This window comes from Pedobacter sp. AC163 (assembly GCF_979258665.1).
This window is the reverse complement of sequence record NZ_OZ409872.1, coordinates 346,027-403,697: the sequence shown is the minus strand read 5'-3', so window position 1 is coordinate 403,697 and position 57,671 is coordinate 346,027. Positions and strand designations below refer to the sequence as shown.

Genomic DNA, 57,671 nt, shown 5'->3' with positions numbered 1-57,671 from the left:
TTTTAACATTCGGTGGAAGAACAATCATTTGTTGGCCAACAAAACCCTCCTTTATCTTCTTGTCTGATTTTAATTTATAGGTCATAATGGATAGCCGCTACCAATGATCGTATCTTTGCATTATTTTTTTTAAATATGCGTAGATCAATGGTTGGTTGATGTTGTTAGGTTAATTCTTCAAGCATAGCAAATATAACAATTTCCATGTTTTACTTATTTTAATTGACTTTCTGTGAAATCTTTCGTTTCTTCACAAACCTATATATCCTAACCACAACCACGCCGGTAAAAGGCAATAAGCCAATGTTCAAATCCAAAGTAATCTTAATCCTATCGCTTCTTTTATCCGTTTATTTTCAAGGTTTAGCGCAAAGAAACCAAATCACACTTAATGATGGTTGGAAATTTTCTAAAGGCACTTTTGCCGATGCGGCTGCACCAGGTTTTGATGACAGTAAATGGCAAAGCGTTCGGGTTCCTCATGATTGGGCTATTTCTGGTCCTTTCGATAAGGAAATAGACAAACAAGTTACTGCCATCACGCAGAATGGTGAAAAAAAGCCGACTGAAAAAACAGGTAGAACGGGTGCTCTACCCTACATTGGCGAAGGTTGGTACAGGAAAAAACTTACTCTTCCCGCCGTTACTTCAACGCAAAAAGTGTTGCTGCAAATCGATGGTGCAATGAGCGAACCCCGGGTTTACCTTAACGGAAAGCAAGTAGGGCAGTGGAATTATGGTTACAATTATTTTTATATAGACATTACCAATGAACTGAAATCAAAAGATAATGTGCTGGCCATTCACCTTAATAACAAGCCAAAATCTTCCCGTTGGTATCCTGGTGCAGGGTTGTATCGCAATGTTCACCTCATTATCAAAGAAGAGAAAAGCATTGATCAATGGGGCATTACCATCACTACTCCGGTGGTAGAAAAGGGATTTGCTAAGGTGAACGTAACAACAAAACTAATTGGCTCAAACTTGCGCCTGGTTAATCAGGTTTTGGATAGTTCGGGTAAACAGGTTGCTGTAGATACTGCAAAATCTTTTTTTGGACAGGAGGCAGATCAGAATATTCGCGTTTCCGAACCAAGATTATGGAGCCCCGAAAACCCATATCTGTACACGCTTGTTTCTACAGTATACGATGGTGACCAGGTTAAAGATATCGTTAAAACTCGTTTCGGCATCAGAACCATTAGTTTTAAAGCCAATCAGGGTTTCAGTTTAAACGGACAAGTACGAAAATTTAAAGGCGTTTGTTTACATCATGATTTAGGTCCGCTCGGAGCCGCGATTAATGTGGCCGCGTTACGCAGACAACTAACCATCTTGAAAGATATGGGTTGCGATGCAATCAGGAGTTCACATAATATGCCTTCGCCTGAACAATTGGAGCTTTGCGATGAAATGGGATTTATGTTCCTGGCAGAAAGTTTTGATGAATGGGCAAAAGCAAAGGTAGAAAATGGTTATCATTTGTATTTCAATACTGATGCTGAGAAAGATATCGTAAATCTTGTACAGGCAAATAAAAACCACCCGAGTATTGTGATGTGGAGTTCAGGAAATGAAGTGCCAGATCAGTTTGGAGCCGAAGGGGTTAAACGGGCAAAATGGTTACAGGAAATTTTTCATCGTGAAGATCCTACTCGTCCGGTTACTGTAGGAATGGATCAAGTTAAGGCTACTATGCAATCGGGCTTCGGGGCACTTCTTGATATTCCAGGACTAAATTATCGGGTGCATCTTTACGAGGAGGCCAACAAGGCTTTCCCACAAGGTTTTATTTTAGGCTCTGAAACGGCCTCTACAGTAAGTTCGCGAGGAGTTTATAAATTTCCGGTGGTTAAGGCCAAAGATAAGCAGTATGATGATTTCCAATCTTCATCTTATGATATGGAATACTGCAGCTGGTCTAATCTTCCCGATGATGATTTTGTGATGCAGGATGATAAGCCATGGGTGATCGGGGAGTTTGTATGGACTGGCTTCGACTACCTGGGCGAGCCAACACCTTACGACAATAGCTGGCCTTCAAGAAGTTCATATTTCGGAATTTCTGATTTAGCAGGTTTGCCAAAAGACCGGTTCTATTTATACCGAAGCCGATGGAACAAAACTAAACCAACATTGCATTTACTTCCACATTGGAATTGGGAAAATAGAACTGGAGAAACCACACCCGTTTTTGTTTACACCAGCTATGACAGCGCTGAACTTTTTTTGAATGGAAAAAGCCTTGGTATTCGTAAAAAAGACAAAACCTCTCCTCAAAACAGATACAGGCTGATGTGGATGGGTGTAAAATATCAACCGGGAACGCTTAAAGTTGTAGCTTTCGATGCACAGGGTAAACCAGCTGCGGAAGAGAAAATAGTAACTGCAGGTAAGCCTTATAAGATTGTACTTACTCCAGATCGGAGCGTAGTTGATGCAGATGGAAAAGATTTGTCTTTTGTTACCGTTTCGGTCGTTGATAAAGACGGAAATCTATGTCCTACAGCCAGCCAACAACTCAAGTTTGATGTGAGCGGTAATGGAAAATTTAAAGCTGTGTGTAATGGCGATGCCACTTCTTTAGAGAGTTTTGAGAAACCTACCATGAAATTATTTAGTGGAAAACTGGTGGTTCTGGTAGAGTCGACCGTTAATCCAGGAAAAATAAAATTAAACGTAACTGGAGGAGGTTTAAAGGCAGCGCAAACAGAAATTATTTCCAAATTAAAATAGCTTTAGTTTGATTTTTTTTCTTGATTGATTTGGACGGGTGGCTACAGGATGGCAAATAAAAATTGTTTCTGCATATTTGGTTGCAATTGAGTTTTCAGTTGCTTAACCAAATATATTTTTCCAGTACCGATTGCGGTTTGAACGTTCCATTTATGAGTACAATAATTTTATTTGCGGGTGATTTATGGACCAACTATGCCACCAATATCAGTGCGGATAAGATCTATTTACGCATCGCCGGAAACAAAACATCTACCCACGGAAAAACCATCGAAAAAAAAGCAAATGAATTTTAAAAAACTGATATTAATTAGCGGCGCTGTGTTTTTCTGCCACCAATTAAGAGCGCAAAGTATAGATTATAAGTTTGACTTTGGGCCAGGCAAGGCAGCAAAAAACCACATCAAAATTTTACCAAAAACCAGCTTTGCGAATAACAAAAAATATGGTTTCGATTTTGATAGTGAGGTAGAAGGAATCGACCGGGGAGGCAAAAACCTGCTCAATGCCGACTTGGTGCGAAGCAATAAGCCGTTTTATTTTTCGGTAGCGGTACCAGAGGGAAATTATAGGGTAACATTAACATTGGGAGATGCAAAAGAATCGTCGTTAACTACGGTTAAAGCAGAATCCCGCCGGCTGATGCTAGAGGATGTTAAAACTAAAGCAGGCCAATATGTGGTCAAATCGTTCATTGTCAATGTAAAAAATAAAAACATTAAAGATGGGAGGGTTGTTGGGCTGAAACCCCGTGAGCTTACCAAACTAGATTGGGACGATAAATTAACCTTAGAGTTTGATCACCAAACAGCATTAGCAGGCTTAGAAATTACAAAAGTTGAAGATCAGATTACTGTTTTTTTGGCTGGCAATTCTACAGTTGTCAATCAGGAAAATGAACCTTGGGCATCCTGGGGGCAAATGATTCCCCGGTTTTTTAAGCCTGGTGTTGCCATTGCCAACCATGCAGAATCTGGCCTCACATTGGGCTCTTTCCAAGGAAGCAGAAGGTTGGATAAAATTCTGAGTATTGCAAAGCCAGGCGATTACCTGTTTATAGAATTTGGCCACAACGATCAAAAGGAAAAAGGCGCCAATGATGGAGCTTATAAATCCTATACGGAGCGGATGAAAACCTTTGTTTCTGAATTTAAGAAAATCGGTGGAATCCCTGTAATTGTTACTTCTACTAGCAGAAGATCTTTTGGAGCAGATGGAAAAACACAGAATACACTTGGCGATTATCCAGATGCCGCAAGGAAGGTAGCTAAAGAGGAAAACGTTGCTTTAATTGATCTTAATGTGATGACAGCCAAATTGTACGATGCATTGGGCGAAGACAAATCTAAAAAAGCCTTTGTTCATTATCCAGCAAATAGCTATCCCGACCAGGATAAACCATTGGCAGACAATACACATTTCAACCCGTACGGGGCTTATGAAATTGCAAAGTGCGTGGTTTTAGGAATTAAAGCTCAGCAGCTTGGCATTGCTAAATATATTGTGAACGATTTTCCTAATTTTGATCCATCAAAACCAGATGACCCATCAGTTTGGAAATGGCCTGAAAGCCCTAATAGCAGCTTAATCAAACCTGATGGAAATTAATAAACGATCATGAAATTCATTCTATCCCTTATTTGTTTCTTTACTGTTAACGTATGCTGTATGGCGCAACAGAAGCTCACCGCTTTTCAGTTGAGAGATGTGCGTTTACTAGAAAGTCCTTTTTTGGCTGCTCAGCAAACCGATCAAAATTATATGCTCTCGCTAAATGCCGATAAACTTTTAGCACCATACCATGTAGAGGCTGGCTTAACACCAAAATCTAGTTCGTACGGTAACTGGGAAAATACGGGTTTAGATGGGCACATTGGTGGCCACTATGTATCGGCACTATCACTAATGTATGCCTCAACCGGCGATTTAAAAGTAAAGCAGCGGCTTGATTATATGATCGATGAGCTGGAGAAATGTCAAATTAAAAATGGTAATGGTTATCTTTCCGGGGTGCCTGACGGAAAGAAAATTTGGGACCAGATCAAAGCAGGCAATATAAAATCATCAAGTTTCTCGCTAAATGATAGATGGGTTCCATTGTACAACATTCATAAAATTTACGCCGGCCTTTACGATGCTTATGCTATTGCTGGAAACATTAGGGCGAAAGGAATGCTCATTAAGCTCACCGATTGGTGCATTGATTTGGTGTCGGGTTTAACCGATGAGCAAATTCAAACTTTGTTAAAAAGTGAACATGGCGGCTTAAATGAGGTTTTTGCCAACGTATATTCAATTACTAAGGATAAAAAATATCTTAAACTGGCCAAGCAGTTTTCAGATCACTCTATTTTAAATCCGCTTGAAGACAATAAAGATTCTTTAAATGGTTTGCATGCCAATACTCAAATTCCGAAGGTAATTGGGTTTGAACAAATTGCCTTGGTAGCAGCCGATACGGAAATGGCAAACGCTGCAGATTTTTTTTGGAAAACAGTTGTAAACCACCGAACCACCTCCATTGGTGGCAACAGTGTGAGGGAGCATTTTCATCCTTCAAACGATTTTTCTTCGATGCTTGAGTCGAGGGAAGGACCGGAAACTTGTAATTCTTACAATATGCTGAAGCTCACCAAGCAGCTGTTTCTTGCCAATCCATCAAACACTTATTTAGATTATTACGAACGAACGCTTTATAACCACATTCTTACTTCGCAACGCAGCAAAGGTGGATTTGTGTATTTTACCCCGATGCGTCCCGGGCATTACCGAACCTATTCGAATCCTCAGGAAAGTTTTTGGTGCTGCGTGGGATCAGGATTGGAAAACCATGGTAAATACGGCGAGTTGATTTATGCTCATGATGAAAAAAATCTATTTGTAAACCTCTTCATTCCATCGCAAGTTGATTGGAAAGAACGTGGGATAAAAGCTGTTCAAAGAACATCGTTTCCAAACACCGATTTCACCACGCTTGAAATTTCGCTGACGAAAAAACAGCAATTCGCTGTGAACTTCCGCTATCCTTCTTGGGTTGAAAAAAATAAAATGCAGGTTTTTGTTAACGGAAAATCTGTTGAAGTGAAAGATTTAAAAAATGGTTATGTAAGTGTTAACAGACTTTGGTCAACAGGCGATCGGATTAAGGTAATTTTACCAATGCATACCTCAACTGAATTTATGCCTGATGGATCTGACTGGGTTTCCTTTGTGCATGGTCCCGTGGTTTTGGCAGCAGCATTAGATACGCTGGACCAGCCGAATATCACTGCCGACGGTAGCAGAATGGGACATATTGCATCGGGTAAGCTTTTACCGATAAACGAAGCGCCTTTGGTAACTGGAACTAAAAGCACCCTTGCCAGTCAGGTAAAACCTTTACCTAACAATGCATTGGAATTTAGTGCTGCAACATTAATTTATCAACCGAAATACAAAGATTTAAAGCTTGTTCCTTTTTATAATTTAGAGGAGAAAAGATACGTGATTTATTTCCCTTATGCTACGATAGAAGGTTTACCAGAACGGGCGAAGGCTATTCAGCTTGCCGAAAAGGAGAAACAGGAGTTAGAATTGGCAACAATTGATCTTGTAAATACTGGCGAACAGCAACCCGAGACTGATCACGATTTGAAAGGTGAGAAAACGGAAAATGGAACTTTCAACGATCAACATTTTAGAAATGGATCTGGTTGGTTTAGTTATGTGTTGAAAAACAAAGATTTACAAGCTCGCAAAGTGAGGCTATTATTATATGGAGCCGAAAAAAACCGAACTTTCGATGTGATTATTAATAGCAAACTTGTAACGCAAATCTCAATGGATGGAAGTAATGGAAATGTGTTTTTCTCGAAGGATATCTTAATACCAGAATCTCTAATGAATAAAGAAATCACCGTAAAATTTGAAGCTAGCAAAGGTTCCAGAATTGCCAATATTTACGAAGTAAGACTGATGCGATAAGATTTAAAGGTTAGCAAATCTTAGCAACCAATAGTTAGCTAACGAAGTTTATTTATCTGCTTCCCGCCATTCGCTACAATCTTTTTGTCGGCTTCTGTCATGCTGAGGTACGAAGCATCCCTGCCTACCGTAGGCAGGTGTTTCATCGGCTGCAGATGCTTCGTGCCTCAGCATGACAGTGTATTCAAGGTTGCTGCAAACAAAAAGTATTTTCGCTGCTGTCGGGTTTAGGTAATTAATGAGCTACAAGAAACAAAGACTTTCAAACTGCAGGATTTGGCTAAAGCCTTGGTTGCTTTATTTATTTTCCGTCAGTTGAAACTGACGGCAATAATTTATCGCCAATCGGTTTTGCCAGCTTTAGTCCTTTTACTTTAGCTTTTAAGCTTTTATCTTCGAGCTTTTTTTTCTTCCGCTGATGCGGAAAAAAAAGAAGCAGTTTTAGCAAAAATAGTTCAGGTACTGTAAGCGAAAGCTAGATAATAATGTTCATCACTAATCAAGGTCTTTATTTTGCTTTTTTTACTCCTTCGCTGGTCATCACTATTCTTTTTATCGTTCCGTCGCTATTATAGTTCAAATAATCGATACAAACAGATCTTCTGAAACTGCCGCCGTCAGTATTAATGGCGCCATTGTGGTAAATGAAATATGATTTTCCTTTGAAATCGATTATAGCCTGATGATTGGTATTCGAATTTCCAGCTATCTCATTTAAAATGCCTTTATATTCCCATGGTCCATTTACATTTTTGCTCATGGCGTAAACAATCTTTTCAGGGAAACCCGATGCATAAGAAAGATAATACCAGTTTTTGCGTTTGTGTATCCAAGGTGCCTCGGTAAATTCGGGGACGTCAATTTTTTGTATCGGACCATCCAATTCGATCATGTTCTTTTTAAGCTTGGCATAATAGCATCTTTGGTTTCCCCAAAATAAATAAGCCTGTCCATCATCATCAATAATTACAGATGGATCGATATCGTCCCAGCTGATTTTGACATCTGTAGTCATATCATTTGTGATCAGCGCTTTACCAATCGCATCCTTAAAAGGTCCACGGGGATTGTCAGAAACCGCTACTCCGATAGATTTTCCATATATAGTTCCGTGAGAAATAGCTACATACCAATAAAACTTTCCATCGCGTTCAATTACTTGTGAGGCCCAGGCATCGTTTTTTGCCCATGCAAAGTTTTTAACATTTAGCGGTGAAGGATGTTCCTTCCAATTGATCATATCTGCTGAAGAATACACTAACCAATCATGCATTTCGTAATTCTCCTTCCCCTTCGGGGCGACATCATGTCCGGTGTATAGGTAAACCGAATCGCCGTAAACATAGGCAGCAGGGTCTGCCGTATATTTATCCGTGATAATCGGATTGCCTTTGGCTACGATAATTTTTTCCTGGGCCTTTATGCCAAATTGTATCGCTGAAAGCATTACTATTGATAGGCCTAATCGTCTTAACATCATATTATTGCTTTAATAATTTTTTAAGTTCTTTTTCTTTTATGGTGAGGATGGTTCCGTGCCTCAAACCTTTCGGTAGTAAAATTTTCTCAGAAACATCGGTCCAGTTTTTTAAATCTGATGATAAGATGGCGCCATATTTATGATCGCGATATTTATCAAAATAAACAAGCCATTCGTTGCCTACTTTGATTGCCGTTGGCCCTTCAGCCCAGTATTTTCCGGTTATAGCTTGACCAGCTTTTGAGTAAGGACCAGTCAAATTATCGGCAGTTGCAATCTTGATATTTTTTTGAGCCGGTTCGCGGGTTTCATCTTTTAAAAACATGATAAACTTTCCCTCGTCCTTTACAATGGTTGCATCGATTACGTTAAAACCTGGCTCATAAAGAAGTTTTGTTTCCGAATAGGTTTTGAAATCTTTAGTGCTTACAAAATAAATTCTATGATTATAACCATCTTCTAAGCTCGAAGCGGTTTCATTAAATTTTCCTGTTATGGTACTTGCCCAATAAATAATATAGGTTTTAGTAAGGCTATCGTAGGTAATTTCAGGAGCCCAGGTATTTCTTGCGCCTTCCTGTTTAGCCATTACTGGCAAAAATTGTTGTTCGCTCCAATGGATTAAATCTTTTGAGTTTGCATATCCAATTCCTTTATCTTTCCAGCTTACTGTCCAAACCATATGAAATAAACCGTCTGCGCCACGAATAACGCAGGGGTCTCTCATCAATTGATCTTTACTTACTGTTGGTTTCAAAAAAGAAGAATCATTTTTTAGGGCAGTCCATTGGTAAGCATCTTTACTGTAAGCCAAGTGCAGGCCATCTTTACCGTTATTTTTAAAATAGGCAAACAGATATACGGCTTTATTTGATTGTGCAAATAGGTTGGAGGCGCAACACATCATTGCTGCTAAAAGGAGATATATCTTTTTCATTTTCATACTGTTTATTTCAGCTCAAGCACCACCACAGACTGAGCTGGAATATCTACTTTAAGTGCTTTACCAGATTTTTTTGCACCATTAAATTTTGCGTTGTGTATTTTATTTGGATCAGAAAACGTGTTGATATCCGTTACTTTTGCCGAAGTAAGAATCTGGCCAGTTACCGTTTTCCATTTTAAATCACCTAAATCTGTGTTGATAGAGATTTTATTTTTCGGGTCGAGATTTACCAGCGAAACGTGAATGGCTCCGGTTGAATCCTGCGAAGCAGAAACATTCAATGCTGCAATTTTTTGATCACCCATTGTATAATCCGGACTTGTAAAATTTATCGGAAGGTACTTCGCATCCATGTGTACTTTGAATAAGTCGAAAACATGATAGGTAGGAGTGAGCAGCATTTTATCTTTTTCTGTTAAGATCATTGCTTGTAAAACATTTACCGTTTGTGCCAGGTTTGCCATTCGCACCCGGTCAGAGTGGTTGTTAAAAATATTTAGGGTTGTGCCGGCAATTAGCGCATCGCGTAAGCTATTCTGCTGATAAAGAAAGCCCGGATTGGTTCCCGGTTCTACGTCAGTCCAAATCCCCCACTCATCAACAATTAAAGCAACTTTTTTCTTAGGGTCATATTTGTCCATAATTGCCGAATGTTTGGCTACAATTTCTTCCATACGAATACAATTTTTCATCGTATTGAAGTATTGTGCTTCATCGAATTTAGTTGCCGAGCCTTTTACGCCCCAATTCCCTGTAGGTAGGGTATAATAATGGAGTGTTAAGCCCCACATTCTATTTGGGCCAATGTTTTTCATGCAGGTTTCCGTCCAACGGTAATCTTCTGCATTAGCACCACTGGCAATTCTTTTCAACGGAGCACCAGGATAATCACGGGCATAAGTAGCATATCGGCGGTATAAATCGCTGTAGTAATCAGCGGTCATGTTGCCGCCACAGCCCCAGCTTTCGTTTCCTACACCCCAAAATGAAACTTTCCAGGGTTTATCCATTCCGTTTTGCTTCCTGATTGCCGTCATTGGGCTCACGCCGTCGAAATTAAGATATTCAACCCATTTGGCCATTTCCTCAACCGTTCCACTGCCCACATTACCTGCAATGTAGGGCTCGCAGTTCAGCATTTGGCAGAGCTCCAGAAATTCATGTGTGCCAAAACTATTGTCTTCTATTACGCCGCCCCAGTTGGTATTAACCATTTTCGGGCGCTCATTTCGTGGTCCAATACCATCTCTCCAGTGGTATTCATCGGCAAAACAACCACCTGGCCACCGTAAATTGGGTACATTTATTTTTTTCAAAGCCGCTACCACATCCAATCTTATTCTGCCCTTATTTGGGATAGGAGAGTTTTCATCTACCCAAAACCCATCGTAGATACATCTCCCTAAATGTTCTGAGAAATGACCATAAATGTGTTTACTAACAATTTGATCGCCCGCAGGCTTAACGGATAATAACGTTTCGCTTTGCGCATTTGCAAAATAGCTAATGCAAAGCATTGCGAAAGAGAACATTAATTTCTTCATGGTTTGGCGTATGAGATGAATGGGATTTTAATAACGTTGAATGAATATGGCTTTAGCGAGGTGCTCAGCTTCTTGTCTTTTATACTGATAGCAGCTGCCTTCGGACTCACGGCAACCGGGTTTTCGAAAGAATTTAATTGGCTTAAGTGCTCACTTGCCAATTCTTCAATTGTCCCTTTGGTTTTCAATTTAGTTTTTCCTTCCAGATCAAAAATTATGCTTTGGCTTTCTTTGGTGTTATTTGCAATTTTAATGATCAGTTCTTTTTTTGTTTTGTCGATTACGGATGAAGCAAAAAGACCATCTTGTCCGATGATGTTCTTGTCATCAAGTGTGATGGAAACCACATCGGTGCCTTTGTTGGTAGAAAATAGTTTCTGAACGTAATAGTCTGGCGTACCATACGAATTTAAATTATCGACCCAAATCATATCTGGTGCCCATTGCCAGCCATCAATATGAGCAAAAAGCGGTGCGTACGATGCCATTTGAACTACATCAGCATTGCGCTCTAATCCTGTCATTAATGAAGCCGAGGCCAGTGCACTTTCCCAGTTATTTCGATTGCTGCCAATTACGTTTTTATCGGCATGAACAGCATATTCCCCGACAAAAATTTTGGTGTCGTTTCTAGGATAATTATCGTAACGGCCAGCATTTTTCAAAAACCAGTCTGCCGGACGATAATAATGTTCATCTATAAAATCAGCTTTATTTTCACGCAGTGAGGTATTCAATAGATTGAAACGATCGCCATCAGGATCGGTTCCTGAGCTGTTAATCAATTTTAAATCGGGATATTTTGCTTTGATTGCTTTTGTAAAAATCGCCAGGCGCTCTAAATACTGCGGTCCCCAGTTTTCGTTGCCAACCCCCATCATTTTTAGGTTAAATGGTTTTGGATGACCAAGCTCGGCTCGCTTTTTTCCCCAGGTGGTACTCACATCTCCATTTGCGAACTCAATTAAATCGAGCGCATCCTGAACATAAGGTTGTAATTCATCTAAAGCCACTACTTCGCCGGTATTAAACTGGCAGGCCATTCCGCAATTAAGAATCGGCAAAGCATCCGATCCAATATCTTCTGCCAGCTGGAAATATTCAAAAAAGCCCAGTCCGAAAGTTTGATAATAATCTGGGGCAGGGCGATGGGCAAATTCAGTATTCCAGCGGTTGATCAGCAGTTTCCGCTCCTCAATAGGGCCAATGGTATTTTTCCATTGATAACGGTTCGCCAGATCAGTTCCTTCCACAATGCATCCACCCGGAAACCGGATAAATCCTGGCTTCATATCCGCCAGCAACTGGACCATATCTGCCCTCAATCCTTGTTTACGATTCTTCCAGGTATCACCAGGAAATAGCGAAATCATATCTAAATCGATATTTCCTTTCCCTTGAAAGATAATGCCGAATTTTGCTTTTGGGTTGGTTTCAGTAGCTACGAAACTTACCGATTGCTTTTTCCAGTCGTTGCCGGTGCTTTCAGGAATGAAATTGCCCTGACCAATAATTTTTCTATTTTCATCCTTCAAAATTAACACCATTTTCACTCCAGGTTGCAACTGACGGTACATCGCTGAAAAATCATATCGCATCCCTTTTTTAACTCCTATGCCCTTGAAGCCTTCATTAATCAATTCGAAATCATCAGTTAATTTTTTAATCTGGAGGTAGCGGGGATTCGCCGCATTGGTTTCTTTGCGGTTCACAACCAACACTTCACCTTCTCTCGGTTTATTTCTGTAAATCGACCAGCCCATTAAAGGTTTAGCAAATTCGAAAGATCTGTTTTTAATGAGTTCCGCGTAAATTCCGCCATCGGCACCAAAATTAATATCCTCGAAAAATACACCCCACATATTGGGTTGAACCTTTGCAATGGGTTGATCTAACTTAACTTTAACGATTTTTGGCTGCTGTGCATTTAACGGAATCACAAAGAAAGCCGTTAAGCATGTAATTAAAACACTTTTTACAGGTGCAATGAGTTTCATTATATAATATTTGGTCAGTACTAATTGTAAATGTAAAGTTTTTAAAATAATAAACGTTAATTGTACGATTATTTTTTTGCGAATGTTATTCTACAATATTGCCATCTAGGTTATGCATGGTTGGTCCTTGTTTCTATCATTAAAAAGATGTTTCCATTAAATTTAGTAACATTTATATCTCAATTATAATTTCATATCGCTTTAAAGGGTTCAGATCGTTAATGTAGCATGTTAACATCTAATTACAGGATACCACAGGATGCCAGTTTATGATTTAGTCTTTAAATTGTCGACTTAAAGAGCATTTCAATTTAACCTGAAGATGCTTTTCTAACCAATATCTTTTTATGAGGCTCCCTTGTATCAGTCTTTTGTTTATGATGATGTCTTTGTGTGCGGTTTATTACGGGCAGCGGCAATCGTTAAGCAACAACACATTAATGTTTAGAAATGCAGCAAAAAATGGCGAAGAAGCTTTGACAATTGGAAAGGGAGAACTATCAAAAGATACCATTAACTCTAATACAACTAAACCTTTAACTTATATGAGCCTCCAAGCTGAAAGCACGAGGCGAACAAAGCAGGGCAAATTGTACCATAATATACTGAATTTGATTGTTGGTAAAATATAATTTCGAAATTGATTCTATTTAAGCGCTTATGAAAATCAAACATATCATTGTTCTTGTCGTGGTGAGTTGCTATTCCTGCTTGGGTATGGCACAGCAAAAATCAGCAAAGCCGCTTCCCGATGCTAAAACAATGAAGTTATTTTTTGAAAAGGTCTATCTGCAAACAGACAGGAACTATTTCAGCACTGGCGAGGATGTTTGGTTTAGCGCCTATTTGGTGAACGGAAAAAGCACAAGTCTTACATCGAGTAGTGCGAACTTATATGTAGAACTCGTTTCTCCCCAATCGGCGATATTAGATAAAAAAACGATTTTATTAAGCAAAGGGTTAGGGAATGGAGATTTCAAATTACCAGATTCTATCGCTACGGGTTGGTATAACATACGTGCTTACACCAACTGGATGCGGAATTTTGGCGATGAATTCGTATTCCAGAAAAGTATCTATATCACCAACAACCTGAAAGAAAATGCCACTTATGCTACGCGAAATGCAAACAAAAAACCTGTTGGCATTGCCGAAAGTGGCAACAAAAAAACAATTACATTTTTTCCTGAAGGAGGGGCACTCGTTGAGGGGGTAAACAGTTTGGTGGCTTTTAAAACGAACGATGATTTAGGCAATGGTCTCAAAGCTTCAGGTAGTATTGTGTCTAGTAAAGGCGATACAGTAGCAAGTTTTCAAAGCACAGCCGTGGGAATGGGATTATTTACTTTCACGCCCAAAATAAATGAAACCTATCGAGCGGTAGGGGTTTTTGGCAATGAGAAATTTTCGACGCCACTTCCAGAAATACTTAAAAAAGGTTTGTCGTTACATGTAACCGCCGATTCGCTTTACTTAAAAGCATCTATTACCGCCAATGAGATGATGTTTAGTGAAATTGCTGGAAAGACTTTGTCAGTTGTGATTAAACACGCGGGAGACAAAATTTACACAGGAGCAGTTAAAATGGTAAAGCAAAGTATTTCAGTTTCTATTCCAAGCAAAGGTTTTCCAGCCGGTATTGCGGTAATTACTTTAGTTGATGATTTAGGAAAACCACACTGTGAGCGTTTGGTTTTCATCGCTGACGAAAAGAAAGTTTCCTATACGCTTAAACCCAACAAACAGACTTATCAAGCTCGCGAAAAAGTAGTGCTTAATGTAAAAGCTACTGATGCTTTTGGTATGCCGGTCAAAACCAATTTCTCACTGGCCGCTGTTGATGGTTTGATTCCGGATGATGGCAATGATATACGGACTTACTTGTTGCTTCAATCAGAAATTAAGGGCGAGATTAAAAATCCGGAGCAATATTTTGATGTTAAAAATCCTTCACGGTTAAAGCAGTTGGATTTGCTTTTGCTAACACAAGGTTGGAGAGCGTATTTATGGCGAAAATTTGCCGATACAACTATGTCTGTAAGTTATCTGCCTGAACCTGCGCTATCAATAAAAGGCTTTGTGAGAGAAAAAGTGGGTAATAAACCACTCCCAAATATGAATATCACATTATTTGGATCTGGATTTACTGGCGACAAGTTATTTACCACCACAACGGATCAGAATGGAAATTATTTTATTGATGGACTAAAGTGGTATGGCGATCAGCCTATAAAAATTTCTTCGCAAGATGCTAAAGGCAAGAAGGGCGGATGGCTTGAAATTGATTCGGCAACCAAACCAATATCTATCACTTTTAAAAAAGGATTACAAGATTTTGCTAAAAATATCGAAGCAGAAATCAGTAAACGCATGGATTATAATAAAATTTATAAGTTCGGCGATTCAATTACTTTAAATGATATTCAAATTAAGGCAGATCCAAATAAGAAGAAAGTTGTGCTCTTTAATGAAACCGTAATGACGTTTGGCTATCCTGAGCAGGTTTTCAATATCACTCCTGCCGATTACGCTTTTAACGGGCTTGAGCATTTCTTGCTCACTAAAGTAAGTGGAGCTTACCCTCGCGAAGATGTAGATTCAGTAGGATCAGAGGGGATTGCATTTATTTCAAATGGCAAAAAAATCACGCCAATCATAAGAGTCAATAATCGGGAAGAGTTGGTAGGCGAAAGGCGGGATTATTATAGTTTGAGAATGGATAAAATTGATCAGGTTAAAGTGCAGCACCTGATTAATAATTCGGGTACCGATGTTTATGTGATCAGTCTTAACTTAAAACAGGATGCGCTCGGTGCAACAAATCTTCATTTACTAAACCTCGACTTAACCGGATATTATAGTGCAAGAACATTTTACTCTCCCAATTATAGCAATCCTGCAAATAAAAATAAAGATTTGAGGACAACCATTTTTTGGGCACCAAAAGTAGAAACCAATGCCAAAGGAGAAGCAAGCGTAGTTTTCTACAATGGCGATAATAAAGGAACAATTGTAATTAAGACAGACGGGATCACAGAAAAAGGATCGGCAGTTACTGCAAAAAGTACATATGTTGTTCAATAAAACAAAAACCAAAAGAAGACAATTTGATGAAAGATAAACCAGTCGTTTTAAAATTCGGCTTTCTGCTGCTGATGATCATTTCATCATTGTATGTTTCTGCCCAGCGCCAAATGGAAAACCTGGGAAGAGGAGTAGTTGCCGTTCGCCAGGGTGCTGATTCTGTATTTATCAGCTGGAGGATTTTAGGGACTGAACCTGATGACATCACTTTTAATCTTTATCGAAAAACAGCCAATACAATAGCGAAAAAGTTGAATCAAACCCCGCTATCAAAAGCAACAAATTTTGTTGATGTCGGCATAAATCCTGATTTAGATAATAGCTATTTTGTAAAGGCGATAATAAAAAATCAGGAGCAAGAAGCGGGCAAGTCCTTTTTATTGAAGGCTAGAAGCGCTGTAAATCAGTATCTGACTATTCCATTAAAAACTCCAGCCGGATATACACCAAATGACGCATCGGTAGGTGATCTCGATGGCGATGGGGAATATGATATTGTTTTGCACCAAACGGGTAGAAGTCGTGATAATTCATCAAATGGACTAACTGATCCACCAATTTTTCAGGCTTATAAAGTTGATGGTACATTTTTGTGGGAGATTAATTTGGGTAAAAACATCAGAGAAGGTGCTCATTATACACAGTTTATGGTTTACGATTTAGATGGAGACGGAATTGCCGAATTCGCCTGTAAAACTGCTGATGGTACGATTGATGGCATAGGAGAAGTAATAGGCGATTCAACAAAAGATTATCGCGATCGCAATGGCCGGAATTTAGAAGGCCCAGAATTTTTCACCATTTTTAGCGGCAAAACGGGTGAAGCTTTGGCGACTACAGATTACATTCCTGCGAGAGGCGACATTAGCGCTTGGGGTGGAAAAGGTGGTAATGGCAAAAATGATAACTCAGGAAATCGGGTTGATCGTTTTACAGCATGTATCGCCTACCTTGATGGCATTCACCCGAGTGTGGTAATGGCCAGAGGTTATTATGGTAGAACCGTTTTAGCAGCTTGGGATTGGCGAGGGGGCAAGCTTTCCTCCAGATGGGTTTTTGACTCAAAGGATGGAAAAAATCCCTTTTCAGGAATGGGAAACCATAATTTAAGCGTAGCCGATGTGGATGGTGATGGAAAAGATGAGATCATTTTCGGATCGATGTGTGTGAACGATAATGGAAAAGGTTTATACACAACTGGTTTACGCCATGGCGATGCTTTGCATGTTTCCGATCTTGATCCCGAAAGACCCGGACTAGAAGTTTTTGGTGTTCACGAAATTGAAGAAGGAACAAAAGGGCCTGGAGTGGCAGTTTACGGCGCAAAAACTGGGGAAATATTATGGCATGGATCCGAAGATGAAGACGTGGGCAGAGGTGTGGCAGATAACATAGACAATACCCGGGTTGGTGCGCAAATGTGGTGGTCCGGTTCCAACGGTTTATTCGATATTAAGGGCAATAGAATTGGAGCACAGCCACGATCTACCAACTTTTTAATTTACTGGGATGGAGATCTTTCCAGAGAACTTTTAGATGGCAATCATATCGATAAATACAATGGCGGAAGACTTTTGACCGCTGATGGCGCTATTGCGAACAACTGGACAAAGTCCACACCAACATTAAGTGCAGACCTTTTTGGCGATTGGCGTGAAGAGCTTGTTCTTCGGTCGTATGACAATCAAAGTCTCCGAATTTACACCACCACTATTCCAACGGAGCATAGAAATTACACCTTGATGCATGATCCACAATATCGCCTGAGCATTGCATGGCAAAATGTTGGCTACAACCAGCCGCCGCATACTGGTTTTTATTTTGGTTATGGAATGAAAAAGGCGCCGAAACCGAATATTGTACTTGTTAAGGCTGCAGCTCACAACCTTAAATAACAAGAATTTACTATCAATAAAGCTCAGTTTAATATCCACAACATTGAAAAGAATATAAACACATGAAGTCAATATCAATAAAGTTATTTGCATTTGCAGCGATAGTTATCGTTGCATCAGCATTTATTAACCCAGAAAAACCAGCACTTCATACCATTGGCGACTCTACCGTACGTAACTCAAATAAAGAAACCTGGGGTTGGGGTACACCAATTGCCGCACTGTTTGATACCACCAAAATTCATGTAGAGAATAACGCCATGGCGGGCAGAAGTACCAGAACCTATCTTTCGGAAGGAAGATGGGATAAAGTTTTGGAAACGTTAAAGCCTGGTGATTTTGTAACCATGCAGTTTGGACATAACGATGGTAGCGAACCCGACACTACAAAAGCAGGCAGAAGGGGTGTTTTGAAAGGAACTGGCGAAGAAACAAAGGTGTTAACCTGGCCTGATGGAAAGGTGGAAACTGTACATACTTATGGTTGGTATATTCGCAAGTTCGTTCGCGAAACGAAGGCCAAAGGCGCCACGCCAATTGTGGTTTCTATGATTCCCAGAAATCAATTTAAAGATGGGAAAGTGCTCCGGGCTGATCAAAGCTTTGGAAAATGGGCCTCAGAAGTAGCCCAGCAAGAGCAAGCTTATTTTGTCGATCTCAACAAAATTACTGGCGATAAATATGACGAGCTGGGACCTGAAAAAGTTAAAGCCTTTTTTCCTGGAGACCATACACACACCAATTTGGAAGGTGCTAAACTAAATGCACAATCGGTAGTAGAAGGAATTAAGAAATTGAAGGGCTGTAAATTGAAAAATTATTTATTGTAAAATGAGTTGGCTGTATCATCAGTTACGATTGTCATGCTGAGGGGTAATTTATTTCATGAAAATCAATATAAATGATGTTAAGAACGGTCGTCATTGCGAGGCACGAAGCAATCTCCTTTAATAAAATAATGAAAAAAATGAAATTGTGCCAAAGGCATTCCTCTGGAGCTTCTCCAGATGAAAAATCGATTTCGCCTGCCTGCTGCAGGCAGGCAATGATGGAAAGTTTAAAACGTCAATTGTAGCTTGTCGAAGGATCTTAAATTAATCACGGTGTTTTGCAAAACACGACCTAACAAAATATAGAAGTCTTAAAATTCTTTACCATTATCCTTTTAGAATAAATTCTTATGAAATCAAAACAAACATACTTAGCGCTTATCTTAACGGGTGCCTTTCTCGTCTTTTCTTCTTGCATGATCTTAAGGCAAAAACAAAAACCAACCTTATTTTTAATTGGAGATTCTACTGTAAAAAACGGAAAGGGTAAAGGAGATGGTGCTTTATGGGGATGGGGAAGTTTTATTGAAAATTTTTTCAATACCGAAAAAATTAATATTGAAAATGATGCCTTAGGCGGAACAAGCAGCAGGACATTTCAAACCAATGGTTTATGGGATGCAGTTTTAGCCAAGGTAAAAAAAGGCGACTTTGTGATGATGCAGTTTGGGCACAACGACAGCAGTCCGCTTGATGATACTGCCCGTGCCCGTGGTACTATAAAAGGTATCGGCATGGAAAGCAAAAATACTTTCAACCCCATCAAAAAGAAACAGGAAACTGTTTATACCTATGGGTGGTATATGCGGAAGTTTATAAACGATATCAAGGCTAAAGGCGCAACGCCAATTGTTTGCTCCTCGATTCCAAGAAATCCGGTTAAAGATGGTAGGGTAGTTTTAGTTAATGATAGTTATGCCGGATGGGCCCAAGAAGTTGCAAAGGGAGAAAATGTAGATTTTATTCCCTTAAACCAATTGATTAAAGATAAGTATTCGGTTTCATCAGCAGATCAAATTAAAAGCTATTTTACAGAAAAGGACCATACACATACCAATGAAGATGGAGCGAAAGTGAATGCCGCACTAGTTGTGGAGGGCTTGAAAGCATTGAAAAAAAATAAGCTGAAAGCTTACTTGAAGTAAAGAGGATGATTCTTATGTCTAATTGATCGTCATCTCAAACGCGGTTTTTTAAAGCGGAGAGATCTCCTTCTAGAAAAACTGATTAATAAGATCTCGAACAATGCCATTTTTACTTTGAACACAGTTCAAAATCACTACGAATAAATACGGTTTAACAGGACACTACAGGTTGCCCATATTTATATTTAATGCTATTATAGTGCCCTTAACCAAATATATAGAATGCTTTAGCATTCATTTCAGATAAAATTATGCAGATAAAAGTATTGTCGTTTGCAAAATATGTAGCACTTGCTATATGTTTCCTAACCGTTTTTTCAACGAGTAGCTTCGGTCAAACCATTTCTGTTTCAGGGAAGTGGAGGTTTAAAATTGATGCTGGTGACGAAGGCGTGAATGCTAAATGGTACAATACCAAATTGCCAGAAACCATCAATTTGCCAGGTTCCATGGCAGAAAATTTAAAGGGCGATGATATCACGCTTAAAACAAAATGGACGGGGAGTATTTACGATAGTTCGTATTTTTATCACCCCCGTTTGGAAAAATACCGTAAACCAGGAAACCTTAAAATTCCTTTCTGGTTAACCCCTGCAAAACATTATACAGGTGCCGCATGGTATCAGAAAGATGTAGAAATTCCTGCAAACTGGAAAGGGCAGCGGGTGGTTCTATCTCTCGAATATCCCCACTCAGAAACGCGTGTTTGGATTGATGATATGGAAATTGGTACGCAATATACCTTTGTGGTGGCGCAAAACTTCGAGTTGCCAGCAAATTTAAAACCTGGAAAACACACCATTACATTGTTAATAGACAATCGGATTAAAGCCATCAATGTCGGTCAGGATTCTCACAGTTTAACCGACCATACACAGGGAAACTGGAATGGTGTAGTGGGGAAGATGTTTTTACAGGCTGGTTCTCCTATATATTTTGAAGATGTTCAGATTTATCCAGACTTAAAGAAAAAATCTGCAAAAGTAAAAATTGAGCTAAAGGCAGGTTCCAATATTTCTTCCAGCGGGAAGATTACCTTATCTGCAAAAAGTTTTAACACCAAAAATATAGTTACTGTAAAGCCGGTTACGGTTCCATATCAAATTAAAAATGGAGTGGGTACTTTAGAAATAGAGTTACCAATGGGCGATAACATTGCTACGTGGGATGAATTTGATCCCGCTTTATATCGCTTAACAGCTACTCTAACTGCTAAAGATGGTAAAAAGGACACTAAAAATGTTCAGTTTGGCATGCGTGAGTTTAAGGCTGTTGGCAGAAGTTTTGAAATTAATGGTCGGCCGGTATTTTTACGTGGAACAGCTAACAATTGCGAATTTCCATTAACCGGTTATCCCTCTATGGATGTTGCTGCCTGGGAACGAATTTTCAAAATATCTAAAGCACATGGATTAAACCACATGCGTTTCCACTCCTGGTGCCCACCTGAAGCTGCTTTTATTGCTGCCGATTTAACTGGATTTTATTTGCAACCTGAAGGGCCAAGTTGGGCCAATCATGGTACATCAATAGGAGAAGGGAAGCCAATTGATCAATTCATCTATGATGAAACAAATCGGATGACTAAAAACTACGGCAACTACGCTTCGTTTTGTATGATGGCCTATGGCAACGAGCCTCGGGGCAGACAGGTAGAATATCTAACAAAATTTAATAATTATTGGAAAGCAAAAGATTCGAGAAGATTGTACACCGGAGCTTCAGTAGGTGGCAGTTGGCCGGTAATTCCAAATAATGAATATATGGTTCGTGCTGGTGCCCGGGGCTTAGATTGGGGTAAGAAACCGGAGAGCATTTCCACTTACGCCAAGCAAATTGAACAATTCACCGTTCCTTTTGTAGCCCACGAAATGGGCCAATATTGTGCATTTCCAAATTTTGCGGAAATGAAAAAATATACTGGTGTTTACAAGCCGAAAAACTTCGAGATGTTTCAGGAAGATTTAGCCGATCATGATATGGCCGACCAGGCCAAAGATTTTTTAATGGCTTCGGGAAAGTTGCAAGCCCTTTGTTATAAAAATGAAATTGAGAAAGCTTTAAGAACCCCAAATTACAATGGTTATCAATTACTTTCTCTAAATGATTATCCTGGCCAGGGAACAGCGTTGGTTGGCGTTCTGGATGCTTTTTGGGATGAAAAAGGATACATCACTGCCAAAGAATTTAGGCGTTTTTCGAACAGCACAGTTCCATTGCTTAATGTTCCTAAATTTGTTTATACCAACAACGAAACGCTAACTGCAGCTGTTCAAGTTGCGCACTTTGGCAAAGCGCCATTAAAAGATGCCAAGGTTTTATGGACTATAAAAGATGCTTCGGGAGTAACATTGGCTCAAGGCGCTTTTAGTCCGCAAACATTACCTGTTGCAAATGGAATTATAATTGGCGATATCAAATTTGATTTGAAAACTATTCAAAAAGCCACCAAGTTAAATGTAGAGGTAAGCATTGAAGGTACCGAGTTTGCCAACGATTGGAGCTTTTGGGTTTATCCGGCAGAACTTCCAAAATTTAAGACCAGTTTTTATTATACAGACAAATTGGATGATCAGGCAAAAAAGATATTGGATGAAGGCGGAAATGTATTCTTAAACGCGGCAGGCAAAGTAATCAAGGGTAAAGAAGTGGTTCAAACATTTTTGCCTGTTTTCTGGAATACATCCTGGTTCAAAATGCGTCCGCCGCATACGTTGGGCGTTCTTTGCGATCCAGCAAATCCAGCCTTTGAAAACTTCCCGACTGAAAGCCACAGCAATATGCAATGGTGGGAAATTGTAAATAAGGCGCAGGTAATGAATTTGGAAGATTTCCCTAAAGGATTTAAGCCGATCGTTCAACCGATTGATACTTGGTTTCTCAATCGTAAACTGGCTTTAGTTTTAGAGGCCAAAGTGGGTAAAGGCAAATTGATTATTTCGAGTGCCAATCTAAGTCCCGATTTAAAAGATTCGCCTGCGGCGCAACAACTTTATTTTAGCTTGCAACGATACATGATGTCTGACAACTTTAAACCGAAGTATGAGGTCGCCTATAATACTGTAAAAGATATTTTCGAAAGTCCATCTAAAATTCAGTTCGATACTTTTACAAAAGATAGTCCTGACGAGTTAAAACCTAAACCAAATTCAAATTAGAAAACCTGCTGTCATAGCGCTTAAGGCGGCAATCTGAAAAGCATCAAGGTTGAAGAGATTGTTTCCGATTTAAATCTTATGACAAACATAAATTAATAATAATGAAGAAATTCACAGTCCTTTTCTCCCTCATCATTGGCTTATCAGCACAGCTAGTTTTTGCACAGAAAATTCCAAATAAAAAAGCGGTTTTAAAGGCCATGCAATTAACCAATACCTATTTCATGAACAAATGGCCCGATGCTGGTAAATCTATCATCACCAACAAAGAGCGGCCTAGTAACCTTTGGACCAGGGCGGTTTATTATGAAGGATTAATGGCTTTATATGAAGTTAATCGTGAACAGAAATATTATGACTACGCCGTTCAATGGGGCGAAAAACATCATTGGGGATTAAGAGATGGTGTGAAAACCCGAGATGCAGACAATCATGCTTGTGGTCAAACTTATATTGACCTTTATAACATCGACAAAAAGCCAGAGCGTATAAAAGATATAAAAGCATCGATTGATATGATGGTTAAATCTGGTAAAGTAGACGATTGGACCTGGATAGATGCTTTGCAAATGGGAATGCCTGTTTTTGCAAAGTTAGGGAATCTATACAATGATAACAGCTATTACGATTACATGTATAAAATGTATTTACACAGCAAAAACGTACAGGGTGGCGGTTTATACAACGCAAAGGATGGCCTTTGGTGGCGAGATAAAGACTTTGTTCCGCCGTATAAAGAGCCAAATGGCGAAGATTGTTATTGGTCGCGGGGAAATGGATGGGTAGTTGCAGCTCTGGTCAGGGTATTGGATATTATGCCAAAAAACGCAGCTGGTTATGACGAATATTTGAAAACCTACCATGAAATGATCAAAGCTTTGGTTCCATTGCAACGCACAGACGGATTTTGGAATGTAAGTTTACATGATCCCAATCATTTTGGGGGCAAGGAAACTTCAGGAACCGCCTTATTTATCTACGGGATGGCTTGGGGTGTTAACAAAGGTATTTTAGATCAGAAAACTTATTTGCCAATTATCAATAAAGCCTGGAATGGCATGGCAAAATACGCGGTTCAAAAAGATGGCTTCCTTGGGTATACACAGGGTACAGGCAAAGAGCCAAAAGATGGACAGCCAGTAACCTATACCAGCAAGCCAGATTTTGAGGATTATGGATTAGGCTGCTTTTTACTAGCCGGTACCGAGATTTATAAATTGAAAAAATAGCAATAATCCATCACAAACACTATGTTGAAAAAATATCTGGCTTTTGCTTTTCTTTTGATCTCATTTACAGCTTCCAGTCAAACCATTGGAAACTATAAATCGGGCTTTAAAAGAGATGGTAACGCAATTTCATTCCTAACCACAAACGGCGAGGTGAAGCTTGATTTTTGTACCCCGGAAATGTTCCGAATCAGATCAACCTGGAACGGAAAATACGAGGCAAATGAAAATTTAATGGTCATTAAATATAGCTGGCCGAATGTTACTGCTAAAGTGGAGGAAAAGAGAGATCAGTTTATAATCTCCACAGCCAAAATTTTAATTAAAATTTATAAAACTCCATTTAAAATCGATGTTTTTGATTTAAAAGGAAAACTTTTGAGCGCTGAAAATAATGGGTCAATTGCTAAAGCTGCTACAAAAGTTGGCGTAACTAAAAAGCTTCAGGCCGATGAGCATTTTTTCGGCTTTGGTGAAAGGATGGATTTTATGGACCGTCGGTTTAAAAAAGTTACATTAAATGTTGGGCGTGGTAAAGGTTTGCCCCATGCCATTGGCGCCTATAATATTTTGGAGGCAAATTACTGTCCGGTGCCGTTTTTCATGAGCACAAAAGGTTATGGCATTTTCTTCCATAATTCTTTTGCCACAGAGTGGGATATGGGCGCATCAAACAAAGATCAGTACAGTTTTAAGGCTGCTGATGGGGAACTGGATTATTATTTTATTTACGGACCAACATTTCCTGAAATATTAAATTCTTATACTTCCATTACTGGTAAATCGCCTATGTTACCACAATTTGCCCTTGGTTTACATGCAGGAACATATAGCGGAGGAACCTGGGGACATGAAGATAAAACTTCAGACCAATACGTTGTTGAATTGGCGAGAAAATATAGAGAGCTGGGCATTCCGGTTGATTTGCTTTGGCTAGATTCTACCTGGAGGTTGTTTGGCGAAAAGGGAGGGAAAGGTGCAACCTCTTTCGAATGGCGGGAAACCTTCAAAAATCCAAAGGGAATGTTTGACAGTATTTATGCCATGAACTACAAAATGGTAGGATTACATCTTCGTCCGCGGTTTGATAATGCGAAGAAATTAAATCTATTAGATCAAGCACAGGAGAAAGGCTTTACCTATCCAGAAAATGGAAAACCAGGAGAATTCGTTAACTTTTTCGATGAAAAGGCAACCCAATGGTGGTGGGATAATGGGGTGATGCGGGTAGCGAAATTGGGTGCGAAATTTCTTAAAACCGATGAAGGAAGTGCTTTTGGTGCACTAGCAAATGAGAGTGAGAAAGTTGGGCCAACAGGTAAAGAAGCAGAACGACTACATAATTTATTTCCCGTGGCCTATGCCAAGGCACCTTTTCTGGAGTTTGAAAAGCTTAATGGTTTTCGTGGACTGAATCAAACTCGTGAGGGTTATTCAGGCATCCAACGTTATCCTTATATTTTCGCCGGCGATTGGCCTAGTGAGTGGCAGTATTTTGCACCCGTAATAAAGGCAGGTTTGAATGTTGGCCTTTCAGGTGTGGGTTCATGGGCACATTGTATGGGCGGTTTCGAACACCAGGCCGATCCTGAATTATACATCCGTTGGGTCCAGTTTGGGATGTTTAGTCCGATTGCACTTGTTTTTGGAATGGACCATCCCGGTTACAAAGAGCCCTGGAATTATGGTGAACAGGCGTTACAGAATTTTAAAAAATATGATCTGCTACGTTACCGTTTGTTCCCGTATTTATACAGCAGTATGCATCAGCAATATGCAACAGGTTTGCCAATGATGCGGGCTTTGGTTTTGAACCATCAGGATGATGAAAATGTTTACGAAATTGGCGATCAATATATGTTTGGCGACAACTTTATGGTTGCCCCGGTAACTACCAAAGGTGCGATTACGCGGTCTATTTATTTACCAGAAGGCACCTGGTTTAATTATTATAATGGAGAAAAGTTTGCCGGCAAAAGTTACCATCATGTAGTTGCTCCATTAGATACAATCCCACTTTTTGTAAAGGCTGGAAGCATTATTCCAATGCAACCAGAAATGATTTACGCTGGAGAAAAGCCTGTTGATGTGATCACACTCGATGTTTTTCCTTACGAAGATTCAAAATATGATTTCTACGAAGATGATAACTTAACTTCAAAGTATAAAGAAGGTGATTTTTCGATTACTAAAATCACATCTTCTTCAAAGGATAATCGTTTAATGATAAACATTTCAAAATCTGAAGGAAAATATAAACCAGGTAGTCATTTTTATTTAGCAAAGATTCATTGGAATGGTAGAACAGCTCCACAATCAGTTTCCGAAAATGGCAGTATGTTGGCAAAGCTCAAATCCGTCGATTCCTTAGATAAAGCTGCTGGTTGGTACTATGATGCTAAAGCAAATCTTGTTTGGATAAAATCTGCTGGAAATAATGACAGGGATATTAGTTTGAAAGTAAATTAATCAGAGAAGTAAGAAAACGGTCGTCCTTGCGAGAAACTATTTTTCATGGTTTCGTGGCAATCTCATTCTTAAAAGAGAAGATTGCAACAGTCAAGAAATACTCGCTCGCAACGACGACCGCCCTTAAAATGCCGCTCATATTGATTCTTTGATATAAATTAACCTTCAGCATGATAGCAAGAGGTTCTGTTATCCTAAAACATAGAAATAAAAAAAGATGAAAATTGCATTTAAAATGAAACTTAAGCCTGGATTTAAGGATGAATATAAAACTCGTCATGATGCAATTTGGCCGGAGTTGGCTGTATTGCTAAGAGAAAATGGTATCAGTGATTATTCCATTTTTTTAGATGAAGAAACTGATACCTTATTTGCCGTACAACAGCAAAATGGAAATTCATCACAAGATTTGGGCAGCACAGCAATAGTCCAGAAATGGTGGGCGTACATGGCCGATATCATGGAAACGAATGCAGACCAATCTCCCGTATCAATTCCATTAGAACAGGTATTCCATTTAGATTAAAAATCATGCAAACTAAACGATTCGTCTCGCTGCTTTTTATAGGCTTTTTATTTTATCATATCACTAGTGCCCAATCTGTATCTAAAAAGGAAGTCACCTGGCCTAAGATAGAGCGCCAAATGAAACCATGGACGAGGTGGTGGTGGATGGGAAATGCCGTAGATGAAAAGAACCTAAACATCGTTTTGCAAAAATATGCTGCTGCAGGTTTGGGCGGGGTAGAGATTACACCGATTTATGGTGCCATGGGTTATGAAAAGCAATATCTGTCGTTCCTTTCGCCTCAATGGATCAATGCATTAAAATACACCGTGAAGCAAGCCAATTCGCTCGGGATGGGCGTAGATATGAATACCGGAACAGGCTGGCCTTTTGGTGGTCCGCAGGTAAAACCAGAAAATGCCGCAACAAAATTAATTGTTCAGGAATATAAATTAACTGCTGGGGAAAAGCTGAATGAGGTAATAAAAGTTAAGGAAACTAAACAGGATTTTGCCAAATTGCAGGCGGTTACCGCTTACGGGCCAAATGGTGAAACAGCTGATTTATTTGCTGCTGTTAATCAAGATGGCACTTTAAGCTGGTCGCCGAAATCTGGTGTTTGGCAAATTTATGCAGCTTTTGCCGGTAAAACCCGACAAATGGTAAAACGTGCCGCTCCTGGCGGTGAGGGTTTTACACTAGATCACCTTGATAAACCTTCGGTAGATGTTTACTTAAAACGCTTTACCGATTCATTTCGGAATAAGCCACAGGGAATACGGTCATTTTTCAACGATAGTTATGAAGTGTATGGCGCCACCTGGACCCCAACTTTTTTCGCTCAATTTAAAAAGAACCGAGGGTATGATTTAGCCACGCATTTAAAAGATTTAGTAAGCAAAGATTCGACGAATGAAAATATTGCTCGTTTAAAGTCCGACTACCGTGAAACCATGGATGAATTGCTGCTGGAAAATTTTACAAAAAATTGGACGAACTGGGCACATGCGTTAAAATCATTAACAAAAAACCAATCTCATGGTTCACCAGGCAATTTGCTTGATCTTTATGGCGCTGTTGATATACCGGAAACCGAAACTTTTGGCTCTAGTGCCTTCGATATTCCTGGTTTGAGAAGAGATTCTGCTGATATTAGAAATGTCGATCCTGATCCGATGATGAGTAAATTTGCATCTTCAGCAGCGCACACCGGAGGTAAAAAGCTAGTATCTTCTGAAACTTTTACCTGGCTTACCGAACATTTTAAAACATCCTATTCGCAATGTAAGCCTGAAGCAGAACAGCTGTTCCTTTCGGGCGTGAATCATATTTTTTATCACGGTACTACAAATTCTCCTGAAAACGTGCCCTGGCCGGGTTGGTTGTTTTATGCCTCTGTTGAAATGAACCCGAACAACAGTTTGTGGCCGCATGCCCAGGGATTAAATAACTACTTAGCTCGTTGTCAATCCATCTTACAATCGGGTACATCTGATAATGAATTGCTGATTTACTGGCCGGTTTACGATGTTTGGAATAAAGCGAAGGGATTGGATATGGCACTAAAAGTTCACGATGTGGATGAATGGCTCCATCCAAGTGCTTTCTATAAACTAGCTAAAAATCTTTCAAAATCTGGTTACTCGTTTGATTTCGCTTCAGATAGGTTATTGGCGAAAACTAAGGCAGAGAACGGAGTGCTTCGTACTGCAGAAAATGCTTCTCCTTTTAAGGTCTTGATTATCCCTTCTTGTAATTTGATGAGCCCCGAAACTTTGGATAATATCCTACAACTGGCGAACAATGGCGCAACGGTTATTTTTCAGGAATTGCCTAAAGATGTTCCGGGTTTAGCTAACCTTGAAAATAGAAGAGCTGAATTGAAGGCAGCTTTGTCTAAAATAGTGTTTAAGCCTTCAAAAGATGGCTCACTTGTTTATCCAATAGGTGCGGGCAAAGTGCTTTTGTCTGCTGATATTTCCCAAACGCTTTCAAATCTTGCGATCAATAGGGAAGCTTTAACCGATTCGGGTTTGCAATTCATCAGAAGGAAAGTGAATAGCGATACTTATTACTATTTGGTAAACCATACGGCTAAAGATATTGATACGCAAATCCCTGTAAACGCAGGTGGAAAAGCGATTATTCTGGATCCGCAAAGTGGACTTATCGGCTCCGCTGCAATGCAAGGTAAAAATGTTCGTGTGCAGATTAAATCAGGAGAGGCGCTCTTTCTTAATATGTCCAAAAATCAATCAGATAATATTGCCTGGCAGTATCTGAATAAAAGCGGGCAGCCAATTGCCATTACCCAACCATGGTTATTACACTTTACTGCAGGAGGACCAGAGCTTCCCTCAGATCAGAAACTAAATCAATTGGTTTCCTGGACAAAACTGAACGACCCTAAGCTAGATGCGTTCTCTGGAACTGGAGTTTACACGACCAAATTTAATTTGAAATCGAAAACGGCTAAAGAGTATGTATTAAACCTTAATCAGGTTGATGAAAGTGCCCGGGTTTGGATAAATGGACAAGAGGTCGGAATTTTGTGGAGTATTCCGTTTCAGGCCCGAATAGGTAAATATCTGAAGCAGGGAAGTAACACGATCAAAATTGAAGTGGTAAATTTAATGGCCAACCGAATCCGGGATATGGATATTAAAAAAATCGAATGGCGAAAATACCACGAAATCAATTTTGTAAACATAAATTATAAAGATTTTGATGCCTCTAAATGGTCAGTAATGCCATCTGGATTGATTGGCCCGGTAGTAATCACGCCTTATTTTTGATCGAATTTGATATTTTTTTACTAATAGTAAGATGAATTAGTGCTACTATTTAAACCCCAGTATTCAACTAAATCGATTTATATTAACTTTCGCCAGCAGATACTTCATTTATGATAATATTTCATAATAAATGACAGGATGGTACAGGATGGGAATACCTGATAGCCTATTTATCTTTAGTCAAGTTTACTAACCAAATAATCTTTAACCAAATATTTAAAATAACGTTCGTTTAGCGAATCTATGCAATAAACTTCTACGCTCTTTCCGTTTTCATCATTTCATTTTCCGATCCTTCATAGCGTACTGTTTTGCAATTAGTTTTATGGCCGTTGGCATTCAATAAAATTATTATGAGTAAAATTTTACCAAAATTTTTAATCGTCATTTTGACATTTATTGTTATTCTGAGCAGTTGCCGGAAGAAAGAGTTTGATGAATTTTATGGTCGTCCCGAAAATTTAGGCGATCCTATCTATCAACAGCTCCAGGCAAAGGGCACTTTTACCAAATTTTTGGAATGTATAGACAAGGCTGGCTACAAGGAAACCTTAAGCACGGCGGGTTCTTGGACAGTTTTTGCTCCAACTGATGAGGCGTTTAAAACTTACCTACAAGAAAATTCGCTTACAGAAATTACTGCAGATTTAGCTTCGAAGATTGTCCGTTATTCAATGATTTATGATGGGGAAAAAACGGAAAAACTGAGTGATTTTTTCTCTGTAAAAGGTTTCATCAAAAATACCGCATTTAGAAGGAGATCTGTTTATTACGATTTTGTCTATGACGAGAAGGACAACAACGGCAATCCTATCAAGGCCATCGCCACCAATAGGAATGGAATTTACTTTGCAGGCGATTTTAACAATAAAAGTATAACCTACTTCTTAGCGCCATTTATGGCTTTCTCTGGTTTATCTGCCGCAGATTATAATTTTTTCTATCCTAACATTGCTTACAATGGCAGTAATGTTGGTCCCGCTCATATTTTAGGCGATCAGCAAAATATCATTGCAGAAAACGGCGTCATTCACGTGGTCGACCGCGTTTTAACGCCACCATTAAGCATTGATCAGTATGTTGGATCTAAACCAGAATACAGTACTTTCAAAAGTTTGTTGGATAAGTTTGTAACATACGGCTTAAATGCAGATATATCGCATCGCTACGAAGTATTAACCGGGAAAGCAGCCAATGTATATGTGAAGAGTTATAGCACACTATTGGGTTTCTCGCCAAATAACGAAAACTTTTTGAAGGTAGATGCCAATGATGCTCAGCAAGGTTCTTACAGTGTAATTGCACCTACAAATGCTGCTGTTGATGCTTATGCAAAAAACGTATTATTAAAATACTGGAGAAAAAAAGGCGTAAATACTTTGAATGAACTTTATGTTGTTGCGCCAGATTTAATTCGCGATTATGTTAATTCTCATCTTTACAACACTACTTTGTGGCCAGCTAAATTTGCCATCACTCAAAATGTTTTGGGTGATATAACCAAGCAAAGCACTACCGATATTATCGATAAACAAGTATTGAGCAATGGATTTTTCTATGGTTCTAACAAAAGCCAGGATGCTAACGTATTCTCTACAATTTATGGCAATGTAAATCTCGATCCTGATTACAATATCATGAAACAGGCATTGTTGTATTTTAATTTAACAATTCCGCTTAAAACACCTTCAATTAGATATGTAATTATTCCGATCCCCGATGTTACTTTGAAGAAAATGGGCTTCTCTTACGAACCATTTTTTGTAAGCCAGCCGATTCGTGGAGATTTACAAGCATTAAGACGCATTTTGCAAACACATATTATTCCATTAGGCAACAGGGCAATTCCCGATTTTAGATCTGGGTCTGGTATTTTGGAAACTTCTAATGGAGAATATATCAAATATAACCGCAACACCTTATTATCAGCAGGTACACAAGATAGCGTAGCAGTTTCTAAACAGACCATCCCTGTTGATTCTATTAACACTACCCCTGTAAACGGTGCTGTAGTTTATGGTAAAGAGGCTTTAACCTATACCGCACTAAATGTTGGTAAACACATCGAAAGATACGGTACATTAGCTACCGACCCATACTATAATTTCTTTCAATTTTTATTTAATAATGCTACCCTTTATAACAAAACAACTGGTGCCATATCAGGAGTAACCGATGGGGTGAGTTATACTGTGTTTATTCCAACCAATGCGGCTATTGTTAATGCTGTAAAAGCTGGCTGGCTACCAGGCAATGTGACTACGGGCGTTCCGAATTTCACTGCTACCGATGGTGCTTCTGTTACATTGATCAATAAGTTTATCCAATACCACATCATCAATAAAAGTACCGTAGTGAGTGATGGACAAAAAACAGGTGAATTTGAAACGCTTCTCAAGAGTGATTCTGGCGATGCATCAAAAATAAATGTGGTCATGAATACCACTACTACACTTTCATTGCGTGATGTAACCGGTGCAACAGTGAATGTACTATTGGGTGCTACTGATAGAAGTAACGTACTATCAAATAGAACAGTTATCCACCAGATCAACTCTTATCTAAAATATCAATTCTAACCAACATGACTAAGAAATATACATATAGTATTTTTATTTTACTATGCTGTTTGCTGTTGTCTTCTATCGCATCTGCACAGCAAATCAATTATGTGAAGGGGAAAGTAATCGACAAGAAAGATCGCCAGCCCATTATTGGTGCCTCTGTAACCATTGTAGATAAAGACCGCAGGGTAATGAAAGGCGTTTCCACTGATATTGATGGAAACTATTCACTTCCAGTTAATGATAAAACCTATAGGATCATGGTTTCCTACATTGGCTATAAATCTACGGCACCTATTGCCATTGATAAAGCAGTGATCAATTTTCAATTAGAATCTGCAGACAACCAGATGGAGGAAGTTCAAATTGTATCGCGGGCTAAAACGGATAACGGGAGTGGTATGAGTATCGATAAGCGAGATCAAACCTCGGCAGTAGGTACCATCAATGCAAAAGAATTGGAAGATATGCAAGCTGCATCAATTGATCAGGCTTTGCAAGGTAGATTAGCCGGTTTAGATATTGCTGCAAGTAGTGGAGATCCAGGTGCACCCATGCAGATTAGGATTCGGGGTACATCGTCAATCAATGGTGCGGTAGATCCTTTAATTGTGGTAGATGGTATGCCTTACGACATCACTATTCCATCTGATTTTAACTTCGCTACATCAGACGAAAATAATTATGGTCAGCTTTTAAACATTGCACCATCTGATATCAAAGACATCAGCGTTTTAAAAGATGCTGCTGCAACCGCGGTTTGGGGTTCGAGAGCTGCAAACGGCGTATTGGTAATTAATACTAAAAGAGGTGTTTTGGGTCCACCTAGCATTTCGTACAACTTCAAAGGTTCTTATTCAAAGCAGCCAAGTGCGATACCAATGTTAACGGGTAATCAATATTCCTCGTTAATTTTAGAAGAGTTTTACAATGCGGGCAGACAATTTGCTACTTCTGATTTTGCAAAACAGTTTCAGTACGATCGCAACGATCCTTACAATTACTACAATTACAGCAATAACACCAATTGGTTAGAAAGCATTACCAGAATTGGTTATCTACAAGATCATAACTTATCGATCTCGGGTGGTGGTGAGAAAGCAAAATACCGTGCATCAGTCAATTATTTTAATCAAAATGGTACAACTGTTGGAACGAGTTTGGGTCGTTTAAGTGCAAGGGTAAATTTAGATTATACCGTATCAACCAAGATTCGTTTCAGTGCAGATATCGCTTACACCCACATTGATAACAAAAACCTTTATCCAAGTGGATCAAGAGACGCAAATGTGAGAGATGTGGCTTATACCAAAATGCCTAATCAGGCCGTGTATGAGTATGACGAATATGGAAACATTACCTCAAACTACTTTAGTCCGGCTACAACCGCACAGGGAGGCTTTGTATACGATTTTGCAAATTCCCGTGTTTTAGGAACCTATAATCCGTTGGCTATGGCGCTCGCAGCAAGTAATCAGCAATTGGGAGAGCGGATAATTCCTAAATTTAGTTTACAATATCAAATCATCCCTGATAAGTTGAGATTAAATGCAAATTTCCAGGCTGATATCAATAATACAAAAGTTAAAAAGTTTTTACCTCAAGTAGCCACAGGTCGTCCATTCTCTGAAGCTGTAGTAAATTATGCCGGAGATTCTGATGGTGATTCGTTTACTATGGCTACCAATATCACTTTGGCATATACGCCAACATTGGGCAAAAACCACGATTTAATCACTTTTGCCCGATTTGATAGTAACGATAGCAGAAGAACAGGACAAGGAATGTTTGCAACCAATACAGCTTCTTCCTTTTTAGCCGATCCTTCCATTGATGGCAGAACGAATCAAACTGGCTCCGCTTATTCTTCATTTTCGCAAAGCCGTTCTGTTGGTTTATTAGTAAGTGCGCAGTATAAATTCATGGATCGTTATATCGTAAATGGTGGAGTTAGGGGAGATGGAAACTCTAAATTTGGACCTAATAATCGCTATGGTTTATTTCCATCGGCATCTGTTCTTTGGAGAATTTCTGGAGAACCATTTATGAAAAACACCACCAAATACATTGATAATTTAGCTTTAAGAGCAAGTTATGGTGTGGTTGGTAATGCTCCAAGAAACGATTACTCCTATTTCAATACCTACCAGAATTATGGTTTCAGTTACTTAGGATCTTCGGGCGTATATCCATCTAATATCGAATTATCAGATTTAAGATGGGAAAAAGTAACGCAGTCTAACGTTGGTTTAACAGTGGTTTTACTAAAGAATTCATTAAATATGGATATTGATGTTTACCGTAAACGTACAACTGATTTATTTTATAATGGCATCGCTATTCCTACCTACAATGGTTACTCCGGAGTAGATATGAATGTGGGTACAATGGATAACCAGGGATGGGAATTCAGTTTGTTCTACACGCCAGTTAAATCAAAAAAACTTCGTATTGATGTGAATTTTAATATTTCACACAATGAGAATATGATTCGTGAGATCTCGCCATTGGTGCCTAGAGAAAATAACGCTCGGATAACTACCAATAACGCTTTCAAGGTTTATTTGCAGGAAAATAACCCATTTGGTTCATTCTATGGGTTTAAATTTAAAGGTGTTTATGTTGATAAAAATTCAACAATTGCCTTGGATGAAAACGGCAACCAAATCGTAGGTCCGAATGGCCAGCAGATATTTATGCGTTTCGCTTATCCATCTATCGATTATGTTTTCCAGCCAGGCGATGCCATGTATGAGGATATCAATCATGATGGAAATATTGATTATAAAGATATTGTCTATCTAGGTAATGGTAACCCTAATTTAACTGGTGGTTTTGGTACGGCAATCACTTTTAATGGTAACCTGCGCTTAGGTGCCAACTTTACCTACAGAACGGGGTATCAAATCATCAACGGAACAAAAATTAATACCACCAGTATGTACGGTTTTAATAATCAAAGTACAGCAGTTCTACGCAGATGGAGAGCCGAAGGTGATATCACCGATATTCCTCGTGCTACTTATGCAACGGGTTATAACTTTTTAGGCTCAGATAGATATGTGGAAGATGGCTCTTATTTGCGTTTGAGAAGTATTACCCTAAAATATGATTTCAGCAAAAATTTATTGAGACGTATCGGGGTAAGGGGTTTAAGCGCCAATATCATGATGGAAAATATTTTAACCTTCACCAAATATACCGGACAAGATCCTGAGGTTCCTGTTAAGTTATCTACCTTCTCAACGGTAGTAGATAACTCTACAACACCTCCGATAAAAACAATCACCCTAGGTTTAACAGCAAATTTTTAATCAGCAAAAAATGAAAAAAATTATATATAGTGCGGCTGTAGTCATGGTGCTGATCATGTCTAGCTCATGTAAAAAATGGTTAGATACACAACCTCGTGATGGCATCACCAGACAAGGTTTTTGGAAAACCAAAGAAGATATCCAGGCTGCAGTAGCGGGTTGCTACGCGTCTTTGCTGGCGCCGCCTCCTGGGGTAAATGAAAGATCTTTAATCGAAAACATTTTTGTTTTTGGTGAGATAAGAGCCGATATGATTGATCCGGGACCTGGAGCCTTAAATGATGAAACTGATATTTTTAATGTAAATATTACGCAAAGCAATTCATTGAGTCGCTGGAATGCATTTTACCGCACCATCAATTTCTGCAACACGGTTATAGATAATGCACCATCGGTTCGTGAAATCGATCCAACGCTTAGTGTAGAACAGCTTAATGCCTATTTAAGTGAGGTGTTAACTTTGAGAAGCCTGATGTATTTCTATCTGGTAAAAAGCTATCGCGATGTGCCTTTAAAATTAACGGCAACCACAAAAGATACCGATTTGCAAGATTTGCCTAAAACATCTGCAGCAGCCATTTTAACTCAAGTTGTAAACGATTTGAAAAAAGCGGAAGCTGGGGCAGTTACTACTTTTGGCAATACGGTAACAGATAAAGGCAGGGTGACCAAATTTACTGTAAATTCAGTGCTGGCTGATGTTTACCTGTGGATGGATAATTACGAAGGCTGCATTCAGGAATGTAATAAAGTAATTAATTCGCAACGTTTCGCACTACAGTCAGCAGCCTCTTCGTGGTACTTCAACGTGTTTTTTAACGGAAGTTCTATCGAGACGGTTTTTGAATTCAATAATAAGTCATCCGTTAGCAGTCCTTTGTTTAATGCTTTAGGAAGATCTCCTAAAAGATTTTTGGCTAGTTCATACCTGGGTAGTGATGTTTTTATTCCTGATGATGTTGACCCAACCAGGTTTTATGATATTAGAGAAGAAGCCTTTTACCGAGGTTCAGATTTAGCGGTTGTTAAATGGGGAACTGATGCCGTAACATTCATCAACTGGCAGGTTTACCGTATTTCTGATTTGATGCTAATGAAAGCTGAAGCCCTTGCCGAAACCAGCAGAGGAGCAGAGGCACTTGCTTTAATTGAAGAAATAAGGTTAAAAAGAGGAGCCGTTGTAGCCACTTCGCAAACGGTAGATCCTGGCGATAAAGATGCAATATCTGATTATATCTTAGCTGAACGTGCCCGAGAATTTGCATTTGAGGGAAAACGTTGGTACGATCTTCTTCGCATAGCTAAACGCGATAATTACAAACGACTTGATCTTTTATTAAACATAGTGGCTCAAACCGTTAATCCTGCACTACAACAATCGGCAATTACTAAGTTTAGAGACGTTAACAGTCACTATTTTCCAATTCATGAGGCAGAACTTTTTGCTGATCCTCAACTTGTTCAAAATCCATTTTACACCAAATAATAGCATGATGAAAAATAATTTAAATGGCCGCAATGCAATCATCATGATGGTTGTATTAGCTTTTACATTTGTATTTATAAATGCTTGTAAAAGAGAATCGCTTACCTTAACAACTACAGATGATGTAAATATTACAGGATATCTGGACCGCTATCCTGATCAGTTTTCCATGATGAGACAAATCATGGACCGATCTGCCACAACAGGTTTTTTAGGTGCCTACGGAAAATACACCTTGTTTACACCAGATAACGTGGCCGTAACGGCATGGCTAAAAGCAAAAGGAAAAGCAGCTGTTGCAGATTTGACGGTAGATGAAGCCAGAGATATGATTAAGTTTCATATTCTGCCTGATACTGTAGCAACCAACCGTTTTACCGATGGCAAGTTACCGCAGATAACATTGTATGGTCAATACCTTCAAACAGGTGCAGTTAACCAAGGCGGGATCAGTAGTTACGTGGTAAATAAGATTGCCAAATTAACAAAGTCGAATATTAGAGTAGGCAATGGAATTATCCATGTGTTAGATCATGTACTTGTACCAGCAACTTTAACATTAGCCAAAAGTGTTGAAGCCAATTCTCGTTACAGCTATTTTACTCAGGCCTTAAAAGAAACAGGGTTTTACGATTCATTAAATATTGATGGCGCTGCAGCGAAAGATACCACACGTCGCTTTCAAACCTTAATTTTAGAGTCAGACTCTGCTTTGAAAGCTGCAGGATATTCGAGCTACGCTAGTTTTAAAAGCAGATATTCAAAAACGGGAGATCCTAAAAATCATGCTGATAGTTTATGGTTATACATGGCTTATCACATTTCTACAGGTCCGTCTTACACACCTGATATCATCAGTTCGCCAGCAATTTATACATTGGCACCTAAAGAAGTGATCACAACCAAATTTTCTGGACAGAAAATTTTGCTGAATGAAGATGAATTTAATGGAGTAGTAGAACCGGGTGTTGAACTGAACAGAACCTTTAGCGATGTAACGGCGTCAAATGGCGTATCGCATGAAGTGAAAAAGCCATTTGCAATAAAAGTGAGGGTACAATCTGCCGTTTATTTTGATGTTTCTGATCATGCAGATTTGAGAATTAACCCGAAATGGAGAGGCGCTGCTGCGGGAACTATCCCTTTGTATGCGAATGGATTAACTACGGTAAATGGATTGCTTTTCGGTAACGACCTTTCTAAAGTAACTCAAGGAAGTAACTATGAAAGGGTAATTGTACCAAATGCTACACGGAAATATGCTTGGAATGATTTTCTAAACTTATCACTCGGCGCAAGTGCGGCAAGGATACAATACATCGATATCAGGACACCAATGTTGGTAAAAGGCAAGTACAAGGTATGGATATGTTATGCCCAAAGTGGAAGTTCGAATTTATTTCAAGTTGGTGTAGATGTGGGAAGACCAGGAGAACAGATTCTGCCAAATTTAGTCGATTTTAGACAATACCTGGGCTCTTCCGGTATTAGTGCAACAACGGCTACGCTACCATCGGCAGATGCTTTAATGTTAACAAACGGTTACAAACGTTACATGGCAACCACTGCCGATTATCAGGGTACAGCAAGGGGAGAAGTTTCTATAAATGGCTCTGGATGGGATCAACTGGTTGGCCGCTTGGCAGGTACTGCTGATATCCAAACCACCGACAGACATTGGATAAGGTTAACAGTGGTAAGTAATGCAGGGTCAAGTAACCAAAGTTGGTTGGACATGATCCATTTTATTCCTGTTGATGCCGACCAAAACTATCCGCGTTTTTCAACCTTTGGAACAGTATTTAACCGCCCATAATTTATTAAGCCGGGGTGGCAACACTCCGGCAAACAAATTCTAACCAAAAGAAAATTCTCAATGAAAAAAAATATACTTCACACCCTATTGCTCCTTAGTACCATTTTTTGGCTAAGCGCATGTAAAGATGTATTGGAAGAGCATACAGAGATTGTGAATGTTGATAACACGATCGACGTTTTTCAGAAACTATCTGCGCAATCTAATTTAAGTAAGTTCAGTGATTTTGTACGCAGTACAGGTTACGACAAACTGTTGGCATCATCTCAAAATTATACGGTTTGGGCACCAACAAACGACGCATTAAATTCTTTAGATGCTGCAATTTCATCCGATCCGGCAAAATTGAAAGATTTTGTAGCCAACCACATTGCTTTAACTACGGTGGTAGCTCCAAAAACCGCTTCAGATACTTTACGCATTCAGTTGATCAATAAAAAATTCGCTACACTGGTAGGCAACACATTTGAAGAAGCTGCTGTTACAGGTGGTGGTCAGTTTGTTAAAAACGGTGCGTTATACACCATTGATAAAGCTGTTCCAACTAAATTTAATGTATGGGAGTACATGTTAAGCAGTGCGGATGCACCACTGCAGACTAACTACATCAGCAATATATCATCAATGGTTATTGATACCGCTAATGCAGTGATTATTGGTTATAATAATTCTGGTAACCCGATTTTTGCAGCCAATCCACCAATGGTTTCCAGAAATTTATATTGGACTACCGTGGCCGATCTTCGAACCGAAAATCAACAGTACACGTTTTTTATGCTTCAGGATGCTGCTTTCAATAGTGAAACGGCGAAGCTTACACCATACTATTCTATTTTCGATAAACTGGGATTAGTAAGCGACTTCACCGTGAAAGGTTTATATACCGCAGATAAATTGCCTGATACGTTGCTTTCAACACGCGGCGTTAAAATTCCGATCAGTAAGGCTGCAATAGTAAAATCTTACAAAGCAAGTAACGGAATTGTACATGTAATGAGTGCACTTCCTTTTAGACTAAAGGATAAAGTACCTACATTCAAAATTGAGGGAGAACTTCCTTTTAGTTTCAGAATAAACAGGGATGGAAATACGCTATACAGAACTAAATTAGATAATAAGGGAGTTCAATATAAAGATATTGAGGTTTATGACCACAGCGTATCAGAATATTACATCAGGTACTTAAGAAGTAACGTGCCGGTGGCTAAATATAAAGTTTATGCCCGGGCAGTTGCAGGTGCCGCAGGCGATGCACAGGTTGCAGCATTTACACAGCGCTATCATATCTTCAACCCATTAACCTCTACGCCAACAGCTCCTGTTTATGATTTATTCGCCATTCATAATGTAACGCCACTCAATTATGATGAGGTTTACATGGGCGAATTTACGCCTAAGCAATTCGGGTTATTAGACCTCAGGTTAACCAGTGCCGCTAGCACAGCTAAAAATGTAAGTACGCTCATATTGGATTATTTGAGATTTGAACCTATTCTTCCATAATCTGAATTATAAATTGACTATGTATAATTTTACCATCATAAAAAAAAGAGTTTCACTTACACTGTTCGGAATGATGTTTGCTACTGCGGTTTTTGCGCAGACAGATACCACCACAACAGATACAAGTAAGTACAGTACCGATACCACAACGGTTAAAGTGAAAGTTAAAAAACTTGTCGGACAGAAAATAACCGGCATCGTGGTAGATGGCGCAACCAATAAACCTGTTACCGGTGTAAAATTAACCGTAACAGATTTTTCTGGTGCACTAACCGATGATAAAGGTCGCTTCTCGATTACTGTTCCAGATTATAATGCAACAATCACCATTAGTAATATTGGCTATCACACTAAGTTGCTGGCTGTTCACAAAGGTAAACTCGCAACGATTAAAATTTACCCGAGTTCTTTTGCTTCTGTGTTTACAGAGGTGGTGTTGCCATCGGGTACCCAAAACCTGGCCAGAACTTCATCAGCTATTTCTTATGCCAATCCGCAAGGTGGCTGGACAGTAAATGCAGAAACGCCTGACAGTTATTTGCAAGGAAGAATGGCAGGGTTAAATTCTATTAGAAGATCAGGAACCCCTGGAATTGGAGCCGATTTATTTGTAAGAGGCTTCACTTCACTTTATGCAACCAATCAGCCTTTGTACGTGGTTGATGGAATGATTTTCGACGCCAATTCTTACGGCTCATCTTTAACAGCCGGGCACCGCAATAATCCGTTACAGTTTATTGATGTTCATGATATTGAAAGCGTGAGCTTAATTAAAGATGCAGCAGCGGCAGCAGTTTACGGAACCAAAGCAGCCAATGGGGTAATGATTATTACCACCAACCATGCTAAAGATTTGGCTACTCAAATAGATTTTGCGGCCTATAGCAGTATCAACCTGGTGCCAAAAAAACTTTCGGTAATGAATGGAGGTGATTTTAGAACTTATCTTTCTGATATTTTGCAAAGCCGTGGTTTGAGCAATACTGCTATTGCAGCGTTGCCTTACATGAACGATGATCCAAATCAAGCCACCAACCCAACTTATGCCATGTATCACCAAAATACCGATTGGCAAAAAGAAGTTTTCAAACGTAGTTTCAATCAAAACTATTTTCTGAAAGTAAGTGGTGGCGATAACATCGCTAAATATGCACTTTCGGCAGGTTACTCGAAAAATAAAAGTGTTATCGATTCAACGAATAACACAAACTATCACATGCGCTTCAACAGTGATTTAAATTTAACGAAGAAGCTTCAGGCAAGTACAAATTTATCTTTTAGCTATACGGAGCAAAGCTTAAAAGACCAGGGGATTGCGCCACGTACCAACCCAATTTTTTTATCATTGGTAAAAGCACCTTTTCTTGCCAAAAATGAAATTAGCTCTACCGGCGCAGTTTCTCCAAATCTTGCAGAGGCGGATACACTTGGGGTAAGTAATCCCAGAGCACTTATAGAAAAAGGTTTGAATCAGAAGAAAGCTTACCGTTTCTTTGGTAACATCGTGTTCAACTATGAATTCAATAAAAATTTCAAGATATCTAACTTAACCGGCTTAACGTACGATAAAACACAAGAAACTTTGTTTATCCCTCGTAAAGGCGTAACAAATGAGGTGTTAGAAAATACTATCGGCGATAGCAAGTTGGGTTCTCAAGTAATTCGTTATTCAAACGTTTTTAATGATTTTCGCTTCGCATTTAACAAAACCTTCGCCAAAGATCACAATTTGAAAATGAGTTTGGGTACGCGTTATTCAAAAAATTCTAGCGAACAGGATTTTGCCATAGGTTACAATTCTGCAACTGATGTGTTGATTAGTATTGGCAACAGTAATGCTGCCCTACGGTTTTTTGGTGGAGATATAGGCAATTGGAGTTCTCTAAATACTTACTTCACTACAGATTACAGTTATAAAGACAAGTACTTTTTAAGTCTGGCTGTTGCGGCAGATGCTTCATCGCGTTTTGGTAGAAGTGATGGAAACACATCAGCAAGTACAAGTGGATACGGCTTAAATTTATTTGGTGGCAAAACGGCTCTTTTACCGGCGTTAAGCGGTGCCTGGATTGTATCATCAGAAGATTTTATGCAAGGTTATAAAGGTGTAGATCTACTGAAACTTCGGGCAAGTTATGGCATTGTAGGGAATGATGATATCGGAAACTATAATAACAGACAATACTATGTTTCGCAAAATTTATTGGGTCTCCAAGGTGTGGTTCGCGGCAATGTGGCCAACCCAAATATCCAGTGGGAACGTGTAGCCAAGTTTAATGTTGGCGTAGATGGTTCCTTTTTTAATGAGCGTTTAAGCATGAGTTTAGATTATTATGTACATACCACCAGTAAAATGCTAAACTATATTCCGGTTACTTCAATTGCCGGTGTAGATTCTTACGTTGATAATCAAGGAGGTATGCAAACCAATGGCTTTGATTTTGGTTTGAATGCCCGTGTAGTAAACAAAAAAATAAAATGGGATTTGGGCGTTAATTTAGGCCTATACAGAAATAAAATTCAAAGTTTATCCAATGGAAACGATATCGTTACCAATTATGCAAACGGCACATACTTAACAAGAGTTGGCGAAACAGCTAATTTATTCTACGGTCAGCGCACCAACGGTGTTTACGCTACGGATGCCGAAGCTACAGCTTCAGGATTATCTATTGTAAATAGTGCAGGGGTAACCGTACCTTTCAAAGGTGGAGATATGAGGTTTATCGATACCAATGGAGATAAAATCATCAACGGAGCTGATCGTGTGGTGATTGGAAATCCAAATCCAGATCTTTTTGGAAGTTTCAATAATACCGTTGGATACAAAAACTGGACACTGGATGTATTGGTTTCCTTCGTATTAGGAAACGACCTGTACAACTACACACGCTCGGTGCTCGAATCGGGAAATGCTTATTACAATCAATCAGAAATTATGAGAAACCGTTGGAGAGGCGAGGGGCAGATTACCAATGTACCTAAAGCCAGCTTTGGCGATCCGATGGGCAATGCTCAGTTTTCTGATCGTTGGATTGAAGATGGTTCGTACCTGCGTTTACGTTCGGTAAATTTAACCTACAACGTCCCTTTAAAAACGAAGGCGATTAAGTATGCCAGAATTTATGCCACCGGAAATAATTTACTTACCCTGACCAAATACCTGGGCTACGATCCTGAGTTTAGCGCTACTGGAAGTATTTTCACTCAAGGTGTAGATACCACTTTAGAGCCACAGTTCAGATCGGTTCAATTGGGTGTTAGAATTGGTTTATAATTGATAATTGATAAAAAGATGAAGATGGATTTTAATAAAAAAGTTATTGCCCTTTTAGCAGTAGCCCTGCTTGCAACAGGTTCATGGTCTTGCAAAAAAATAATAGATGAAGAGGCAGAAGCGACGCTTGATATATCAAATGCTTACCGAAATTCTACTGATGCCGATGCCGCAGTGATCGGTATTTACGGTCAGTTTCTGGGTTTACAAAAAACATATATCCTTCAAAATGAATTGAGAGCTGATTTGGTAAACGTTACAGCAAATGCCGATCCTTATTTAAAACAACTGGCTAACCACAGCGTCACTAAAGATAATCCTTACATAGATCCGAGGCCATATTACAAAGTAATTTTAAACTGTAATGATGCCTTGAAAAATTTCCAATTGATGCGGGACGACTTCCGCATGAGTGTGGATGATTACAACAAACACTACTCTGATATTGGCGCATTAAGGAGCTGGATTTATCTCCAGTTGGGGATTCAATATGGTAGCGTTCCCTATATTACAACTCCGGTAGAGAATGTAGACGACATTAAAAACTTGTCAGCATATCCACGAATTTCTTTTGAGGAGCTTTTAACAAAACTGATTGATTTTACTGAAAAATTGCCTTACAAGGAAGTGTACGCTTATCCAACTGGAAATCCATTGGTGATCACCATTGATGGAAATAATACGCAGAAAATATTTATTTGTAAACCATTTGTACTTGGTGATTTATATTTATGGAGCAATAACTATTTAAAAGCTGCAGAGAATTATAGTAAGATATTGAACGTTGAAAACAACAATACTAATATTAACATTGCTTTTGACTCCTATAAAGTAGTTTATTATGGAAATTCTGCCTATAATGATCAGGCGGTACGCTATGCGAAATATCAAGACGAAAGTACTTTGCTGTATGATCAAGGCTGGAAAAGCATGTTTAGTGCTCAGAACACCAATAACGTATGGAATTCGGAGTTTTTCTGGGGTATTCCGTACAGTTCGAGTTTCAAGCCGGGTAATCCTATGATCGAGTTGTGTTCTCCAGTATATGGTAAATACCTGATAAAACCGTCAAAAGCCGCTATCGATAATTGGAATGCGCAAAGACAGAACAGTGGTATTCCTTACGATGCGAGAGGTAGACTATCTTATGAAACCACTGCTACTGGGCCGGCCATTACTAAGTTAACAGATAATGTTATCCCAGTTACAAACCTAAACAAAGGAGGTAAATGGGGTATTTATCGTGCTGGATTATTGCATTTACGTTATTCGGAAGCGGCTAATCGTGATGGTAAGAGCAAATTGGGTTGGGCATTATTAAACATCGGTATTGCCAATACTTTTTACACCGGTACACGTTCATCAGCTGGAGCACCTACGCCAGTGTCATTTGATGAAATCAATACCATGCAAACGCCTTATCCGGCACCGTACTATCTGGATGCCAGAAACAATAATGATTATAAAAGCCCTTGGTACCGTAATACAGGTATTCGTAACCGTGCTGGCCTAACTCCGCTTGATGCCAGTTTGCAAAGCGATATGATTGGTTTAGAAGGAAAGTTAATTGATGAAGGTGCTTTAGAATTGGCTTTCGAAGGCAATCGCTGGCCAGATTTAGTGCGCATAGCCCGACGCCAGAATAACCCTGCTTTTTTAGCGGAAAGGGTTTACCAAAAGCTTTTAAAAGATGGCGATCCAACTGCTAGCGCAGCTAGAGCCAAACTACTAAATCCTGAAAATTGGTATTTACCATTTGAGTGGAAATAAACACGAAGATTCAATTTAAAAACCTTCATCAGCAATGAAGGTTTTTAAATTGAAAATTTTTTATATAAATAATATATTTATTAGTAAAAAATAACTTAGATTTGTTTAACGTTTTAAACTGGCTTTGAAGGAAGTGAAATTCTGAGAATAAGCAAGGCTCTTTAACCAAATATTCATCAAAAGCAAACCAACAGCACTCATTGGTTTCGAATTTTAAATATGAATTTCTGGAAATAAAGAGCATAACTGCATCGCGTTATATACAAGATAATTTCAGTCGTAGAGGCTGCAAACATAAAAAATTACCTGACTCATAACAGGTATATATTTGGTTAGAAAAAGGGACAGTTCCGGATGGATTGTCCTTTTCTGTTTTTAAAGGTTTTACCAAAAAATCTATCGTTCTACTAATTATCTAATCGCTTTTAAATGAAAGCTTTGTGGTTTTATTAAGAATATTTATCTTTAACATTCATCCAAAATGATATGAGAAATACTTTTCTAGCCATTATAGTGATTTGTTGCTTCTTTTCCTGTAAAAAAGAAAACAATGCAACTACCGCCGAAACACTAAAAGGAAAATGGTCAACCGGCGGCTACGATATCATCCTCTATAATTCATCGGGAGATGTGGTTAGCCATTCCGTTGCAGACGCCATTAAAACTTATTGGACCTTTGAACAAAGTCAAATTAAATTATTCAACGATATCAATGCCGATGTTAGAACATCAAATTATAGAGTGCTCAATACGGTGAGTACAAGAACGCTTATCATTGAAAATGTTGCCATTGCCACCTTCGATAACTGGACAGTTGATGAGCAGTCGAGCAACACGATGGTCATTTCCGCACAAATTAATGATAAGGCCCAACTCACTTATGGGAAAAATCAGGTGGCTGCCAAGGGTGTAAAGACTATCTATTTAAGCAGAGAACCATAGTTAGGCCACAAGTCGTCGACACTAGGTTTCCTATTCATCAATGCAGGATACTACAGGACGCAATTCGTTGCCCATTTATTGATATTTGAAATGGGTCGATTTAATGTTGATCGCTAACCAAATATGAAATATTTAATAACCGTTATCCTTTTCATCACTGCGTTAAAGCTTAATGCGCAAGAATACGACATCACGAAGTTTGGCGTAAAAGCTGATAGCAACATCGTTCAAACCAAAGCCATACAAAAAGTAATCGATCGAGCGGCCTCAAGAGCTGGAGGAAAGATTGTGATACCTAAAGGCACTTTCTTGACTGGTGCTTTGTTTTTCAAAAAGAAAACAAAATTGGTTTTAAAAGAAGGTGCGGTACTAAAAGGGTCAGATGATATTAATAATTATCCTTTTATCCCATCGAGAATGGAAGGGAGAAGCCTGAAATATTTTGCGGCAGTTGTAAATGCGTATCAAGTGAACGATTTCAGTATCGAAGGACCTGGAACCATTAATGGCAATGGATTAAAATTTTGGAAAACTTTTTGGTCGCATCGTGATTCGCTTCGCAAAATTGGAAAGGAAAGTACCAATTTGGAAGTGAGCAGGCCTAGATTAATTTTTATTTGGGGAAGTGACAATGTCAAAATTCAAAATATTAAACTTCGCAATGCCGGCTTTTGGACAACGCATTTCTACAAATGCAATAACATTTTAGTAGAAAATACTGATATCCGATCGCCATATCAACCTGTTCCTGCACCAAGCACCGATGGAATTGACCTTGATGTATGCAAAAACGTGGTCATCAGAAATTGCTATATCTCTGTAAATGATGATGCTATTGCTATCAAAGGAGGTAAAGGACCAACCGCTCATCAGCTGCCAGAAAACGGAACGGTAGAAGATGTATTAATTGAAAACTGCACTTTTGGAAACTCGCACGCGGTGCTTACCTTGGGCAGTGAATGTGTACACGCCAACAACATCATCCTTCGCAACTGCGTAATGGAAAATAATTGTCCGATTTTGAACTTAAAGATGAGAGGTGATACCTTTCAAATTTATGAAAACATTACCATTGACAATATAACCGGTAAATGCGGTTCGGTAATTAGCCTCAATCCCTGGAAGCAGTTCTTTGATTTAGCAGGCAGCACTGAACAACCTTTTGGCACCATTAGGAATATCAAAATGAGCAACATCAAAGTAGAAGCCAACAAATTTGGTGAAATGAACGGCAATCCCCTGGACAAACTTTCTGGTTTTACCTTTCAGAATTTGCAGATCACTACTAAAAATCCTGTACTTAAAAATAATTATGATGATGTTAAATACGAAAATGTTATTGTGAATGGTGAACCATTGGTTGTGAAAAAGTAAATGTCTTTTGTTTTGACATTTGATAATCTATAAGTTATAAATTTTTATTTGATCCAAAACAACGTTTTCGTCCAATGCTTTAATGGTAATGGAGTGTTTGCGTTGTTTATTATTCAAGCTGGTCACAATCATACGTTTGGCTTGATTGGTTAAAACATTGATTTTCCATTCTTCATTTCGGTCGCTGGTATGGTAATCCACAATTTTTGGAGCCTGGTCATCAATTTTTATCTCAAACCGAATCAATTTTCCTTCCACCGGTAAATTCGGAGCAAGCGCTACTTCAACCCTTATCGAATCTGTTGCAGGGCTATTAAATTCATACCCTGCGTGATCTCCTTTTTTGATAGATACCGCTCCACTTTGATAACCTAAGCCATGTGATACAGGTTTTGTACCTTCGAATTTTACAAATTGATTTCCGTTGAATGTTGCAAAAGGGGCTTGGAAAGTTTTAAGCGGAGTTGCTGATTTTACTTGCGGTAGTTTTTGAAAAACTGCAAGATTTCTTGGTTTGAAATCCATCATGTTTTTCCATTTTCCATTCGTCAAAGTCGTATACTTAGTCGTGAGTTTTTCAATGGAGTCATAAGCGGCATCGCTTTGCGACCAGTTCGTACGACCATGTCTGGCAAGTTGCGCATATAGCAGCTTTTTGTTTAACTCGGCTGCCCCACGTACGGGGTATTCAATCAATTCAAACCAGGCATTTTGCTTGTCGGCTGGTATAGCTTTAGAAAGCTGGACTACTTTTTCGGCAATTTTATCATAATCGGCGATGCGGTTTTTTATTTCCTGCTCGCTCCAGGGTAAATCTGCAACTTCTTTAAATTTTAGATCGGTCTCCTCAGTTCGCGTGTTGCCCATAAATTCGGGTTTTCGGATATAGGCCAAACGATAGTATTCATTCATTACGGCGAGTAAATCAGCAGCATATTGCTGGCCAAACTCTCTTGTAAGCCATGTTTTTAAATGTTGATCCAATCCTTGTTTGTTATCTTCAATCGAATCGATATTCCAAGCCATATCCAAAAACAGTTCGGTTAAATATTCCCCCGGCTTAATATCACCAACGTTTAGGATCCACATGTCTTTAGCACCTTTATCATAAGCGAGCTTCATTTGCGTATAAATTTGCGCAGGATGATTGGTAGATAGCCAAAGGTAATCATGCGGACGACCCCAGTAAGAAATGTGATAGTAAATCCCGTTTCCGCCTTTGCGGTTCCGCTCTACTTCGGTAGGGAAGTGGCGGATATAGCCATAATTATCATCTGTCCACATCAAAGTTACATCATCAGGCACTTTAAGGCCCATGTTATACACATCCAAAACCTCTTTGTAAGGAATAAAAACTTGAGGAACTTGAGTCAGATCAGGATTTAAATTCTCACTGATCATGCTACGTTGATCTTTAATTATCGAGGTGATGGCATCAAATTGTTCCTTTAAAGTATTTGCCCCTTGCATTTTTCCATCGTGAACCCCTCTAATTCCTAAGGTGTAAATGTTGTCAGAGTTTTTAAGGTCCTTCACTCGGGTTTCCCAAAAGCGCAATACATTTTCACGGTTATTTACATAGTCATAATTGCCTATACCATCAATTTTCCATTCTGTATTGGCACTCCTCATCATTGGTTCACAATGTGATGAACCAACAACAATTCCATATTTATTTGCCATTTCCCTATTACCAGGCGTTTGAAAGAAAGCTACAGAAACTTCATGCATGGCTGGCCAAAAAGCATTTGCCCTTAAACGCAACAGGAGTTCAAAAATTCGGGCATGTGTTTTTGGTCCTATTTGCCCTTTAATTTTCGAAGGTTCGAAAGTGCGGGAACTCCAGGGCATCAAACCAAAATCTTCATCGTTGATAAATATGCCGCGATATGCTACCGATGGATGTTCTAATAATCGTAACCCGTTTTTAAAGCTTAGTGAATTTTTTCTGGCGATGGCCGCATCTGCCCACCATTCCCAGGGTGAAACGCCGATGCGACGAGATAATTCGAGTATGCCATAAGCGGTGCCTCTTTTGTCGCTACCTAGGATGTACATTTTATCATTTTCTACCCATAAAGCATAACCTTCAGGATGAATTTTAAGCTTTGCCAAAGATGCCTGGTCAATCAGTTTTTCTGCAAGGGAATGATTTCCAAGGGTGCCGACTATAATCTGAGCGTTTGAACCTTTCGATAAATTTGCATTAAAAACGGCCGTGAAATCTCTGGAAAAAATATCAACTGCCGTTTGTACTACATCTTCTTCTCCGCCAGGCAATAAAATTTCCATATTCTTCCCCTTGCGAAAGATAAAATCGGCAAATAGGAACTGGGGTAGTGCAAAGAAAACAATCAGCAGAAGTAGTAGTTTAAAATTCATCTATTCTTTTATTTGATAATCATTTTTGATATGGAGATGTTATTTGCTGTGCTGCCGTAAACCGTTTTTTTCTTATCGGACCAATTTGGGCGCTCGCCTGTTACCTCTAACCTCATTTTATAACTTGATTTTTTTAATATTGGCGATAAAAATATCAATTGTGAAGCAGGAGTTTTGGAATAAAAATCTACCAGTGTATTCACCAAAATTTTTCCGCTTTTATTGCTCAGCGATACTCTTGCATAACCATTATCAGGTAAGGTTAATCCATAAATTCCAATTTGAGTACCGATAAATTCGACAGAAACCGAGGCTTTAGATTCGGTTGATCGCATAACAGGAGATTCGTTGATAGTCGTATCGACCCACCGCCCAGCATATTTTAAGAGTTTATTATTGCTTAAAAGCATTTGATAATCAAGCGCTTTAACCGTTGCTTTGCCACTAACTTGATTTATTTTCCAGGCCTGTAAAAATGTAGAGATAGACATCGAATCACCTGCAAAACTAATGGGTTGCCAAACATAGCTCGCAGCAGAATGCTGTTTTGGATAGGACCACCTATCGCCCATAAACATGTAAGTTGTATCAGATTTTCCATATATTTTCAGTACAAAGGTTGATTGTGAATTCCACGTAAGTTTTCCTTTTGGTGCTAATAGTCCACCAAATTTCCATGGACCTGAAAGCGAAGATGAAGTGTAATAATAATTATCATTCTTTTCCCAAGAGCTTAGATGAGATCCGATAAAATAATATACTCCACTTCTTTTAAACAGTGTGGGCGATTCAAAACCTGTAGATATATCTTGATTCAGCAGTTCACTTGCAGATTGGTAATCATCACTTAACCGATAAATAATTCCGCCATGGGTAAGCAAGTACCCTTTTCCATCATCATCCTGAAAAGTACCCATATCCCATTTTTTGATCGCTTTTCCGTTAAATAAAAGAGGTCCGTTAAATAGGTAGGGGCCTGTGATGTTTTTTGAAGTAGCATAACCGACAAATTGATCTTTATAGCCTAAAGTATCAACATGCATCAACATCACAAAAAGTCCTGAAGAGGGATTTTTCATCACTTTTACGCGTTCTCCAACTCGATTTGGACCAAGCTTTCCGTTTAGTTGTTTTGGAAGAGCAACGCTTTCAAATTTCCAGTTGTAAAGGTCTTGTGAAGAGTAGCAGTTGAAACCTTCGAATGCATTGCTGGTATCGCTATGTGCTTCGCCAAACAGATAATACCGACTTCCTTCTTTAAGGATATTTCCCCCGTGAGCACTTACTACATTACCATTTTGATCATACCACGATAAACCAGAATAAATTGCATCAGTTTTTCCAGGCTGTTGAGCAAATAAATTTAACGCTTGAAAAAGCAGCATGCTCCATAAAATACTCAAAAGTTTGCATTTGCGCATCAGTTTTATCTATTTTTTATTAAAGAGACATCGTCTATCAAGCAGCTTGCATCAACCATTCCCTCGGCCAAAAAGCCAATTTCTATCTTACCATTGGCGATATCAATGCTTTCAAGCATAATAGTGTTCCAATTATTGTTTTCTTTTTCAAAATGGTGACTAAGCCTTTTGCCTCCGCTTACAGCATACATTTCCAGATTCTTAAATCGGCCTTTGGTTTTTACTTTTGCGGTTAATTTATAGCGCCCATCAACCAGTTTAACTCGGGTAGTTGAGGTAATAATTTGATTAATTTTTCTTTCGAAATTTACTTTATCGCTAACATTTAAACTTTTCTCTCCAATAACAATTTTTCTTTCGGCTGTGCTGTTGAAATGATTTAACGCTGGGGAGGTTAAACTATCCATGCTAATTTGATTTCCTTTAATGACAGCGGTTTTCCAACCTGTTAATTGCATTTGAACTGGCTTAACTACACTTGGAATCCGCTTTCTATCTGCTTCAAAGCTACCATTTTTAACAAAGTCATTGTCGTCAGCAACTTGCCAGGCGCCTGTTTTAATATTGAGATTCCATGAGTTAAGCGAATTAAAATACGGTGTTTTTCCATCAAAAGATAGTGGACACCATTGGTTATAACCTAGTCCATTTCCAGCGAAATCGGCCCAGCGATCACCACAAAAAATAACAGTTTCTGCTTTTGAACCTTTAACGTTAACGAAGAAACCTGTTTGTGAAATGTGTGCATAATCTTCAGCACTTCCGTTTGTTACCAGCATTTTGTTGCTAGGTAAATACGGTCCACTGATGTTGTCGGCCACTAGATAGTAAGCCAGCGAGCCATCCCACCCATAAATATTTGAAGCATACATGTAATATTTCCCTCGATATTTGAACATGCAATTGCCCTCACGACTCTCGCCCTTGAAAATTTCTGTACAATCAAGCAGGTTAACTTTGCCGTTTTTTACTCCGATTTCCGAAAGATAAATTTTATTGCGACCTCGACCATAAGAATAAACCAGATATGATTTTCCAGTATCTTCATCGTTAAAAACAGTTTGATCGCCAGTATTGCTGGTTCCAATCATTGGCTCCATGTTTATTCGTTGATGCCAGGTAAAGGATCCGTTCGGAGTATCAGCAGTAGTAATGAGCACCTGATTGCCATGCTGAACAAACATGGCGTACTTTTTTAGTGCTGCAATATAGGCTACCCCTAATCTACCAACCCAGGTTTTAGGCACTCTGCTTATTTCACCTTTAGTTAACACGTTACCTTCGCTAGTCCAGTTCACCAAATCAGTAGAACTATAGCAAGTAACGGATTCGAATGTTGCATTTGGATAGGTAACTGATGGATTGTTTAAGTAAAGTTCGGCCTCCACATATTTGACTCCATACCAGAAATACTTTTTAGTGCCAGATTTTGGATCGGTAAACTGAAAAATACCACCACCTTGGCTATAAATTGGCTGGCCATCTTTTGTTTTCCAGAAATTATCATTTTTGATGTTTGCAAACTGTGCCTGTAGATTATTTACAGCGGTAAACAATAGCAAAAATGTAAGGATTAGAACAGGTAATTTGAAGTGATTTTTTATTTTGATTTTGCTCATTTAATTTTCAAGTGATTTTATTTTTTAGTGCTAGAATTTCGATACGCTGGGCTACTGCGGCAAACTCATTGTGTCAGGTATACACCTCGCAATTTCTCTTCTATTTAGCTCCATAAATTTCGGTTTCGATAATGCTTAAACCTCCCTTTGATTTGGTTTCAGCCCGCTCGATGCCGTCATCAAGTTTTTTGCCATTTACTTCAACGCCGATTTTTTCGCTCTCTGCCGTCTCTTTTCCAGAACCGAGCAACTGAATAGTTACCGTTTTGCCTATTGTTGGCTTACAGACAGCGGTAAAATAGCCCAAACTTGGAATGGTATTGCCTTTGAAAACCTCTTTGTCATCCACCAAAATTCTTATCGGATACGCTTTAGTTCTAAAACCATTTACTTTCAATTCAACTTCTGTAACCCTGGTTTCTTTAGCCAAATTGTATTTGATCCAGGCGGTGTTTAAATTTCCATCGTTTACCCAATCACTGAGCTCGTTATCATCATAACTTAGCTTGGCCTTTTCTGTATTAGCGCCGGCAGAGGCTGATAAAATGGTTACAGGTGTTCTGCTCATCTGGTAAGTTTGTGCTACTGGTGTTTCTCCACGCTGTAAGTTTGATTTTAATCCGTCAGCCGGAAATTGGACTGATAAACCACCAGTAACATTTACGGGAAGTGTTTCTAAGATAATCGTAGCGGATTTTAATCCATCAGCTTTTGCAGTGATATTGATTTTACCCGGCGTTGTGGTCGACCGAATTAATACCCTGTTTACGCCACCTTCTACCGGCAACTGTTTGGATAGTATATAGTTATCTGGTCCTTGCGCTAAACCACCACGCCACTCTGCCGGACCAGTTATTTCAAAATTAATTAAGTTCAATGCGATCGGGTTTCTATTTCCTTCGGCGTCTACAACCTCTACCTGAACAAGTGCTAAATCGGCACCATCTGCTTTAAATCCTGTGGGATGTTGTAGCTTGGTTAGTTTAATGGCAACAGGCGTTCCGGCGGTTTTAATTTGCTTTTCAGCTAGTTTAGCACCTTTATCGTCATAAGAAATTGCCTTTAAGCTTCCAGATTTGTAAGCAACATCTTTAAAAGTATACAAAAAGCCATCTCTTTTAGCTCCAAAACCCAATGATTTTCCGTTAACAAACAGTTCAGTTTTATCGCCTGCGGCGATTACATTAATATCCTTTTTAATTCCAGCTTTATAATTCCAATGACCGATAATATGAATGCCTGTTTTTTTGGTATCGACCCAGCCATCCCAAATCACTTTATGCGCATAAAATCCATCTTTAGGGATTCTCATGGCATCTACTTCGCCACTTCGACGGTAATTTTCTTCTCCCCGGTAATGGGTGTTAGAATCCGAAAAGATGATATTCACGCCTCCAGAACTTACCCTTTTTCCGGTCCCTGGTCTCTCTTTGTAATATTCATTCCATCTCACTACGTTCTCTATGGCGTGTGTATCCTGATTTCTATTATAAATGCTGGCATCTGCACCCTTATAAAGTGGACCCGCACCATCTTTATGAAAGGGAGGCGAAAACTCGTCCCAGTATTTTCTTAAACCTTCATCTCTGGAATATTCCATCGACCACAATGGTTTTGAAGCACTTTTATTGATGTACAACATTTCCCCGCCATATTCTGCGGAAGGAATGTCCAACATTTCTCTGGAGCCGATCGCCCGGCCTCCGTTAGGGTCGTACTGATCTCGAATTGCTTTCATTTCATCCATGTGGGCTGCACTAATAGATTCATTACCACATTCGTAAAACAGGATGCTTGGATTATTTCGATTGTAAATAATGGCATCTGTCATTACAGATTTTCGTTGATCCCATCGGGTTCCCGTTACATCTTTTTCTGCATCACCGGCAGGCATAGCTTGAATTAAACCTACCCGGTCGCAGGATTCTACATCTTGTTTCCATGGTGCAATATGCATCCATCTTACTAAATTGGCATTGCTTTCCACCATCAATTGATTGCTGTAATCACTCAACCAAGCGGGTACCGACAAACCAATGGCAGGCCATTCGTTGCTGGTGCGTTGTGCATAACCCTTCATCATCAATACCCGATCGTTGAGGTAAACCATACCATCTTTGAATTCAGCCTTTCTAAATCCGGTTTTCGTATTTAATTCATCAACCGTATTACCGTTTATCTTAATTCGGGAAGTAACCGTGTACAAATATCCATAGCCCCAACTCCAGAAATGCAATCCTTCAACCATTGCCTCTGCTTTTAGCATTGCGGTTGTTCCTGGCGCTAAGTTCTGAGCTGTGGATTGAAAAGTTTTAATCACTTTACCTGATGCATCTTTAATTTGCACCTCATAAAGCACTTCGCTTATTGCTGAGGTCTCATTACGGACTTGCGATTCAGAAACAATTACTGCTTTTTTACCTGTGATATCAAAGTTTTTGGCATAAACATAGTTGCCCGTTGTTTTCAGTAAAGCATTTAATGGCAAAGTTTGATAAATCTTTCCCGTGAGGTGCAGGCGAACATTTTTAGAGATTCCCCCGTAATTGGCATTGAAATTTTTATCACTCCATTGGTATCCCGAGTTTGTAGCCTTCTCTTTGTAATTCCAGGCATTATCAATTCTCACGGCAAGCACATTGTCTTTGTCTGGCTGAATTAAATCACTGATATCAAAGCCGAAAGCCGTTACGCCATTTTCATGGCGACCGATAAACACGCCATTTAAATAAAATTCTCCGGCCTGCCTAATTCCCTCAAATTCAATGAAAACTTTATGGTCTTTTGAGCCTTCAACTTTGAAATGTTTTCTATACCAGGCGATGCCAGTAGAGAGCTGTTCGATAGATTTTTTAAATGCCTCATCTTCATTCCAGGCGTGGGGAAGGGTGATTGGTTTCCAGCTGTTGTCTTCAAAATCAACGTTTTTGGCATTTTCCGGATCACCGACAAATAATTTCCATCCGGGATTAAAATTATAGGTTTTTCGTTGATTCTGTGCCTGAAGGCTGAAGGTAGAGAAGCTGAAAAATATAATGAGGTAGAAGTATTTCATGTGTTATTGTTTTAGTTTCGCATAAAGTGGTGCATCTCTGTCGCAAGTGATTTCACCATTTTCATATTTCAGTTCAGCCATTTGTATGGAGCTTCTTCTGGTGGTGTAATTATCTATGCCTTTGTTTTCAGGTGTTTTGCCGGGATGTGTGAAATAATAAACGTAAGCTTTCCCATTGTTAACCAGCACATCGCAATGACCGCCCATCACGCCATCATCCTCGCCTTTGCCTGGCGCTTGCAAAATGTTTTTTTCCTGCCTTTTCCAGGTTAATAAATCAGTTGAGGAATAGACACCAAGGCCTTTCCAGTTGTCAACAATCATCCAATAGGCATTTTTCCAGTAGAAAACCTTTGGGCCTTCGCATCCTTTATCGCCAACAATTCTTTTTCCGCTATCAACCCAATGGTAAAGGTCTTTGCTATCAGCGTAGAAGATCGATTTGCCTGCCACTTCGTTATTGTAATACATCCGCCAACCCTGGTTGTTCGGCAACTTAAATACGCAGGCATCTATGCAACGATCGGAGGCCAAAGGCAGTTTAGATTCGAATTTCCAGTTAATTAAGTTTTTACTGGTTAAATGAATAATATACCGTGGATGGCGCCAGTCTTTGAAAACTCCCGGCACGTAGGTAAGGTACATGTGATAAATACCTTTATTTTCTATCACCTCTGGCGCCCAGTGGGTGTAATCCGTTAGGCGATATTGGATGTCGCAAGTGTCGCGGTAGTTCCATTTTATGCCATCCTTTGATTCGGCGATGCCAATTCTGGTTCCATGTACCCAGCTCACTCCATCAAGGTTTTTTGCATTAGCCCGCCTATTGGTGTAAAACATGAACCATTTTTTTTCTCCCTTATTCCAAATGACGACTGGATCTGCCGCTCCATCAAATATAGGATCTCTAAAAAGAGGTTTATTAATTAATGATGTGCCTTTTTGTTGTGCAAAACTGAATATGGAAACTAAAAGCAAGCAAGCGAAGATAATTTTTTTATAGATAAAGATTTTCATAAGATGTAATGCTTCAGCATGCCGCAACATGGTGTTGTCAACAATCTTAAGACTCAAATATTTGGTTAAATAGCTTACACGATTTTACGGTTTAAAAATTGGTATACCATCCTGTTCCATCCTGTTTAAAGTAGGTTCAAAAAGGATTCGGGAGGCTAGACTTAAATTTCAATCGTTTGAAAAAATAGGTGTAATACGAACCCTCTCAAACGAAAAAGAGCAATTAACTCGAAGTTAATTGCTCTTGGAATTCAATATAGTGCTGTTCTTACCAGCCTGGATTTTGTAGAGCCTGTTTTTGAGTTGGGCTCAATGCGCTTCCATTAGATTTGATCACATCAAGGAAAGATTG

Annotated in this window: 34 protein-coding genes (2 of these 34 only partly in view); 22 read left to right on the top strand and 12 right to left on the bottom strand. The window is 39.1% G+C overall.

Features of this window, described 5'->3' with window-relative positions; translation table 11 throughout:
• Positions 1–85, bottom strand: partial view of an AraC family transcriptional regulator gene (locus ACZZZK_RS01740; protein ID WP_463482565.1) — the start only. Its footprint begins 812 nt before the window's first position; 85 of the gene's 897 nt are visible here — the first part of the coding sequence; the start codon lies at positions 83–85; its stop codon lies off the left edge, out of view.
• Between the two features lie 218 nt (positions 86–303).
• Here ACZZZK_RS01740 and ACZZZK_RS01735 point away from each other — a divergent pair, with 218 nt between their 5' ends.
• The 4 genes from ACZZZK_RS01735 to ACZZZK_RS01720 all read left to right on the top strand — a co-directional run bounded on the left by ACZZZK_RS01735 (position 304) and on the right by ACZZZK_RS01720 (position 6,699).
• Positions 304–2,736, top strand: coding sequence for a DUF4982 domain-containing protein (locus tag ACZZZK_RS01735; RefSeq protein ID WP_463482564.1), 2,433 nt, complete (start codon positions 304–306; stop codon positions 2,734–2,736).
• A gap of 152 nt (positions 2,737–2,888) precedes the next feature.
• Positions 2,889–3,032, top strand: a complete 144-nt coding sequence (locus ACZZZK_RS01730; RefSeq protein WP_463482563.1) for a hypothetical protein — start codon at positions 2,889–2,891, stop codon at positions 3,030–3,032.
• Positions 3,022–4,344 (top strand): rhamnogalacturonan acetylesterase, encoded by a 1,323-nt coding sequence (locus ACZZZK_RS01725; RefSeq protein WP_463482562.1) that lies wholly within the window; start codon positions 3,022–3,024, stop codon positions 4,342–4,344. Before ACZZZK_RS01730 ends, ACZZZK_RS01725 begins: the two co-directional genes overlap by 11 nt.
• Before the next feature lie 9 nt (positions 4,345–4,353).
• Positions 4,354–6,699, top strand: a complete 2,346-nt coding sequence (locus tag ACZZZK_RS01720; protein WP_463482561.1) for a beta-L-arabinofuranosidase domain-containing protein — start codon at positions 4,354–4,356, stop codon at positions 6,697–6,699.
• A gap of 48 nt (positions 6,700–6,747) precedes the next feature.
• Here ACZZZK_RS01720 and ACZZZK_RS01715 read toward each other — a convergent pair whose 3' ends face one another.
• The 5 genes from ACZZZK_RS01715 to ACZZZK_RS01695 all read right to left on the bottom strand — a co-directional run bounded on the left by ACZZZK_RS01715 (position 6,748) and on the right by ACZZZK_RS01695 (position 12,666).
• Positions 6,748–6,873: a hypothetical protein gene (locus tag ACZZZK_RS01715; RefSeq protein WP_463482560.1), complete on the bottom strand. Its 126-nt coding sequence runs from the start codon at positions 6,871–6,873 to the stop codon at positions 6,748–6,750.
• 334 nt (positions 6,874–7,207) lie between these two features.
• Positions 7,208–8,179, bottom strand: coding sequence for a glycoside hydrolase family 43 protein (locus tag ACZZZK_RS01710; RefSeq protein ID WP_463482559.1), 972 nt, complete (start codon positions 8,177–8,179; stop codon positions 7,208–7,210).
• A 1-nt stretch (position 8,180) separates the two neighbouring features.
• Positions 8,181–9,116 (bottom strand): glycoside hydrolase family 43 protein, encoded by a 936-nt coding sequence (locus ACZZZK_RS01705; protein ID WP_463482558.1) that lies wholly within the window; start codon positions 9,114–9,116, stop codon positions 8,181–8,183.
• Positions 9,117–9,127: 11 nt separating this feature from the next.
• The gene (locus ACZZZK_RS01700; RefSeq protein WP_463482557.1) at positions 9,128–10,669 is read right to left on the bottom strand and encodes an alpha-N-arabinofuranosidase; all 1,542 of its coding nucleotides are present in this window, start codon (positions 10,667–10,669) and stop codon (positions 9,128–9,130) included.
• Entirely contained in the window at positions 10,666–12,666 is a 2,001-nt protein-coding gene (locus ACZZZK_RS01695; protein ID WP_463482556.1) for an alpha-L-arabinofuranosidase C-terminal domain-containing protein, read from the bottom strand. Before ACZZZK_RS01695 ends, ACZZZK_RS01700 begins: the two co-directional genes overlap by 4 nt.
• Positions 12,667–13,326: 660 nt before the next feature.
• Between ACZZZK_RS01695 and ACZZZK_RS01690 the strand changes: the two genes are divergently transcribed.
• From ACZZZK_RS01690 to ACZZZK_RS01605, 18 genes are all read left to right on the top strand, one after another.
• Positions 13,327–15,750 carry an MG2 domain-containing protein gene (locus ACZZZK_RS01690; RefSeq protein WP_463482555.1) on the top strand — a complete coding sequence of 808 codons (2,424 nt, stop codon included), beginning with the start codon at positions 13,327–13,329 and terminating at the stop codon, positions 15,748–15,750.
• A gap of 26 nt (positions 15,751–15,776) precedes the next feature.
• Complete coding sequence (locus ACZZZK_RS01685; RefSeq protein ID WP_463482554.1) at positions 15,777–17,645, top strand: rhamnogalacturonan lyase; 1,869 nt, start codon at positions 15,777–15,779, stop codon at positions 17,643–17,645.
• Positions 17,646–17,707: 62 nt separating this feature from the next.
• Positions 17,708–18,475: a rhamnogalacturonan acetylesterase gene (locus ACZZZK_RS01680; RefSeq protein WP_463482553.1), complete on the top strand. Its 768-nt coding sequence runs from the start codon at positions 17,708–17,710 to the stop codon at positions 18,473–18,475.
• Positions 18,476–18,825: 350 nt separating this feature from the next.
• On the top strand, positions 18,826–19,620 hold the full coding sequence (locus ACZZZK_RS01675; protein ID WP_463482552.1) for a rhamnogalacturonan acetylesterase: 795 nt from the start codon (positions 18,826–18,828) through the stop codon (positions 19,618–19,620).
• Positions 19,621–19,871: 251 nt separating this feature from the next.
• Positions 19,872–22,778 carry an exo-beta-1,4-galactosidase gene (locus ACZZZK_RS01670; RefSeq protein ID WP_463482551.1) on the top strand — a complete coding sequence of 969 codons (2,907 nt, stop codon included), beginning with the start codon at positions 19,872–19,874 and terminating at the stop codon, positions 22,776–22,778.
• A 101-nt stretch (positions 22,779–22,879) separates the two neighbouring features.
• On the top strand, positions 22,880–24,007 hold the full coding sequence (locus ACZZZK_RS01665; RefSeq protein WP_463482550.1) for a glycoside hydrolase family 88/105 protein: 1,128 nt from the start codon (positions 22,880–22,882) through the stop codon (positions 24,005–24,007).
• 21 nt (positions 24,008–24,028) lie between these two features.
• Complete coding sequence (locus ACZZZK_RS01660) at positions 24,029–26,476, top strand: glycoside hydrolase family 31 protein (protein ID WP_463482549.1); 2,448 nt, start codon at positions 24,029–24,031, stop codon at positions 26,474–26,476.
• Positions 26,477–26,693: 217 nt separating this feature from the next.
• On the top strand, positions 26,694–27,002 hold the full coding sequence (gene rhaM / locus ACZZZK_RS01655) for an L-rhamnose mutarotase (protein WP_463482548.1): 309 nt from the start codon (positions 26,694–26,696) through the stop codon (positions 27,000–27,002).
• A gap of 5 nt (positions 27,003–27,007) precedes the next feature.
• Positions 27,008–29,779 carry a glycosyl hydrolase gene (locus tag ACZZZK_RS01650; protein ID WP_463482547.1) on the top strand — a complete coding sequence of 924 codons (2,772 nt, stop codon included), beginning with the start codon at positions 27,008–27,010 and terminating at the stop codon, positions 29,777–29,779.
• 353 nt (positions 29,780–30,132) lie between these two features.
• The gene (locus ACZZZK_RS01645; RefSeq protein ID WP_463482546.1) at positions 30,133–32,358 is read left to right on the top strand and encodes a fasciclin domain-containing protein; all 2,226 of its coding nucleotides are present in this window, start codon (positions 30,133–30,135) and stop codon (positions 32,356–32,358) included.
• Positions 32,359–32,363: 5 nt separating this feature from the next.
• Positions 32,364–35,657 (top strand): SusC/RagA family TonB-linked outer membrane protein, encoded by a 3,294-nt coding sequence (locus ACZZZK_RS01640; RefSeq protein WP_463482545.1) that lies wholly within the window; start codon positions 32,364–32,366, stop codon positions 35,655–35,657.
• Positions 35,658–35,667: 10 nt separating this feature from the next.
• Positions 35,668–37,143, top strand: a complete 1,476-nt coding sequence (locus tag ACZZZK_RS01635) for a RagB/SusD family nutrient uptake outer membrane protein (RefSeq protein WP_056849107.1) — start codon at positions 35,668–35,670, stop codon at positions 37,141–37,143.
• A 4-nt stretch (positions 37,144–37,147) separates the two neighbouring features.
• A complete protein-coding gene (locus tag ACZZZK_RS01630; RefSeq protein WP_463482544.1) occupies positions 37,148–38,959 on the top strand; it encodes a fasciclin domain-containing protein in 1,812 nt (603 codons plus the stop codon).
• 60 nt (positions 38,960–39,019) lie between these two features.
• The gene (locus ACZZZK_RS01625) at positions 39,020–40,462 is read left to right on the top strand and encodes a fasciclin domain-containing protein (RefSeq protein ID WP_463482543.1); all 1,443 of its coding nucleotides are present in this window, start codon (positions 39,020–39,022) and stop codon (positions 40,460–40,462) included.
• Positions 40,463–40,481: 19 nt separating this feature from the next.
• Positions 40,482–43,739 (top strand): SusC/RagA family TonB-linked outer membrane protein, encoded by a 3,258-nt coding sequence (locus ACZZZK_RS01620; RefSeq protein WP_463482542.1) that lies wholly within the window; start codon positions 40,482–40,484, stop codon positions 43,737–43,739.
• A gap of 24 nt (positions 43,740–43,763) precedes the next feature.
• Complete coding sequence (locus tag ACZZZK_RS01615; protein WP_463482541.1) at positions 43,764–45,509, top strand: RagB/SusD family nutrient uptake outer membrane protein; 1,746 nt, start codon at positions 43,764–43,766, stop codon at positions 45,507–45,509.
• Positions 45,510–45,995: 486 nt separating this feature from the next.
• Complete coding sequence (locus tag ACZZZK_RS01610) at positions 45,996–46,451, top strand: hypothetical protein (protein ID WP_463482540.1); 456 nt, start codon at positions 45,996–45,998, stop codon at positions 46,449–46,451.
• Between the two features lie 123 nt (positions 46,452–46,574).
• Positions 46,575–47,825 (top strand): glycoside hydrolase family 28 protein, encoded by a 1,251-nt coding sequence (locus tag ACZZZK_RS01605; RefSeq protein WP_463482539.1) that lies wholly within the window; start codon positions 46,575–46,577, stop codon positions 47,823–47,825.
• A gap of 27 nt (positions 47,826–47,852) precedes the next feature.
• On the opposite strand, the gene ACZZZK_RS01600 is transcribed toward ACZZZK_RS01605, so the two are convergent.
• The 6 genes from ACZZZK_RS01600 to ACZZZK_RS01575 form a co-directional block, all read right to left on the bottom strand.
• The gene (locus ACZZZK_RS01600) at positions 47,853–50,207 is read right to left on the bottom strand and encodes a glycosyl hydrolase 115 family protein (protein WP_463482538.1); all 2,355 of its coding nucleotides are present in this window, start codon (positions 50,205–50,207) and stop codon (positions 47,853–47,855) included.
• Between the two features lie 8 nt (positions 50,208–50,215).
• Entirely contained in the window at positions 50,216–51,628 is a 1,413-nt protein-coding gene (locus ACZZZK_RS01595; protein ID WP_463482537.1) for a family 43 glycosylhydrolase, read from the bottom strand.
• Between the two features lie 5 nt (positions 51,629–51,633).
• A complete protein-coding gene (locus tag ACZZZK_RS01590; protein WP_463482536.1) occupies positions 51,634–53,247 on the bottom strand; it encodes a family 43 glycosylhydrolase in 1,614 nt (537 codons plus the stop codon).
• A gap of 100 nt (positions 53,248–53,347) precedes the next feature.
• Entirely contained in the window at positions 53,348–56,302 is a 2,955-nt protein-coding gene (locus tag ACZZZK_RS01585; protein WP_463482535.1) for a glycoside hydrolase family 2 protein, read from the bottom strand.
• A gap of 3 nt (positions 56,303–56,305) precedes the next feature.
• On the bottom strand, positions 56,306–57,319 hold the full coding sequence (locus ACZZZK_RS01580; RefSeq protein WP_463482534.1) for a family 43 glycosylhydrolase: 1,014 nt from the start codon (positions 57,317–57,319) through the stop codon (positions 56,306–56,308).
• 268 nt (positions 57,320–57,587) lie between these two features.
• Positions 57,588–57,671: the 3' portion of a RagB/SusD family nutrient uptake outer membrane protein gene (locus ACZZZK_RS01575; RefSeq protein WP_463482533.1), read on the bottom strand. Its footprint extends 1,917 nt past the window's final position; the window shows 84 of its 2,001 coding nt (coding positions 1,918–2,001); its start codon lies beyond the right edge, outside the window — the gene reads right to left on this strand; its stop codon occupies positions 57,588–57,590.

Bases quoted from the DNA above. Each gene is read 5' to 3' on its own strand.
- ACZZZK_RS01610 (WP_463482540.1), top strand. From the start codon at position 45,996: ATGAGAAATACTTTTCTAGCCATTATAGTGATTTGTTGCTTCTTTTCC.
- ACZZZK_RS01640 (WP_463482545.1), top strand. From the start codon at position 32,364: ATGACTAAGAAATATACATATAGTATTTTTATTTTACTATGCTGTTTG.
- ACZZZK_RS01595 (WP_463482537.1), bottom strand. From the start codon at position 51,628: ATGCGCAAATGCAAACTTTTGAGTATTTTATGGAGCATGCTGCTTTTT.
- ACZZZK_RS01585 (WP_463482535.1), bottom strand. From the start codon at position 56,302: ATGAAATACTTCTACCTCATTATATTTTTCAGCTTCTCTACCTTCAGC.
- ACZZZK_RS01680 (WP_463482553.1), top strand. From the start codon at position 17,708: ATGAAGTCAATATCAATAAAGTTATTTGCATTTGCAGCGATAGTTATC.
- ACZZZK_RS01665 (WP_463482550.1), top strand. From the start codon at position 22,880: ATGAAGAAATTCACAGTCCTTTTCTCCCTCATCATTGGCTTATCAGCA.
- ACZZZK_RS01630 (WP_463482544.1), top strand. From the start codon at position 37,148: ATGATGAAAAATAATTTAAATGGCCGCAATGCAATCATCATGATGGTT.
- ACZZZK_RS01605 (WP_463482539.1), top strand. From the start codon at position 46,575: ATGAAATATTTAATAACCGTTATCCTTTTCATCACTGCGTTAAAGCTT.
- ACZZZK_RS01710 (WP_463482559.1), bottom strand. From the start codon at position 8,179: ATGATGTTAAGACGATTAGGCCTATCAATAGTAATGCTTTCAGCGATA.
- ACZZZK_RS01600 (WP_463482538.1), bottom strand. From the start codon at position 50,207: ATGAATTTTAAACTACTACTTCTGCTGATTGTTTTCTTTGCACTACCC.
- ACZZZK_RS01700 (WP_463482557.1), bottom strand. From the start codon at position 10,669: ATGAAGAAATTAATGTTCTCTTTCGCAATGCTTTGCATTAGCTATTTT.
- ACZZZK_RS01690 (WP_463482555.1), top strand. From the start codon at position 13,327: ATGAAAATCAAACATATCATTGTTCTTGTCGTGGTGAGTTGCTATTCC.
- ACZZZK_RS01685 (WP_463482554.1), top strand. From the start codon at position 15,777: ATGAAAGATAAACCAGTCGTTTTAAAATTCGGCTTTCTGCTGCTGATG.
- ACZZZK_RS01590 (WP_463482536.1), bottom strand. From the start codon at position 53,247: ATGAGCAAAATCAAAATAAAAAATCACTTCAAATTACCTGTTCTAATC.
- ACZZZK_RS01645 (WP_463482546.1), top strand. From the start codon at position 30,133: ATGAGTAAAATTTTACCAAAATTTTTAATCGTCATTTTGACATTTATT.
- ACZZZK_RS01705 (WP_463482558.1), bottom strand. From the start codon at position 9,116: ATGAAAAAGATATATCTCCTTTTAGCAGCAATGATGTGTTGCGCCTCC.
- rhaM (WP_463482548.1), top strand. From the start codon at position 26,694: ATGAAAATTGCATTTAAAATGAAACTTAAGCCTGGATTTAAGGATGAA.
- ACZZZK_RS01715 (WP_463482560.1), bottom strand. From the start codon at position 6,873: ATGCTGAGGCACGAAGCATCTGCAGCCGATGAAACACCTGCCTACGGT.
- ACZZZK_RS01580 (WP_463482534.1), bottom strand. From the start codon at position 57,319: ATGAAAATCTTTATCTATAAAAAAATTATCTTCGCTTGCTTGCTTTTA.
- ACZZZK_RS01670 (WP_463482551.1), top strand. From the start codon at position 19,872: ATGCAGATAAAAGTATTGTCGTTTGCAAAATATGTAGCACTTGCTATA.
- ACZZZK_RS01695 (WP_463482556.1), bottom strand. From the start codon at position 12,666: ATGAAACTCATTGCACCTGTAAAAAGTGTTTTAATTACATGCTTAACG.
- ACZZZK_RS01735 (WP_463482564.1), top strand. From the start codon at position 304: ATGTTCAAATCCAAAGTAATCTTAATCCTATCGCTTCTTTTATCCGTT.
- ACZZZK_RS01660 (WP_463482549.1), top strand. From the start codon at position 24,029: ATGTTGAAAAAATATCTGGCTTTTGCTTTTCTTTTGATCTCATTTACA.
- ACZZZK_RS01650 (WP_463482547.1), top strand. From the start codon at position 27,008: ATGCAAACTAAACGATTCGTCTCGCTGCTTTTTATAGGCTTTTTATTT.
- ACZZZK_RS01725 (WP_463482562.1), top strand. From the start codon at position 3,022: ATGAATTTTAAAAAACTGATATTAATTAGCGGCGCTGTGTTTTTCTGC.
- ACZZZK_RS01620 (WP_463482542.1), top strand. From the start codon at position 40,482: ATGTATAATTTTACCATCATAAAAAAAAGAGTTTCACTTACACTGTTC.
- ACZZZK_RS01730 (WP_463482563.1), top strand. From the start codon at position 2,889: ATGAGTACAATAATTTTATTTGCGGGTGATTTATGGACCAACTATGCC.
- ACZZZK_RS01625 (WP_463482543.1), top strand. From the start codon at position 39,020: ATGAAAAAAAATATACTTCACACCCTATTGCTCCTTAGTACCATTTTT.
- ACZZZK_RS01720 (WP_463482561.1), top strand. From the start codon at position 4,354: ATGAAATTCATTCTATCCCTTATTTGTTTCTTTACTGTTAACGTATGC.
- ACZZZK_RS01615 (WP_463482541.1), top strand. From the start codon at position 43,764: ATGGATTTTAATAAAAAAGTTATTGCCCTTTTAGCAGTAGCCCTGCTT.
- ACZZZK_RS01635 (WP_056849107.1), top strand. From the start codon at position 35,668: ATGAAAAAAATTATATATAGTGCGGCTGTAGTCATGGTGCTGATCATG.
- ACZZZK_RS01675 (WP_463482552.1), top strand. From the start codon at position 18,826: ATGAAATCAAAACAAACATACTTAGCGCTTATCTTAACGGGTGCCTTT.